General features: G+C 64.4%; 54 protein-coding genes (2 of these 54 running past the window's edge). 18 read left to right on the top strand and 36 right to left on the bottom strand.

Annotation, left to right across the window (positions count from 1 at the left end):
• The 6 genes from cobA to AC54AG_RS16585 form a co-directional block, all read left to right on the top strand.
• On the top strand, nt 1-685 hold the 3' portion of the coding sequence (cobA, locus tag AC54AG_RS16560) for a uroporphyrinogen-III C-methyltransferase (RefSeq protein ID WP_331777851.1). Its footprint begins 95 nt before the window's first position; the window shows 685 of its 780 coding nt (coding positions 96-780); its start codon lies off the left edge, out of view; it ends in the stop codon at nt 683-685.
• A gap of 142 nt (nt 686-827) precedes the next feature.
• Nucleotides 828-3863: a CHASE domain-containing protein gene (locus AC54AG_RS16565; RefSeq protein WP_496630973.1), complete on the top strand. Its 3036-nt coding sequence runs from the start codon at nt 828-830 to the stop codon at nt 3861-3863.
• A 75-nt stretch (nt 3864-3938) separates the two neighbouring features.
• The gene (gene recC / locus AC54AG_RS16570) at nt 3939-7358 is read left to right on the top strand and encodes an exodeoxyribonuclease V subunit gamma (protein ID WP_496630974.1); all 3420 of its coding nucleotides are present in this window, start codon (nt 3939-3941) and stop codon (nt 7356-7358) included.
• The gene (gene recB, locus AC54AG_RS16575; RefSeq protein WP_496630976.1) at nt 7355-11014 is read left to right on the top strand and encodes an exodeoxyribonuclease V subunit beta; all 3660 of its coding nucleotides are present in this window, start codon (nt 7355-7357) and stop codon (nt 11012-11014) included. Before recC ends, recB begins: the two co-directional genes overlap by 4 nt.
• Nucleotides 11004-12977, top strand: coding sequence for an exodeoxyribonuclease V subunit alpha (gene recD, locus AC54AG_RS16580; protein WP_496630977.1), 1974 nt, complete (start codon nt 11004-11006; stop codon nt 12975-12977). Before recB ends, recD begins: the two co-directional genes overlap by 11 nt.
• Before the next feature lie 150 nt (nt 12978-13127).
• Nucleotides 13128-15047, top strand: coding sequence for a methyl-accepting chemotaxis protein (locus AC54AG_RS16585; protein WP_496630978.1), 1920 nt, complete (start codon nt 13128-13130; stop codon nt 15045-15047).
• A gap of 7 nt (nt 15048-15054) precedes the next feature.
• Here AC54AG_RS16585 and AC54AG_RS16590 read toward each other — a convergent pair whose 3' ends face one another.
• Nucleotides 15055-15954, bottom strand: coding sequence for a LysR family transcriptional regulator (locus tag AC54AG_RS16590; protein WP_219328375.1), 900 nt, complete (start codon nt 15952-15954; stop codon nt 15055-15057).
• A 109-nt stretch (nt 15955-16063) separates the two neighbouring features.
• On the opposite strand from AC54AG_RS16590, the gene AC54AG_RS16595 reads away from it, so the two are divergent.
• On the top strand, nt 16064-16996 hold the full coding sequence (locus AC54AG_RS16595; RefSeq protein WP_496630979.1) for a DMT family transporter: 933 nt from the start codon (nt 16064-16066) through the stop codon (nt 16994-16996).
• 46 nt (nt 16997-17042) lie between these two features.
• On the opposite strand, the gene AC54AG_RS16600 is transcribed toward AC54AG_RS16595, so the two are convergent.
• A complete protein-coding gene (locus tag AC54AG_RS16600; protein ID WP_034758101.1) occupies nt 17043-17921 on the bottom strand; it encodes a serine hydrolase in 879 nt (292 codons plus the stop codon).
• A gap of 416 nt (nt 17922-18337) precedes the next feature.
• Between AC54AG_RS16600 and AC54AG_RS16605 the strand changes: the two genes are divergently transcribed.
• Together AC54AG_RS16605 and AC54AG_RS16610 are read left to right on the top strand one after the other, a co-directional pair.
• A complete protein-coding gene (locus AC54AG_RS16605) occupies nt 18338-19600 on the top strand; it encodes a sensor histidine kinase (RefSeq protein ID WP_496630981.1) in 1263 nt (420 codons plus the stop codon).
• The gene (locus AC54AG_RS16610; protein ID WP_034757697.1) at nt 19597-20346 is read left to right on the top strand and encodes a LytR/AlgR family response regulator transcription factor; all 750 of its coding nucleotides are present in this window, start codon (nt 19597-19599) and stop codon (nt 20344-20346) included. The genes AC54AG_RS16605 and AC54AG_RS16610 overlap by 4 nt, the downstream gene beginning before the upstream one ends.
• A gap of 30 nt (nt 20347-20376) precedes the next feature.
• Here AC54AG_RS16610 and AC54AG_RS16615 read toward each other — a convergent pair whose 3' ends face one another.
• Nucleotides 20377-20595, bottom strand: a complete 219-nt coding sequence (locus AC54AG_RS16615; RefSeq protein WP_034757699.1) for a TOBE domain-containing protein — start codon at nt 20593-20595, stop codon at nt 20377-20379.
• A 173-nt stretch (nt 20596-20768) separates the two neighbouring features.
• Between AC54AG_RS16615 and AC54AG_RS16620 the strand changes: the two genes are divergently transcribed.
• Nucleotides 20769-21254 (top strand): hypothetical protein, encoded by a 486-nt coding sequence (locus AC54AG_RS16620; protein ID WP_496630982.1) that lies wholly within the window; start codon nt 20769-20771, stop codon nt 21252-21254.
• 12 nt (nt 21255-21266) lie between these two features.
• Here AC54AG_RS16620 and AC54AG_RS16625 read toward each other — a convergent pair whose 3' ends face one another.
• Nucleotides 21267-22406, bottom strand: a complete 1140-nt coding sequence (locus tag AC54AG_RS16625; protein WP_338681988.1) for a hypothetical protein — start codon at nt 22404-22406, stop codon at nt 21267-21269.
• A gap of 158 nt (nt 22407-22564) precedes the next feature.
• Here AC54AG_RS16625 and AC54AG_RS16630 point away from each other — a divergent pair, with 158 nt between their 5' ends.
• Nucleotides 22565-23713, top strand: a complete 1149-nt coding sequence (locus AC54AG_RS16630) for a helix-turn-helix transcriptional regulator (RefSeq protein WP_496630984.1) — start codon at nt 22565-22567, stop codon at nt 23711-23713.
• A gap of 43 nt (nt 23714-23756) precedes the next feature.
• Here the strand turns inward: AC54AG_RS16630 and AC54AG_RS16635 are convergent, their stop codons facing one another.
• The gene (locus tag AC54AG_RS16635) at nt 23757-24812 is read right to left on the bottom strand and encodes a sulfate ABC transporter substrate-binding protein (RefSeq protein WP_496630985.1); all 1056 of its coding nucleotides are present in this window, start codon (nt 24810-24812) and stop codon (nt 23757-23759) included.
• A 301-nt stretch (nt 24813-25113) separates the two neighbouring features.
• On the opposite strand from AC54AG_RS16635, the gene AC54AG_RS16640 reads away from it, so the two are divergent.
• Nucleotides 25114-25644, top strand: a complete 531-nt coding sequence (locus AC54AG_RS16640; RefSeq protein ID WP_034757728.1) for a GNAT family N-acetyltransferase — start codon at nt 25114-25116, stop codon at nt 25642-25644.
• Between the two features lie 65 nt (nt 25645-25709).
• Here AC54AG_RS16640 and AC54AG_RS16645 read toward each other — a convergent pair whose 3' ends face one another.
• Nucleotides 25710-26534 (bottom strand): class II glutamine amidotransferase, encoded by an 825-nt coding sequence (locus AC54AG_RS16645; protein ID WP_496630986.1) that lies wholly within the window; start codon nt 26532-26534, stop codon nt 25710-25712.
• Between the two features lie 232 nt (nt 26535-26766).
• Here AC54AG_RS16645 and AC54AG_RS16650 point away from each other — a divergent pair, with 232 nt between their 5' ends.
• Nucleotides 26767-27603, top strand: coding sequence for an EAL domain-containing protein (locus AC54AG_RS16650; protein ID WP_072454570.1), 837 nt, complete (start codon nt 26767-26769; stop codon nt 27601-27603).
• A 100-nt stretch (nt 27604-27703) separates the two neighbouring features.
• Nucleotides 27704-28453 carry a YcbK family protein gene (locus AC54AG_RS16655; RefSeq protein ID WP_374106846.1) on the top strand — a complete coding sequence of 250 codons (750 nt, stop codon included), beginning with the start codon at nt 27704-27706 and terminating at the stop codon, nt 28451-28453.
• 132 nt (nt 28454-28585) lie between these two features.
• On the opposite strand, the gene AC54AG_RS16660 is transcribed toward AC54AG_RS16655, so the two are convergent.
• A complete protein-coding gene (locus tag AC54AG_RS16660) occupies nt 28586-28789 on the bottom strand; it encodes a DUF3460 family protein (protein WP_070303076.1) in 204 nt (67 codons plus the stop codon).
• An 82-nt stretch (nt 28790-28871) separates the two neighbouring features.
• Between AC54AG_RS16660 and AC54AG_RS16665 the strand changes: the two genes are divergently transcribed.
• On the top strand, nt 28872-29753 hold the full coding sequence (locus AC54AG_RS16665) for a LysR family transcriptional regulator (protein WP_496630987.1): 882 nt from the start codon (nt 28872-28874) through the stop codon (nt 29751-29753).
• Here AC54AG_RS16665 and AC54AG_RS16670 read toward each other — a convergent pair.
• Nucleotides 29729-30196: a PACE efflux transporter gene (locus AC54AG_RS16670; RefSeq protein WP_070303078.1), complete on the bottom strand. Its 468-nt coding sequence runs from the start codon at nt 30194-30196 to the stop codon at nt 29729-29731. The two genes, AC54AG_RS16665 and AC54AG_RS16670, sit on opposite strands and share 25 nt — an antisense overlap.
• 182 nt (nt 30197-30378) lie before the next feature.
• Here AC54AG_RS16670 and AC54AG_RS16675 point away from each other — a divergent pair, with 182 nt between their 5' ends.
• Nucleotides 30379-30837: a hypothetical protein gene (locus AC54AG_RS16675; protein WP_496630988.1), complete on the top strand. Its 459-nt coding sequence runs from the start codon at nt 30379-30381 to the stop codon at nt 30835-30837.
• 108 nt (nt 30838-30945) lie between these two features.
• A complete protein-coding gene (locus AC54AG_RS16680) occupies nt 30946-33120 on the top strand; it encodes a putative bifunctional diguanylate cyclase/phosphodiesterase (RefSeq protein WP_496630990.1) in 2175 nt (724 codons plus the stop codon).
• On the opposite strand, the gene AC54AG_RS16685 is transcribed toward AC54AG_RS16680, so the two are convergent.
• The 13 genes from AC54AG_RS16685 to flgB all read right to left on the bottom strand — a co-directional run bounded on the left by AC54AG_RS16685 (nt 33105) and on the right by flgB (nt 44215).
• On the bottom strand, nt 33105-34205 hold the full coding sequence (locus AC54AG_RS16685; RefSeq protein ID WP_496630991.1) for a glycosyltransferase family 9 protein: 1101 nt from the start codon (nt 34203-34205) through the stop codon (nt 33105-33107). The genes AC54AG_RS16680 and AC54AG_RS16685 overlap by 16 nt on opposite strands.
• A 150-nt stretch (nt 34206-34355) precedes the next feature.
• Entirely contained in the window at nt 34356-35399 is a 1044-nt protein-coding gene (locus tag AC54AG_RS16690) for a hypothetical protein (protein ID WP_070303082.1), read from the bottom strand.
• A gap of 5 nt (nt 35400-35404) precedes the next feature.
• Nucleotides 35405-36316, bottom strand: coding sequence for a flagellar hook-associated protein FlgL (flgL, locus tag AC54AG_RS16695; RefSeq protein WP_331777867.1), 912 nt, complete (start codon nt 36314-36316; stop codon nt 35405-35407).
• 10 nt (nt 36317-36326) lie between these two features.
• On the bottom strand, nt 36327-37688 hold the full coding sequence (gene flgK, locus AC54AG_RS16700; protein WP_072454566.1) for a flagellar hook-associated protein FlgK: 1362 nt from the start codon (nt 37686-37688) through the stop codon (nt 36327-36329).
• 81 nt (nt 37689-37769) lie between these two features.
• On the bottom strand, nt 37770-38162 hold the full coding sequence (locus tag AC54AG_RS16705) for a rod-binding protein (RefSeq protein WP_034757766.1): 393 nt from the start codon (nt 38160-38162) through the stop codon (nt 37770-37772).
• Entirely contained in the window at nt 38162-39274 is a 1113-nt protein-coding gene (locus AC54AG_RS16710; RefSeq protein WP_034757769.1) for a flagellar basal body P-ring protein FlgI, read from the bottom strand. The genes AC54AG_RS16705 and AC54AG_RS16710 overlap by 1 nt, the downstream gene beginning before the upstream one ends.
• Before the next feature lie 9 nt (nt 39275-39283).
• Entirely contained in the window at nt 39284-39958 is a 675-nt protein-coding gene (flgH, locus tag AC54AG_RS16715; protein ID WP_034757772.1) for a flagellar basal body L-ring protein FlgH, read from the bottom strand.
• Nucleotides 39958-40746, bottom strand: coding sequence for a flagellar basal-body rod protein FlgG (flgG, locus tag AC54AG_RS16720; RefSeq protein WP_167468652.1), 789 nt, complete (start codon nt 40744-40746; stop codon nt 39958-39960). Before flgG ends, flgH begins: the two co-directional genes overlap by 1 nt.
• Before the next feature lie 32 nt (nt 40747-40778).
• The gene (locus AC54AG_RS16725; RefSeq protein WP_034757782.1) at nt 40779-41507 is read right to left on the bottom strand and encodes a flagellar basal body rod protein FlgF; all 729 of its coding nucleotides are present in this window, start codon (nt 41505-41507) and stop codon (nt 40779-40781) included.
• A 26-nt stretch (nt 41508-41533) separates the two neighbouring features.
• Nucleotides 41534-42712: a flagellar hook protein FlgE gene (locus AC54AG_RS16730; RefSeq protein ID WP_070303085.1), complete on the bottom strand. Its 1179-nt coding sequence runs from the start codon at nt 42710-42712 to the stop codon at nt 41534-41536.
• A 58-nt stretch (nt 42713-42770) separates the two neighbouring features.
• Complete coding sequence (locus AC54AG_RS16735) at nt 42771-43424, bottom strand: flagellar hook capping FlgD N-terminal domain-containing protein (protein WP_496630992.1); 654 nt, start codon at nt 43422-43424, stop codon at nt 42771-42773.
• 3 nt (nt 43425-43427) lie between these two features.
• Complete coding sequence (flgC, locus tag AC54AG_RS16740) at nt 43428-43844, bottom strand: flagellar basal body rod protein FlgC (RefSeq protein ID WP_034757795.1); 417 nt, start codon at nt 43842-43844, stop codon at nt 43428-43430.
• 8 nt (nt 43845-43852) lie between these two features.
• Nucleotides 43853-44215, bottom strand: coding sequence for a flagellar basal body rod protein FlgB (gene flgB / locus AC54AG_RS16745; RefSeq protein WP_034758109.1), 363 nt, complete (start codon nt 44213-44215; stop codon nt 43853-43855).
• A gap of 281 nt (nt 44216-44496) precedes the next feature.
• Here flgB and flgA point away from each other — a divergent pair, with 281 nt between their 5' ends.
• A complete protein-coding gene (gene flgA, locus AC54AG_RS16750) occupies nt 44497-45117 on the top strand; it encodes a flagellar basal body P-ring formation chaperone FlgA (RefSeq protein WP_254671603.1) in 621 nt (206 codons plus the stop codon).
• A gap of 5 nt (nt 45118-45122) precedes the next feature.
• Here flgA and AC54AG_RS16755 read toward each other — a convergent pair whose 3' ends face one another.
• From AC54AG_RS16755 to AC54AG_RS16825, 15 genes are all read right to left on the bottom strand, one after another.
• A complete protein-coding gene (locus AC54AG_RS16755; RefSeq protein WP_319993020.1) occupies nt 45123-45875 on the bottom strand; it encodes a glycoside hydrolase family 73 protein in 753 nt (250 codons plus the stop codon).
• The gene (flgN, locus tag AC54AG_RS16760) at nt 45862-46302 is read right to left on the bottom strand and encodes a flagellar export chaperone FlgN (RefSeq protein WP_083292696.1); all 441 of its coding nucleotides are present in this window, start codon (nt 46300-46302) and stop codon (nt 45862-45864) included. Before flgN ends, AC54AG_RS16755 begins: the two co-directional genes overlap by 14 nt.
• Nucleotides 46299-46589 (bottom strand): flagellar biosynthesis anti-sigma factor FlgM, encoded by a 291-nt coding sequence (flgM, locus tag AC54AG_RS16765; protein WP_034757812.1) that lies wholly within the window; start codon nt 46587-46589, stop codon nt 46299-46301. The genes flgN and flgM overlap by 4 nt, the downstream gene beginning before the upstream one ends.
• A 16-nt stretch (nt 46590-46605) precedes the next feature.
• On the bottom strand, nt 46606-47667 hold the full coding sequence (locus tag AC54AG_RS16770) for a flagellar motor protein MotB (protein ID WP_051991897.1): 1062 nt from the start codon (nt 47665-47667) through the stop codon (nt 46606-46608).
• Nucleotides 47594-48508 (bottom strand): flagellar motor stator protein MotA, encoded by a 915-nt coding sequence (motA, locus tag AC54AG_RS16775; RefSeq protein WP_034757817.1) that lies wholly within the window; start codon nt 48506-48508, stop codon nt 47594-47596. Before motA ends, AC54AG_RS16770 begins: the two co-directional genes overlap by 74 nt.
• A gap of 56 nt (nt 48509-48564) precedes the next feature.
• On the bottom strand, nt 48565-49308 hold the full coding sequence (locus AC54AG_RS16780) for a FliA/WhiG family RNA polymerase sigma factor (protein WP_034757822.1): 744 nt from the start codon (nt 49306-49308) through the stop codon (nt 48565-48567).
• A gap of 33 nt (nt 49309-49341) precedes the next feature.
• A complete protein-coding gene (locus tag AC54AG_RS16785; RefSeq protein WP_307788883.1) occupies nt 49342-49806 on the bottom strand; it encodes a flagellar basal body-associated FliL family protein in 465 nt (154 codons plus the stop codon).
• 11 nt (nt 49807-49817) lie between these two features.
• On the bottom strand, nt 49818-50981 hold the full coding sequence (locus AC54AG_RS16790; RefSeq protein WP_496630995.1) for a flagellar hook-length control protein FliK: 1164 nt from the start codon (nt 50979-50981) through the stop codon (nt 49818-49820).
• Nucleotides 50978-51256, bottom strand: coding sequence for a hypothetical protein (locus AC54AG_RS16795; RefSeq protein WP_254671605.1), 279 nt, complete (start codon nt 51254-51256; stop codon nt 50978-50980). Before AC54AG_RS16795 ends, AC54AG_RS16790 begins: the two co-directional genes overlap by 4 nt.
• Nucleotides 51257-51287: 31 nt before the next feature.
• Nucleotides 51288-51677 (bottom strand): flagellar export chaperone FliS, encoded by a 390-nt coding sequence (fliS, locus tag AC54AG_RS16800; protein ID WP_034757830.1) that lies wholly within the window; start codon nt 51675-51677, stop codon nt 51288-51290.
• A 51-nt stretch (nt 51678-51728) separates the two neighbouring features.
• Nucleotides 51729-53141 carry a flagellar filament capping protein FliD gene (gene fliD, locus AC54AG_RS16805; RefSeq protein ID WP_034757833.1) on the bottom strand — a complete coding sequence of 471 codons (1413 nt, stop codon included), beginning with the start codon at nt 53139-53141 and terminating at the stop codon, nt 51729-51731.
• An 88-nt stretch (nt 53142-53229) separates the two neighbouring features.
• Nucleotides 53230-53667 carry a flagellar export protein FliJ gene (locus AC54AG_RS16810; RefSeq protein ID WP_051991901.1) on the bottom strand — a complete coding sequence of 146 codons (438 nt, stop codon included), beginning with the start codon at nt 53665-53667 and terminating at the stop codon, nt 53230-53232.
• An 8-nt stretch (nt 53668-53675) separates the two neighbouring features.
• Nucleotides 53676-54986 carry a flagellar protein export ATPase FliI gene (gene fliI, locus AC54AG_RS16815; RefSeq protein WP_072454560.1) on the bottom strand — a complete coding sequence of 437 codons (1311 nt, stop codon included), beginning with the start codon at nt 54984-54986 and terminating at the stop codon, nt 53676-53678.
• Entirely contained in the window at nt 54983-55672 is a 690-nt protein-coding gene (gene fliH / locus AC54AG_RS16820) for a flagellar assembly protein FliH (protein ID WP_034757841.1), read from the bottom strand. Before fliH ends, fliI begins: the two co-directional genes overlap by 4 nt.
• Nucleotides 55669-56471 carry the 3' portion of a flagellar motor switch protein FliG gene (locus tag AC54AG_RS16825; protein WP_034757846.1) on the bottom strand. The gene runs 238 nt beyond the window's last position, so 803 of the gene's 1041 nt are visible here — the last part of the coding sequence; its start codon lies off the right edge, out of view — the gene reads right to left on this strand; the stop codon is at nt 55669-55671. Before AC54AG_RS16825 ends, fliH begins: the two co-directional genes overlap by 4 nt.

A 56471-nucleotide genomic window follows, 5' to 3' on the forward strand; every position in this document is an offset into this window, starting at 1 on the left:
CGTGGTGCTGATCGACGATCTCGTCAACCCGGCCATCCTCGCGCATGCGGCACATGGCGTGCGCGTGGTCGAAGTGGGCAAGCGGGGCGGCTGCGCGTCCACGCCGCAAGCGTTCATCGAGCGCCTGATGCTGGCCGAAGCGCGCGCGGGGCTGCACGTGGTGCGCCTGAAGGGGGGCGACCCGTATCTGTTCGGACGGGGCGGCGAAGAGCGTGCCTACCTGCGCAGCCACGGCGTGGCCGTCGAAGTGATCCCGGGCATCAGCAGCGGCCTGGCCGCGCCATCGTCCATTGGCGTGCCCCTCACGCACCGCGGCTGGAGCCAGGGCGCCATCTTCGTCACGGGCCACGGCAAGGATGCCGCGTCAGAGCCGAACTGGGAGGCCCTGGCGCAAAGCGGCTTGACGCTCGTCATCTACATGGGCGTGGCCAGGGTGGCCGCCATCCAGGCCGGCTTGCTGGCCGGCGGCATGGCGCCCGGCACGCCCGTGGCCGTGGTGCAATCGGCCAGCCTGGCCGCCCAGCGCCAGTTGCTGAGCACTTTGCAACACTTGCCGGACGACCTGCTGGCCAGCGGCCTGGGCAGTCCCAGCATCATCGTCGTGGGCGACGTGGTGCGCTGCGCCGATGCCTGGGATGACCATGGCGTCGGCGCCTTGCTGGCCGGGGCACTGCGGGAAGCTTAAGCACCCGGTGTTTCCAGTGCAACCATCGTACGCGCTTTTTTTCTTCCACAAGCGCGTCGGGCATGAGCTTTGATAGTATCCTCGTACTTGCTGGGCGGCCGCAGCGCCGTCCATTCGAGGAAACCGGAATAAGCGATCGACAATGCACACTTTGAGCAAGGGCGGGGCGGGATCAGGTATCAGGATATGGGCGGGTGGCCTGCTGCTGGCCCTGGCGGTGGGCGGCGCCTTGTATGCGGGCGCGGCGCGCACGGTCAATGACGACGCCGAACAGCGTTTCGACAATCTCACGCATAGTGCTCAGCACAGCCTGATCACGCGCGTAAAAAGCTATTCCGACCTGCTGCGTGGCCTCGAAGCCCTGTTCCGCACCAGCGAGCACCTGACGCGGCGCCAGTTCCACGATTACGTGGCCGGCCTCGATATCGTGCGCCAGTTCCCGGCCATCGAATCGGTCAACTACGCGGCGGCCGTGCCATCGGCGCAGCGCGCCGCCTTCATCGAGTCCGTGCGCAAAGACACCAGCCTGGCGCCGCGCGGCTATCCTGCCTTCACCATCCGGCCTGCGGGGGAGCGGCCGGAATACACGGTGCTCACCTACCTGGAACCCGATTCCCTGCTGGCCGAACGCATGGGCGTCGATATCGGCGCCAATCCGCTGGTGGCGCAATCGCTGGCGCAAGCGCGCGACAGCGGCAAGGTCAGTGCGTCGGGGCAGGTGATCATGATCAAAGGGCCGCCCGCGCACGTGGGCCTGGGCATGCGCCTGCCCGTGTACCGCAATGGCATGCCGCAGGGCAGCGTGGCCGAGCGCCGCGCCGCCTACCAGGGTTCCGTCGGCATCGGCTTTGGCGTGGCGCGGCTGGTGCACAGCGCGCTCGAACGCAGCGCCCTGGAACCGCTGCACCTGACCCTGTACAGCGCGGCCGGTCCTTTGCCGGCCAGCGGGGCCCTGTCCATCACGCCGCAGGACCGCCTGCTGTTCAACGATGACGGCGACCTGGCGGCGCCGCCGCAACCGGGCGGCGATGCCGGTTATTTCGACCGGGTGCTGCCCGTCGCCTACCAGGGGGGGCTGTGGAAAGCCCATTTCCGCGTGCGCAAGGCGGAGCTGTACAGCCCCTTCGACCGCTACTTTCCATGGCTGGCGCTGGGCGTCGGCGTGGCCGGCACCCTGCTCATCTATGGCTACATCTTTACCTTGTACCGCTCGCGCCGCAACGCGGTGGCGCAGCGCACCCTGCTCGATACGGTGCTCGACAGCGTCGATGCCTACGTCTACATGAAGGATGCCGACCTGCGCTACCGCTACGTGAATGCGCGCACGGCCACCATCCTGGGCCGTCCGGTGGAGCAGCTGATCGGCCGCCAGGATGGCGAGTTGATGCTGGGCGACGCGGCCGCCGCCGCGCAGCTGACCGAGCGCCAGGTGTTCGACAGCGGCGCCAAGTTCGTCGGCGAGGAGCGCTTCGTCGATGCGCAAGGGCAGGTGCATCACCTGTGGAGCGTGAAGGTGCCGCTGGGCTTGCCCGGTCCCGTCACGGGCCTGATCGGCCTGTCCACCGACGTGACGGAGCTGCACCGCCTGAAAGAGCAGGCCGACGCGGCCAGCCAGGCCAAGAGCGACTTCCTGTCGAACATGAGCCATGAAATCCGCACGCCGATGAACAGCATCATCGGCATGGCGCACCTGGCCCTCAAATCGGTGGCCGACGCGCGCCAGCGCGACTACCTGCAAAAAATCTATCATTCGGGCCAGCATTTGCTGGGCCTGATCAACGACATCCTCGATTTTTCCAAGATCGAGGCGGGCAAGCTGGAACTCGAGGTGCTGGACTTCCGTCTCGACACCCTGCTGGCGAACATCGCCAGCCAGCTGGGCGACGCGGCCGCCGTCAAGGGTCTGGCGCTGCAGTTCGATATCGCGCCGGAGCTGCCGCAGCGCTGGCGCGGCGACCCGCTGCGCCTGGAGCAGGTCTTGCTGAACCTGACCAGCAACGCCATCAAGTTTTCCGACAATGGCAGCATCTTCGTGCGCGTGCGCCAGTCCGAGGAGCGCGGCAGCTACGCCATGCTGCGCTTCGAAGTGCAGGACCGGGGCATCGGCATGAACCAGGAAGAGGTGGCGCAGCTGTTCCGCTCCTTCCACCAGGCCGACCCGTCGACCACGCGCAAGTATGGCGGCAGCGGCCTGGGACTGGTGATCAGCAAGCAGCTGGTGGAGCTCATGGGCGGCAAGGTGGGCGTGTACAGCCAGCCGGGCCTGGGCAGCACCTTCTGGTTCACGGCGCGGCTGGAGAAAAGCGCGCAGGCGTCCGACGAACGCATCGCCGAAGTCGAGCCGGAAGTATTGGGCGTGATACGCGGCGCATCCATCCTGCTGGTCGAAGATAACGTCTTCAGCCAGCAGGTGGGCTGCGAATTGCTGGAAGACGCCGGCGCCACCGTCTGCGTCGCCAGCAATGGCCGCGAAGCGCTGGAATTGCTGGCCCGCCAGCGCTACGACTGCGTGCTGATGGACGTGCAGATGCCGGAGATGGATGGCTTCGAGACGACGCGCCGCATCCGCGCCGACCCGAAACTCACTGGCCTGCTGGTGATCGCCATGACGGCCAACGCGGGCAGCGAAGACCGCGCCCGCTGCCTGGAGGCGGGCATGGATGAATTCGTGACCAAGCCGATCGCCCCGAATCTGCTGTTTCACCTGCTGGCGAAATGGTTCCGTCTGCGTGGCGGCATCGGCAACATCGGCCGCATGCGTGCAAGCGACAGGCTGGCGGCGGCGCCGGCAGCGCCGTCATCGGCCGCCGCGCCGGAATTGCGCGACACGGCCATCCTCGACCTGGCCACCCTGGCCCTCACGTTCAGCAATGACGCCGTGAAGATGCGCAAATACACCCAGCTGTTTCTCGACACGGCACGCGACGGCATCGCCGAAATGGAGCAGGCCATGGCGCTGGAAGACCTGGGACGCCTGGCCGACCTGGGCCACCGCAGCAAATCGTCGGCGCTGGCCGTGGGCGCCCATGCCTTTGCGGGCCTGTGCACGTCGATCGAAGGCTTGCGCGTGGGCGGCGACCTGCAGCAGGCGCGCGTCTTGCTGACAGCTCTGGGACCGGCGCTGGCGCAGGTGGCGGAACAAATTTCAGTGGAATTTGCCGCCAGCGACACCCCCTGACGCAAGCAGCGGCGATAATAGGCGTTTGACGTCTCCGGCCACCGGGCCGGAGGCGCTGCAACCCATCGGATCAGCATGCATACACCCGTCACGCCCGGCCTCCTCATCCTGCACGGCAACCAGCTGGAACAGCTGCGCGCCGCCGTCTTCCAGTGGCTGCGCCAGCATCCGCTGGCGCCGCTGGAAACGGACATCTTCCTGGTGCAGTCGAACGGCGTGGCCGAATGGCTGAAGATCGCCCTGGCCGAGGAGATGGGTGTATGCGCCGCCACGCGCATCGCGCTGCCGGCGCGCCTGCTGTGGGAAAGCTACCGGGGCATGCTGGGGCGCGACAGAGTGCCGCGCGTGTCGCCGTTCGACAAGTCCCCGCTGACGTGGCGTTTGATGCGCCTGTTGCCGTCGCTGCTGTCCCACCCCGTGTTCGCGCCGCTGCGCTACTTCCTTGCCGATGGCGATTGCGAACGCCGGCTGCAGCTGGCCGAGCGCCTGGCCGACCTGTTCGACCAGTATCAGGTTTACCGCGCCGACTGGCTGGCCGATTGGGCGGCCGGGCGCGACCAGTTGCGCACGGCGCGCGGTGACTCCATCGTTCTGAAGGAAGACCAGCGCTGGCAGGCGCAGTTGTGGCGCGCCGTGGCGGCCGATGTCGAGGATTTCGAGCGCGACACGGGCCGCGCCGACATCCACGACGCCTTCCTGGCGGCGATCGCCGCCGGCGATACGCCGGTAGGCAAGCTGCCGCGCAGGGTCGTGCTGTTTGGCGTGTCGGCCTTGCCGTACCAGACCTTGCAGGCGCTGGCCGCGCTGGCGCGCCACACGCAGGTGGTGCTGGCCGTACCCAATCCGTGCCAGTTCTACTGGGGCGACATCATCGACGGGCGCGACTTGCTGCGCGCGGAAAACAAGCGCCAGCGCCAGCGCAATGGCACCGACCTGGCCGGGATTCCGCTGGAAGAACTGCATGCGCACAGCCACCCGCTGCTGGCCAGCTGGGGCAGGCAAGGGCGCGATTTCATCCGCATGCTCGACGAATTCGACGAACACGCGCAAGCCGAGGGGCGCGACGACAGCCTGCGCATCGACCTGTTTGGCGAGGAAACGGGCGAGACCCTGCTGCAGCAGGTGCAGGTGGCCATCCGCGAACTGCGTCCGCTGGCCGAACACGAGCAAATACCGCCCGACGCCGGCGACCGCTCGATCGAATTTCACGTGGCGCACAGCGTGCAGCGCGAAGTGGAAGTGCTGCACGACCAGCTGCTGGCCATGTTCGCGCACAGCGCCGAAACGGGTTTGCGTCCGCGCGACGTGGTGGTGATGGTGCCCGACATCGATACCTTCACGGCAGCCATCCACGCCGTCTTCGGCCAGTACCGGCGCAACGACGAGCGTTTCATCCCGTTCGAGATCGGCGACGTGAAAGACCGCAGCGTCAACCCGCTGCTCGTCGCGCTCGAGTGGCTGCTGCAGTTGCCGCAGCAGCGCTGCCGCCAGAGCGAAGTGCGCGACCTGCTCGACGTGCCCGCGCTGGCCACCCGCTTTGGCCTGCAGCCGGACGACCTGGTCACCTTGGGCGCCTGGATCGAAGGGGCGGGCGTGCGCTGGGGCCTGGACCAGCATCACCGCAGCGGCCTGGGGCTGGGCGCGGCCGGCGAGCAGAATGCGTGGATCTTCGGTGTGCGGCGCATGCTGCTCGGCTATGCCAGCGGCGGTGGCGCCAGCTTTGGCGGCATCGAACCGTATGCGGAAGTGGGCGGCCTCGATGCGGCGCTGGCGGGCTCGCTGGCGCAGCTGGTCGAGGCGCTGCTGCACTGGCGCACCGTGCTGGCCGGCGTGCGCACACCAGCCGAGTGGGGCGTGCAGGCGCGCGCGCTGCTGGGCGCCTTCTTTGACGCCGACGACGAGGGCGACCGCCTGACCCTGGCGCAGCTGGAAGGCGCCTTGCAGGGCTGGCTGGAAACCTGCGAGCATGCGGGCTTTATCGAGCCGGTGCCGCTGTCCGTGCTGCGCGTGGCGTGGCTGGGCGCGCTGGACGAGCCGACCCTGAACCATCAATTCGTCTCCGGCGGCGTGACGTTTTGCACCTTGATGCCGATGCGCGCCGTGCCGTTCCGCGTCGTGTGCCTGCTGGGCATGAACGATGGCGACTTCCCGCGCCGCGCGCAAAAGGCCGATTTCGATTTGCTGGCGCTGCCCGGCATGGCGCGCCCGGGCGACCGCTCGCGCCGCGACGATGACCGCTACCTGATGCTCGAAGCCTTGCTGGCCGCGCGCGACAAACTATATGTGAGCTGGGTGGGACGCAATGTGCGCGACAATTCCGAGCAGCCGCCGTCCGTGCTCGTGTCGCAGCTGCGCGATTACCTGGCCGCCGGCTGGTCGCTGGACCGGCACCTGGTCTCGCTGACTACCGAGCACGCGCTGCAGCCGTTCAGCCGCCGCTATTTCGAAGTCGATGGCTTGCTGACGTACGCGCGCGAATGGCGCGTCGCGCATGCTGATGTGGAGGCGCAGGCCGAGGAACTGGCGCTGGGCCCTTACGAGCTCGATCCGGGCACGCGTTTGAAACTGGGCGAGCTGGCCAGCTTTTTGCGCCAGCCCGTCAAATACTTTTTCCGCCGCCGCTTGAGCGTGCATTTCGCCGATGCGGCCATGCTGGGCGAGGATGAAGAACCGTTCGGCCTGAATGCGCTCGAACGCTATCTGCTGGAAGACACCATGCTGGACGACGGCGGTGCCGTGGAAGCGTTGGACGACGTGCGCGCCAGCCTGGAAGCGCGCGCGGAAAAGCTGGCGCGCGAAGGCGTGCTGCCGATCGGCCTGATCGGCCGGCAAGTACAGGCGCAGCTGGTCGAGGCGCTCGTGCCCGTGCGCAGCGCCTGGTTGTCCTTGCGCGCCTCGTTCCCGTACGCGGCCGACAAGCGCGCCATCAACCTGCCGTTTGGCGAAGTACAGATCGACGACTGGCTCGACAAATTGTGCAGCAACGGGCAGGATACGGCCTGGCTGATGCAGATTTCCTCGAAGGTGACGGACAAGAACGGTCTGGCGCGCGGCGACAAGCTGATGCTGATGTGGCTGCGCCAGCTGGCCGCCGCCGCCCTCGGCTTTCCCGTCACCGGCTACCTGGTGGCGCGCGACGCCATCGTCAGCATGGCGCCGCTCGATCCGGCCACGTCGCGCGACGCGCTGGCCACCTTGCTGGCGCTGTGGCGCGAAGGCATGAATCATCCGCTGCCGACGGCGTGCAAGACGGGGCTGGCGCTGGTGCGGCAGGGCGACCCGCGTGCCGTGTATGACGGCGGCTTCGACATGACTGGCGAGCGCGCGGAACTATGTCTGGCGCGCCTGTGGCCCGAGTTTTCCGCGCTGGCCGCTGAGGAAGCGTGGGAAGACTGTACGCGCGAGCTGTATGGCCCGCTGGCCGACTGGCTGCAGGAACACATCACGATCGACCCGATCAGCGCGCCCGATGAAGGCGCGGGAGAAGAACAATGACGAGCCATCTGCTCAACCCCCTGGCGTTTCCGCTGCACGGCTCGCGCCTGATCGAAGCGTCGGCCGGTACGGGTAAAACCTGGACCATCGCCGCGCTGTACGTGCGCCTCGTGCTGGGGCATGGCGACGGCGACAGCCGCTTTACGCGTCCGCTGCTGCCGGCCGACATCCTCGTGATGACGTTTACCCGCGCCGCCACGCGCGAATTGTCGAACCGCGTGCGCGAGCGCCTGATCGAGGCGGCCGCTTATTTTCGCCACGAATCCGGCGGCAGCGACCCGTTCCTCGACGCCTTGCTCGAGTCCTATCCGGACGAGAGCGAGCGGCAAAAAGCCGCGCACCGGCTGATGCTGGCCGCCGAGACGATGGATGAAGCGGCCATTTTCACCATCGACGCCTGGTGCCAGCGCATGCTGCGCGAACACGCGTTCGACAGCGGCAGCCTGTTCGACGAAGAACTGGTCAGCGACGAGCAAGCCCTGTTCGAGGATGCGGCCCACGATTACTGGCGCCAGCAAGTCTATCCCTTGCCGCCGCAGGCGCTCGACGTGCTGCTGGCCTGCTGGCCCGACGTCGGCGCGCTGAAGAAGGGCGCGCGCGAGCTGGCGCGCCGCGCGGACATCATGCGCTTGGCGGACGAAGAGCCGTTATCCATGCTGATCGCGCGCGAACAGCGGGCGCTGGCCGCGCAGCTGGCCACCCTGAAGGCGGGCTGGGTCGAGCGCGTGGACCAGATGGCGATGTGGATCAATGACCACCGCGCCGCCAATCCCAAGTGTTTTAATGGCGTCAAGATGAAGCCGGAGAACCTGGCGAAGTGGTTCGACGGCTTGCGTAAATGGGCGCAAGATCCGCTCTTGCTGCTGCCGGCCATCACGGCCAAGGCGTGGGAACGCTTGACGCCGTTCGGCATCGAGGATGCGTTTGCCAAGAGTTTCACGGCGCAGGTGCCCGAATGCTTCGAGCATACGGAGGCACTGGGGATCGCCCTGGCGGGTATCACGCCGCTGGCGCACAAGCTGCACTTGCATGCGGCGGCGGCCATCGCGCGGCGCATGGATCAGTTAAAACGCCAGTCGCGCCAGTTCGGCTTTGCCGACATGCTGCAGCGCCTGCACGACGCGCTGGCCGGCGAGAATGGCGCGGCCCTGCGCCAGCGCATCATCGACCAGTATCCACTGGCCATGGTCGATGAATTCCAGGATACGGCGCCCGCCCAGTACCAGATTTTCAACCTGCTGTACCGGATCGCCGACAACGATCCGGCCCTGGGCCTGTTCCTGATCGGCGACCCGAAGCAGTCGATCTACGGCTTTCGCGGCGCCGACATCCAGAGCTACCTGGCGGCGCGCCGCGCGACCACGGGACGCCACTACCAGCTGGGCACCAACTACCGTTCGACGGCCCCGCTGGTGGCGGCCGTCAACCAGCTGTTCCTGCACGCGGAGCGCGACGAGGTGCCTGCCGGCGCCTTCCGCTACCGTAAAGGGGGCGAGAATCCGCTGCCGTTCGAGGCCGTCGACGCCAAGGGCCGCGCCGAACACCTGGTGAACGCCAGCGGTCCGCTGCCGGCCCTGCTGGCCGCCTGCGCCAGCGATGAAGCGCTGCGCGGCGACAGCTACCGCGAGTATTTCGCACAGCACTGCGCCGAACATATCGTCGCCATGCTGGGCGACCCGCAGGCCGGTTTTACGGGCCCCGATGGTTTTGTGCGCCTGCAGCCGGCCGATGTCGCCATCCTTGTGCGCGACCGCAAGGAGGCGGCCGCCATCCGCCGCGCACTGGCGCGCCGCCGTGTCGCCAGCGTCTACCTGTCCGACAAGGATTCCGTCATCGACAGCGAGGAAGCGCAGGACGTGCTGCGCTGGCTGGCGGCGCTGGCCAACCCGCTCGACGGAGGACTGGCGCGCGCCGCGTTTGCCACGCGCACGATAGGCCTGTCGCTGGGCGAGCTGGCGCGCCTGTCGAGCGATGAGCTGGAATGGGAACGCCGGGTCGAGCAGCTGAAGGCCCTGCACCTGATCTGGCAGCGCCAGGGCGTGCTGGCCATGCTGCGCCGCTTCATCCACGAACTGCAGCTGCCGGCCATGCTGCTGCAGCAGACGGGCGGCGAGCGGCGCTTGACGAATCTGCTGCACCTGGCCGAATTGCTGCAATCGGCCAGCCGCCAGCTCGATGGCGAGCAGGCGCTGATACGCTGGCTGGCCGAGCAGATCGCCGGCGAAGGCGAAAACGGCGACGAGCGCGTGCTGCGCCTGGAAAGCGATGCGGAGCTGGTGAAGGTCATCACCGTGCACAAATCCAAGGGGCTCGAATATCCGCTCGTGTACCTGCCGTTCGCCGTCACGGCGCGCAAGGTGGATAAACGCAACCGCAGCTTCTTCGAGTATGCGGGCGACGATGGCGAACGCCGCCTCGACCTGTCCTTGTCCGACGAGGCCATGGCGTTTGTGGAAGAAGCGCGCATCGAGGAAGACTTGCGCCTGCTGTACGTGGCCCTGACGCGGGCGCGCCACTTCCTGTGGCTGGGCGTCGCCGCCCAGGCGGCGCGCAAGGCGGGCGAGAACACCTTGCACGAATCGGCGCTCGGCTACCTGCTGACAGGCGGCGACAAGCTGCCGTTCGAGCAGCTGCTGCTGCGCTGGCAGCAGGTGGCGGGCAGCTGCGACGCCATCTATGTCAGCACCTTGGGGAAGCCCGACGCCTGCACGGTGCTGGACCGGGTGGAGCGGCGGCCCGAGTTGCGTCCCGCGCCCGTGTTCACGGGCGAATTCGAGCGCGACTGGTCGGTGGGCAGCTTCACGTCGCTGACGCGCCAGATCGGCGCCGTGACGGCCGCGCACGTGCCGCAGCGGGCGCTGGAAGAAACCTTGCTGGAAGATGGCACGGCTGTCGCCGTGGCCTCGCCGACGCACATGGGCGACGCGCCCTGGCACCGTTTTCCGCGCGGCTCCGTGCCCGGCAATTTCCTGCACGAGCAGCTCGAGTGGATGGGCAGCGAAGGGTTTGACAGCGTCCACGATGACAACTTCGACACCCGCCTGGCCGCGCGCTGCGAGCGCTCGGGCTGGGGCCACCGCCAGGACGACGCCATCGCCTGGCTCAGGGAAATCGCCATCACGCCGCTGCCGCTGCTCGATGCATCGCTGTCGCAGTTGGATAGCACCCTGTCCGAGATGGAGTTCTGGTTCCCCAGCGAGCATTTGTCCACGGCGGCGCTCGACCAGCTGTGCACGCGCTTGCTGCTCGACGGCGCGCCGCGTCCCGTGCTGCCGCGGCGCCAGCTGCACGGCATGCTGAAGGGGTTTGCCGACCTGGTCATCGAACACGATGGCCGCTACTGGGTGCTCGACTACAAGTCGAATGCGCTGGGCGCCAACGACGCGGCCTACCACACGCAGGCGCTGGCGGCCGGCATGGCGCAGCACCGCTACGATATCCAGGGCGCCATCTACATGCTGGCCTTGCACCGGCTGCTGAAAAGCCGTTTGGGCGACGCCTACGACCCGGCCGAGCACCTGGGCGGCGCCATCTTCCTGTTTTTGCGCGGCATCGCGAATGCGGACACGCATGGCTGCTACTGGTTGGCGCCGCAGCTGGAACTTCTGGACGGCCTCGATCAACTGTTAGAAGAAACGGAACACCATGCAGCATAACGCGCAGTTGGATACCCTGCAGATGGATGCCTTGTTCAGCCATATCGACGGCGTTGCCGAGGCGGGGCACCTGCGCCGCCTGAGCGCCGCGTTTGCCCGCTTCATCGGCACGCTGGACGAGGGCGCGCCGAATGCGTCCGCCGTGGCCGTGGCGTGCGTCGTGCTGTCCGAGCTGGAAGGGCGGGGGCACAGCTGTCTGATGCTGTTTGAGCTGGCCAGCGAACCGTCGCAGCTGCTGGGCTGGAGCGAAGAGCTGTGGCATGGCGTGCTGGCCGTTTCCGGTCCGTTGCCGGATAGCGTCGAGGGCTGGCGCGCGCTGCTGGCCGGCGCGCCGCAAGTGTGGCAGGTGGGCGAGGACGACGTGCGCCAGCCGCTGGTGCTCGATGGCGACCGCCTGTATTTGCGCCGCTACTGGCGCGACGAAAGCCTGGTGGGCGAAAAAATCGCCGCGCGCGCGCAGGATTTGACGAATCCGCCGCTGGCGCAGGTGCGGCAATGGCTCGACATCCTGTTCAACCAGCCCACGCAGGACGGTGGTCCGGACTGGCAAAAAGTGGCGTGCGCCATCGCCCTGCGCGGCAAGGTGGCCATCATCACGGGCGGCCCGGGGACGGGCAAGACCTACACGGTGGCCAGTTTGCTCACCTTGTTGTTTGCCGTCTCGCCACAGCCGGAGCAGCTGCGCATCGCGCTGGCCGCGCCGACCGGCAAAGCGGCCGCGCGTTTGAAACAGTCGATCGACAAGGCCCTGGAAGGCTTGGCGGCCAAGGCGGGCGATGCGCTGCCCCTGCTGGAACTGGCGCGGCGCATGGGCGCGGCGCGCACCCTGCATAGTTTGCTGGGCGCGCGGCCCGATACGCGCGCCTTTGCCCACCACGCGGGCAATCCGCTCGACGTCGACGTGCTGATCGTCGATGAAGCGTCGATGGTGCACCTGGAAATGATGGCGTCCGTGCTCGACGCCTTGCCGCCCACGGCGATATTGATCCTGCTCGGCGACAAGGACCAGCTGGCGTCCGTGGAAGCGGGCGCCGTGCTGGGCGACTTGTGCCACGACGCGCAGGCGGGCGGCTACACGCCGGCTACCATCGCGTATGCGCAGGCGGCCAGCGGCGTGGCCATTCCGCCCGACTTCGCGGGGGCCGCTGGCGCGCTGGCGCAGCAGACGGTGATGCTGCGCCACAGCCACCGTTTCAGCGGTCCGATCGGCGAGCTGGCCTTCGCCGTGAATGGCGGCAGGCCCGATCTTGCCAAAGCGTGTTTTGCCGGCGACAGCGGCGGCCAGCTGGCGTGGAGCGTGAGCGCGCAGCCGGACGAGGTGCTGCGCCTGGCCTTGCGTGGCCGCGCGGACGCGCCGGGCGGCTACCAGCCCTACCTGGCACTGGTGAATGCGGGCGAAGCGGCGTACGCGCAGCATGACGACTGGGTGCGCGCCGTGCTGCATGCGTTTGAGTCGTTCCGCATCCTGTGCGCCGTGCGCGAGGGCGAGTGGGGCGTGGCCGGCTTGAACACGGCCATCGAACTGCGGCTGGAAAAGGAAGGCTTGATACGCCGCAGCGAATGGTATGTGGGCCGTCCCGTGATGGTCACGCGTAACGATTACGGCACGGGCGTGTTCAATGGCGACATCGGACTGACCCTGCGCGATCCGGCGCGGCCCGGTTCATTGCGCGTGTACTTCCTGGAAGGCGAGAACGTGCGCAGCGTGCTGGCCACGCGCTTGCGCCACGTGGAGACGGCGTTCGCCATGACCGTGCATAAATCGCAGGGTTCGGAATTCCGCCACACGGTGCTGGTGCTGCCCCAGGAAGGCGGCGCCATGCTGGCGCGCGAACTGGTCTACACGGGCATCACGCGCGCGCGCGACTTCTTTACCCTCGTCTCGCCCACGCAAGCCGTGCTGTTCGACGCGATTCTGCGCCGTACGCAGCGGGCCAGCGGCTTGAGAGGGCTGATCGGCTGATAGGGTTTGACAGGTTTCCACGTGGAAATATATGTGTTGTATTCCGAATATTGATGATAATTGTTCCGATTTTTGTGTGAGAATGCTTTCATAGAGAAAGTAGTGCAGAGCACTGTTTCTCGTCACTCAAATCGAAACGAGGAGTCCATCATGTTGTCTTCCCTTCGCACGCGGCTGGTGCTCATCTGCGTGGCCATCGTCGTATTGTCCATGCTCGCCTTGTCGGTCGCCAATTACGTCACCACACGCAGCAGCATGCTGGCGTCGTCGGACCAGCAGATGCAGCAGCTGCTGCAAAGCCAGTCGGCGGTGCTGGCGCAATGGGTCGATGGCAAGAAAAAGGTCATGGCGTCCGTCGTCATGTCGGCCGAGACGCCCGATCCGCTGCGCGCCTTCGAGATCGCGGAAAAGGCTGGCGATTTTGCGGAAGTGTTCATCGGCTACGCGGACAAGCGTTCCGTGTTTACCCATCCGGGCCGCCCGGCCGATTTCGACCCCACGGCGCGCGCCTGGTATACGGACACGGTCAAGGCGGGCGTGCCGATGCTCACGCCGCCGTACGTGGACGCGGCCAGCCACAAGCTCGTGGTGTCGTTCACGGCGCCCGTCGGGCCGAAGGAGGCATTGGTGGGCGTGGCGGGCGCGGACGTGCTGCTCGATACCGTGATTGCCAACGTGGTGGCGATCAAGCCGACGCCGCACAGCTTTGCCTTCCTCGTCGACCAGAGCGGCACCATCATCGCCCACGCGAACAAGGACCTTAGCCTGCAGCCGGTGGCGAAACTCGATGCGTCGCTGTCGGCCGCACAGGTCAACCGGCTGGAAAGCGCGCGCACGAGCGAGGCCGTGCGCCTCAATGACCGCGACGGCAAGCTGTACGTCACGCGCGTGGCCGGCACCGACTGGCTGCTGGCCGTGGTGCTCGACCAGCAGGAAGCCATGCAAGCCTTGCAGACGATGCTGACGACGGCCACCGTCACGGCCGCGCTGCTGACCGGGCTGGCCGCGCTGCTGCTGTCGCTGCTGGTGTTCAAGATGCTCAAGCGCCTGGAACTGGTGCGCGACGCGCTCGACGATATCGCCTCGGGCGAGGGCGACCTGACTCTCCGCCTCGACGCTTCCGGCGTGGACGAACTGGCGCAGATCGCCGGCGCATTCAACCGCTTCATCGACAAGATCGCCGCCGTGCTCGTGAAAATCCGCACGGCCAGCGAATCGGTGAAAGTATCGTCGTCGGAAATCGCCGCCGGCAACCAGGACCTGTCGTCGCGCACGGAGCAGCAAGCGAGTTCGCTGGAAGAGACGGCCGCCTCGATGGAGGAGCTGACCAGCACCGTCAAGCAAAATGCCGACAATGCGCGCCAAGCGAATCAGATGGCGCAATCGGCATCCGGCGTGGCCAGCAAGGGCGGCCAAGTGGTGGCGCAGGTGGTCGATACCATGGCCTCGATCAACGATTCGTCGAAGAAGATTGTCGACATCATCAGCGTCATCGACGGCATTGCCTTCCAGACGAATATCCTCGCGCTCAATGCGGCCGTGGAAGCGGCACGCGCGGGCGAACAGGGACGGGGCTTTGCCGTGGTGGCGACCGAAGTGCGCAGCTTGGCCCAGCGTTCCGCAGGGGCGGCCAAGGAAATCAAGCTGCTGATCGACGATTCGGTGAGCAAGGTCGATTCGGGCGCGCGCCTCGTCGACGAGGCCGGCGCGACGATGCAGGAAATCGTCGACAGCGTGCGCCGCGTCACCGACATCATGGGCGAGATCACGGCCGCCAGCGTCGAGCAAAGTTCGGGCATCGAACAGGTGAACCAGGCGATCGCGCAGATGGACCAGGTGACGCAGCAGAACGCTGCCCTGGTGGAAGAGGCGGCCGCCGCAGCGGAAAGCCTGCAAGACCAGGCCAGTACCCTGGCGCAGGTGGTGGGCGTGTTCAAGCTCGATGAAGGGCAGGCGCCGGCGCCTGTCAAACCGGTGGCGCGGGCAGCCATCGCGCCGCGCATCGCCAGCCGGCCAGCACCGGCGCCCGCCGCCAAGCCGGAACGCAGCGAGGAGTGGGAAACTTTCTAAGTAGCGTTCAAGCGCGCCGTGGCGCCAGGGTCGGCGCCATCTGTTTCGCCACCTCGAAAAAAGCGTTGGTGGCCGGCGTGTTCTGACGCCGGTCGCGCACGGCCAGGCCCACCTTGCGGCTGACGGGGGGATTCAAGGGCAGGGCGACCAGCTCCGGATACTGCTCGCGCAGCCGCTGGGGCAGGGCCAGTTCTGCCACGATGGACAGGCCGTCGCCGCGGCTGACCATGTCGAGGATGGTGATGACCTGGCTGATGCGGTACGGTACCTGCGGCTGCAGGCCCGCGTTGGCGAACAGCGGCTCGATCAGGCAGGCGCAGCCCGCCTCGGACATGATGAACGGCCCTTCGCACAATTGGGCCAGGGTGATGGACGTTTCGCTGGACAGCGCATGGCTGCGCGGCACCAGCGCCATCATCTGGTCTTCCACCAGCGGCGCCGTATCGAAACGTTCGTCGGGCAGCACGACGAAGCCGACATCGACCCGCCGCTCGCGTATCCACTGCACCACTTCATGGTCGGCGCCTTCGTCGATGCGCAGGTCGATGCCCGGATAGCGCAGGCGGAATTGCGCCGTGATGGCCGGCAGCAGATTCAGGGACGACGTCGGGCCGAATGAGCCGATGCGCAGGCTGCCCTGGCGCTGGCCCAGCACGTCGGCCGCTTCCTGGCGCATGGCTTCCGACAAGCCGAGGATTTCGCGCGCGCGCACGAGCAGCTGGCGGCCCACGTCGGTCAGCTCGGCCGAGGCCTGGTGGCGCACGATCAGGTCCACGCCCATCTCCTTTTCCAGCGCCTTCAAGGCGTGCGAGACGGCCGACTGGCTGATGCCCAGCTGCGCGGCGGCGGCGGAAAAGCCGTGCAGTTCAGCCACCAAGGTAAAAATTTCCAGTTGCGTGAAGGTCATGGTGTGGTTTCTTTGATATATGAGTATTCGCTCATTATTTTATGAGTTGATATTAGTATTAATATATATCTGCAGCATCCGCTGCACAAGCGACATCATAGGACTTTCCATGCGCACTACCGCCATACCTTCCGCCGCCTTGCCTGCCGTGCAATCGCCGCTCGTCTACCTGAAACTGATTTTCGTCGCCCTGTTCTGGGGCGGTACCTTTATCGCGGGGCGCGTGCTGGCGCAGCAGATGCCACCCATGACGGCCGCCAGCGGACGCTTCGGCGTGGCCGTGCTGTTGCTCGTCGTGCTGGCGTGGAAGCTGGAAGGGGGCTTGCCGCGCCTGGACCGCAAGCAGCTGATGACGACGGCGGCCCTGGGGCTGACGGGCATCTTTCTGTACAACCTGTGTTTCCTGGCCGCGCTGTCGCGCATGCCGGCGGGGCGCACGGCTTTATTTGTCGCGCTGAACCCCATCGTCACGGCGCTGGCCTCGGCCATGCTGTTCCGCGAACGGCTCGGAACGTTCAAGTGGCTGGGCATCATGCTGGCGTTCTGCGGCACGGCCATCGTCATCACGCGCGGCGACCTTGCCGGCGTGCTGCACGGTAACGGCGGCGGCATCGGCGCCGGTGAAATCTTCATGTTTTGCGGTATTTCCAGCTGGGCCGCCTATACCCTGATCGGCCGGGTCGCGTTGAAGGGCTTGTCGCCGATTGCCGCCACCACGTATGCGTCGATGTGGGGCCTGGCCTTTTTGCTGGTGGGGGCGGCCGTGGAATTCCCGAGCGTGCCATGGCACAGCTTCGGCTGGCAAGTGTGGGCCGCCATCGGCTACCTGGGCGTGTTCGGCACGGTGATCGGCTTCGTCTGGTATTACGAGGGCGTCAAAGCGCTGGGCCCGTCGCGCACGGCCGTGTTCAACAACCTCGTGCCCGTGTTCGGCATAGTGCTGGCGGCGGTGCTGCTGGGCGAGCCGGTGCTCGCCTCGATGCTGGTGGGCGGGGCGGTGACGATTGCCGGCGTCATCATGACCAACCGGCAAGCGAAATAGTTCCGGGGTCAGACCCGTCGGGTCTGACCCCAGCATTCAGCCGTGCTTAGCGGGCACGGCGGCGTTTACTCGGCTTCGCCGGCGCCTTCTTGTGCCGGCTGACCGAGGCGCGCATCACCTTCGGCTCTTCGATGCCGTTCTCGGCCGCCAGCATGCGGCGGATGTTGACGGCGTCCATGGCGCGCACGGAATTGGCGCGCGCGTTGAGCAGGATCATGGTGGCGAACTTGCCGGCCGACTTGATGCGCATGATCAGGCAGCGGCCCGCTTCATTCGTGTAGCCCGTTTTCGACAGGCCGATGTCCCAGCCCTTGGCGCCCACCAGGCGGTTCGTGTTGTGGTATTCCACGTCGCGGCCCTTGATCTGGATGACGTCCTTCGAATCCGTGGTGATGCGGCTGATTTCCGGGTAGCGCGAGGCGGCCACGGCCATCTTGACGAGGTCGGCCGCCGTCGACTGGTTGTTCGGCGACAGGCCCGTCGGCTCTTCGATCACGGTCTGGCGCATGCCCAGGGCCTTGATCTTGGCGTTGACGGCCACGGCAAACGCCGTCGGGCCGCCGGGGAAGGTGCGCGCCAGCGAGGCGGCGGCGCGGTTGTCGGACGACATCAGCGCCAGTTGCAGCACGTCGTGGCGGCTCAGGGTGGCGCCCACGGGCACGCGCGAGGTGCTGTGCTTCAGGGTATCGACGTCCTCGCGGTCGATGCTGATCTCTTCCTCCATGTTCGCCTTGGAGTCGAGCACGACCATGGCTGTCATGAGTTTGGTCAGCGAGGCGATGGGCACCACCACGTTGGAGTTTTTTTCAAGCAAGACTTTGCCTGTACCGTCTTCGACCACCAGTATCGACTGGGAACCGAAGGGCACGGCGATGGCCGCTGTCGAAAGCGTCATCAGCACCGCGGCGAACATTTTTTTGAGCATGGGATTGTATGTGGGGAAGCAGTTTTGGGGCGCCATCGTGGGCGCTGCGCGCAAATCCGGAACGGGGCCGCGCGGGGACGCGGCGTGTATCTCGGAGGCAATATTTGCCAAGCTTAGACAATACCATTAAAGATCAAGCGATGTCTACGGTACAGGCCCGTAACAGGCGGCGTTGCGGCCAATTTGGCAAATAAAAACGGCTATTCTTTCCGTAGTGAAAATTGTTACGCAATTATTGATTTCACCTTGGAAACTTCGTATGATTTGAGCAATATTGATGGCGAGGGCCAGGCAGGCGCCGCGCGCTTCGTCGTTGATGCCTGCCGCTTCGTGCTTCGTCGCCCCGCGCTATGCCCCGTAACAGGGGCGCCGTAGACTGCGTTCATGCCTGAATCACAGACCACGGAGAACGCATCGTGTTAAAAAAATATACGGACTGGTACCGCAGTGTCGATGAGGAATCGCTGCTGGTGCTGAAACACCCCGAGATGGCGGAGCAGGTCCAGGGACGGATGCGCCGCTACATCGCCATGAAGCTGGTCAAGCTGACGCCGATCGAGCGCCAGCAGTTGCACGATTTCCTGCTCAAGTACCGCGGCGCCGGTTTTTACATCGCCGCTTTCAAGCTGATGCTGTTGTTCAGCGCCATCGGCGTCGCACTGCACTTGCTGCTGCCAGCCAAGTTCGAATTGCTCAAGGCCCTGGTCTTCAGCAACGGCCTGGGGTTTGCGCTGGCGTGGGGCCTGGTGGGCGTCTGGTTCAATTACCGCAGTTCCGTGCGCAACAAGCTCAAGAAACTCTTGCTGATCGTGTCGACCTGCGTGGCCGGCGTGGCCGTTGGCGTGCTGATGGCCGGCTTGAGCGATACCGGTTCCATGGACATGGCCTTCGAGCGTTTGCTGCGCGTGGGCGGCACGGCCTTGCTCGTGGCTTGCCTGTTTTACATGGTGCCGCTGGCGATCGTGACCACCTGGCGCAACCGCCAGTACGAAGCGCTGACGGTGCAGCTGCAGCAGGATGCCGAGCGCGATCGTCTGGCGCGCGAACTGAGCGAATCGCAGCTGCGCCTGCTGCGCGCGCAGATCGAGCCGCATTTCCTGTTCAATACCTTGGGCGCGGTGCAACAGCTGGCCGAGCAGGGCGCGCAAGGCGCCGGCAAGGCCGCCGCTTTGACGGCCGACCTGATCGCCTTCCTGCGCGCCAGCCTGGCGGAGATGCGCAGCGAGCAAGTGCCCTTGCAAAGCGAGTTCGACATGGTGGCGGCGTATTTGCGCGTGATGCAGGCACGCATGGGCTCGCGCTTGCGCTATGCGCTGGACTTGCCGGCCGAGTTTGCGCACGCGACGATACCCAGCATGATCTTGCTGACCCTGGCGGAAAACGCCATCAAACACGGTATTGAACCGTCGTTGCGCGGCGGCGAGATCCGCCTGTCGGCGCTGCGGGTGGACGGCATGCTGCGCCTGCGCGTGCAGGATACGGGCATGGGTTTGCCTGCCAGCGGCACCGACAGCGCACAGGGCGGCGGACTGGGCCTGGAAAACGTGCGCAGCCGGCTATTGCTGTCCGATCCGTCCGCCAGCCTGAGCCTGCACGACGACGGCGAGGAGGGCGGCGTGACCGCTGAAATATTGCTACCCATCAAAATTGCATCGAGCCTGAAAGACCCTGCCGCATGAATCCCACCATCCTGATTGCCGAAGACGAACCCCTGATGCGCGAGCGCCTGCAAATGCTGCTGGCGCAAGCCTGGCCCGAAGCGCACGTCGTGCTGGTGGCGGAAAACGGCAACGATGCCTGGGACGGTTTCCTCGAGCATGAGCCGGACGTGGTCTTTCTCGACATCCGCATGCCGGGCCTGTCGGGCCTGGAAGTGGCCGAGCGCATCGGCAAGCGCGCCCATGTGGTGTTCGTCACGGCGTACGACCAGTACGCCGTCGACGCGTTCGACGCGGGCGCCGTCGACTACCTGCTCAAACCCGTGCAGGCCGAGCGGCTGCAGCGGGCGCTGGCCCGGCTGCGCGACAAGCTCGGCGCCCAGCCTGCCGACATGGCCAATTTACTGCAGTCGCTGCGTGCGGCCTTGCCGGCGCCGCCGCGCGACAAGTTGAAATGGATCAAGGCCAGCGTGGGCAAGCAGATCCGCCTGATCGACATCGACGACGTGCTGTTCTTCCAGGCCGACACCAAGTACACGCGCGTCGTGCTGGCCGGTTCGGAAGCGCTGGTGCGCACGCCATTGAAGGATTTGCTGGGCGGCCTCGATCCGGAACAGTTCTGGCAAATCCACCGCGGCACCATGGTCAACGTGAAAGCCATCGAGGCGGCTGAACGCATCGATGCCGAGCGCATGCAGGTGCTGGTGCGCGGCAGCACGGAAAAGCTGCCCGTCAGCCGCACGTTTACGTATCTGTTCCGCGATTAGCGACTAGCTGGCAAGGCAAACGCCGGGCGCTTACTGGATCTTGGCGATCGACACTTCCGTCGATTTGACCAGCGCGATGACTTCGCTGCCCACCTTCAAGTCCAGGTCCTTGATCGAGCGCGAGGTGATCACCGACGTGACGATGCCGTGCGGCGTTTCCACGTCCACTTCCGAGACCACGGGGCCAAAGATGATTTCCTTGATCTTGCCGCGAAACTGGTTGCGTACATTCACTTCCGAGATAGCCATGATATTTCCTTTGTGCCCGTAATACGCCATGCGGCGCGACAAGGCCAGAGTACGGCCAGCGCACGCTTTTGACCACGAATCGATGCGCATATCGATATGCGCAAAGCGTGCGCCAGCGCTGACGCAAGCACATTATTCGCCTATACTTGGCTGCAACATTCCGGAGGTTTGCCATGCGTCCATTGCCCTTGCTGCTGCTGTTGCCCTCATTTGCCGCGCTGGCGCAACCGGTCGCGGCGCTGCAGCCGATGGCCTTCCTGGCGGGCCATTGCTGGAAGGGCGAGTTCTCTGGTGGCAAGCAAACGGATGAGCACTGTTTCCAGTGGCTGTACGGCGGGCAGATGCTGCGCGACGTGCACACGGTGCACAGCCCCGGCAAGCCCGACTACGTGGGCGAAACCACGTATTACCACGATCCCTCCGCAAACAAGGTCGCCTTCCTGTATCTGGAAAACAGCGGCGGCCATAGCCGCGGCACGATGCAGCCGGTGGACGGCGGGCTCGACTTTCCCGCCACCGACTACGTGGGCGCCAAGGGCAAGACCTTGACCTACCGCGTGCGCTGGACAACATCGGGCGATGCCTATGAGGCGGCCAGCGAGATGCTGCTGGACGGGCGCTGGGTGCCGCAGTTCAAGCTGCTGCTGAAGAAGCAGTAAGGCTGGTTTCCCTTATTCCAGTTCCGGCTTGGCCTGCGTGGCATCCCTGGGCCCAGGCATGGTGTGGCTGTATGGATGAGCAGTACCCGGGAGCAAATCCGCCGCCAGTACCGACTTGCATTGGTCCATGACTTCCTTGTAGTGCTGCCACATTTCCACATACTTCTTCGGATGATTGATAAAGGTGATGCACATATCGGTCAAGTGCCCCTTGTTCAAGATCATCTTGACGATGTCGGTACTGGCCCTGGCAAGGTGTTCTGCCGTTCCTGCATTGATGGTGCTGGTACCGGGCTGGCTTTGCGCCAGCTTGTCGGCCAGTTCCTCTTCGAGCGCGACACGCTCGGCCTGTGCTTGCGCCAGCCCCGCGTTCGCCTCCACCTGTCCGGCCTTGCCGTCCGTGGCGCTGGCGGAACTTGCACCTTCCTGGGCTGTCTTAAGCATGACGACTTCCTTGCCCGTAGTGGCCAGGGCCGTTGGCTTGACTTGAACGGCGGCATCGGCATCGGCATTGGCTTGCAGGGCTTGTTCTTTTTTGATGGCAAGATCCAGTTTCGCTTGCGTTGCCAAGGCATCCTGGGACGCCTTGAGGCGCCGTTGTGCCTCTGCGGTTATGTCGGTATGGTCTGCCAGCACCGGCTGGCGCGCCACCACGGCGCCAGTCAGTTGCTCGATGGCCAGGATACCCAGGGTCAGGTCTTGCGAACGCTCCATGAGCAGCATGACGTCAGCATCGTTGAGCCATTTGTTTTGCGCGTATTCGCAGATATTGAACAGTTGCTGGCGCATCAGGGTGATGCTTTGGGAGTGCAGGCCCACGCTGGCGGCATTGGCGCGCAGGGCATTCGAGACGGCGGCGCTGTCGGGGCCGGCGCTAAGGGTGCCACCGAAGGAGGAGGCATACGATTGCAGGGCATCGGGTGTCGGCTCGGCACAGGCTTTGCCGTCTTTGGTGACATGAATCACGCGCTGGGCCGCGTCGAGGTGGACGGCCATGCCATCGCCTGGCAAGTCGGTCGTGCGGTGGATGGTGTGCAGGTTGGCGCAGGCCGATAGCGCCAGCAGGAGGGACGCGCTCGCGGCCATGCGCAAGGGCTTGTTGCCTGCATGGATCAACTGGAGAGTGTGGCGACCGGTATCGATTGAAGGCATGATGCTACTCCTTGATGAGGACGAGGTTAGGGAGAACACTGGCGATGGCATGCGCATGGCGGCAGCCGTCGATGCCATGGTGCGTGCCGGCCCGTTGCCACGCATCCTTCAAGTGAAGGATGCGGTACTGGTTTGCCGTTTTTTTTACAGGTAGGGCAATGATGGACAAGGAAGGCGCGGATCCCGTTATCGCCGCCTTTTACCGGGCGGCATTGGAACCGTTGCAGTGGAGCGTGGCCATGCGCGCGTTCGCCCGGCTGGCGGGCGGCGATGTGGCCTGCTGTTTCCTGAAAGCGGAAACGGGCGCGGTACCGTCGCGCGGCTATGTGACCGGGCTGGACCAAAGCGCCTGGGAGGACGGCTACCGGCGCTACTACCATGCGCTTGATCCCGGCTATGCGGTGCTCACGCGCGGGCCGCCCGGGCGCATGCATCTGATGCAGGATTATTTCAGCGAGCAGGCCGTGGCGCGCAGCGAGTATTTCCAGGATTTCTATTTGCGCGCGGGCGTGCGCTATTCGTGCAGCGGCGTCGTGCGCGACAACGGCGCGCTCACCATCCTGTCCGCGCACCGCGCCGCGGGCCAGGGTCCGTATGACGGGAACACGCGCGGCCAGCTGCAGCGCGTGCTTGACCATCTGCCGAATGTTTTTTGCCTGCGCGATACGGCGCAGCAAGCCCAGGCGCATGGCGCGCTGGCCTGGGAGGCGCTCGATGCCTTGCCGCGCGCCATCTTGCTATCCGATGCCTGCCTGCGGCTGGTTTTCATGAACCTGGCGGCGCAGCGCTTGCTGGCCGCGACGTCACCGCTCGCCTCCGTGATCACCTTGCATGGCGGTAAGGTGGCTGTGCGCGTGAGCCAGCTGCAACAGCAACTGGCGCAGCGGGTGCGGCAGGCTTGCGTCGGACTGGCGTGCCACCGTCCCGCTCCCTTGTATGCGAGTGACGCAGACGGCCGGCCGGCGCTGGAAATCGGCATCCTGCCGCTTCCCGTGCGTATCGGCCCGGCAGACGGGGAGGGCGCCAGCCTGGCCATGCTGTCCTTGCGGCCACTGTTCAGGAGCGGGCGGCGGCATTGGCCCGGCGCGGCCGAGCGGCCATGCGGCTTGACGGGCGCGGAGTGGTCGCTGGCGCTGGCCCTGGCCGACGGCATGGAGCCAGCCGAGTACGCGCAGCGCCAGGGCGTGTGCATTAGTACCGTACGCAGCCAGATCCAGGCCATCCTGGCCAAGACAGGCACGCACCGCAGCAGCGAGATCGCCAGCCTGTTCAGCGCGTTAGAGTGGCATGCTGGCGCGCAGCCATAAAAAAACCGGGACATGTCCCGGTTTTGTGCTGGTTCGGCGAAGATTACTTCTGATAAATCTTGTCGAACTCGCCGCCATCGTCAAAGTGTTTCTTTTGCGCTTGTTTCCAGCCGCCAAACACGTCATCGATGGTGAACAGCGTGATCGGCTTGAAGCTGGCCGCGTATTTCTTGGCGACTGCGGCCGAACGGGGGCGCAGATAGTGCTTGGCGACCAGTTCCTGGCCGGCTTCCGAATACAGGTATTGCAGGTAGGCCGTGGCTTCCTTGCGGATGCCGCGGCGGTCGACGACCTTGTCGACGACGGCCACCGGCGACTCTGCCAGGATGGAGATGCTTGGATACACCACTTCGAAGTTGTCGCCGAATTCGGCGCGCACCAGTTGTACTTCATTTTCAAACGTCACCAGCACGTCGCCGATTTCACGCTGCGTGAAGGTGGTCGTGGCGCCACGGCCGCCGCCGTCCAGCACGGGTACGTTCTTGAACAGCTTGGTAACGAGGTCGCGCGCCTGCACTTCGCTGCCGCCTTTTTTCACGGCATAGCCCCATGCCGCCAGGTAGGTGTAGCGGCCATTGCCCGAGGTTTTCGGGTTCGGCACGATGACCTTGATGCCGGGCTTGGCCAGGTCGTCCCAATCCTTGATGCGTTTCGGGTTGCCTTTGCGCACCAGGTACACCATGGTCGAATAAAACGGCGCCGCATTGTTGGGGAATTTCTTGGCCCAGTCGGCCACCACGAGGCCGCGGTCGACGAGGATATCGATGTCATTGGCCTGGTTCATGGTCACGACGGACGCTTCCAGGCCATCGGCGACGGAGCGCGCCTGCTTGCTCGAGCCGCCGTGCGATTGCTTGATGGTGATGGTTTCACCCGTTTTGGCTTTCCAGTCAGCAATAAATGCGGGATTCACATCCTTGAACAGTTCGCGCATCACGTCGTACGAGGCGTTCAGCAAGACCACGGGTTCGGCGGCGCTGGCCGCCATGGGCAGGCTCATGGCGGCAGCGGAAGCGGCCAGGGCGCTGGCCAGGAACCAGCGGCGCGAGCGTTGGGTGAGCGTCGCTGCGGTGGTCGATACGGCGTTGGAATGGGTCATGTTGAACTCTTGTTGTGATAATAGATAGACATAGTCTAAAATTCCGGCCGGAAAAGAAACGAATTTTTCGTAATATGCTTAGATTTGATTCCCGTTTACGCTAAAAAACAGATATCGATTTTTGGAAACATTCGTGGGCAAGGCGCGCACCAGCACTTAGTCTGCAGGCATGGCGCCATAGGCAAAACCGGTCTGTGGCGTGCGGCAAAAAACCCGATTTCGCCGCTTGGTGTATAGTCGAATCGCACGATACAGGGGTAAAACCGCCTGCATTGGCAACTGGAATATTTTGTGAGCGTACATGAGTCTTGAAATTCGTATTGCAACATCGACCGACGCTTTCGAGGCGTGCAACGTATTACGACGCTCCATCGTCGAATGCTGTAGCCTCGATCATCGGGACGATCCGGCCATCCTGGAAGCCTGGCTGGGCAATAAAACACCGCAGATGGTGGCGTGCTGGTTTGCGTCGCCCACCAATTTTTCGCTGGTCGCAGTCGAGGCGGGCGCCGTGGTCGGCGTCGGCTTGCTGACGCGCGCCGGCAAGCTGGCCCTGTGCTACCTGCTGCCCGAGGCGCAAGGCCGCGGCGCGGGCAAGGCGCTGGTGGAGCAGCTGGAAGCGCAGGCGCGCGAGTGGGGCATCAAGGCCCTGCAGCTGCACAGCACGGCCAGCAGCCAGGCCTTTTTCGTCAAGCGTGGCTATGTCGAGGCGGGCAATGTGCGTTCGCCATATGGCGTGGAAACGATTTTTTGCTGGAAACAGATTGATCCCGCAGGCATTGCCAGTGGCGACCCCAAGCGCAAGCGCTTTTGCAACTGCAATTCGGCCTGACGGCTAGCTTGTCCTTCAGCCCGCCCATCCGGCGGCGGGCCTTTCCTTCCTTTGAATAGTTCCCCTCAATAACTGATCTGGATATACACGCCTGGTTGCATGCCTTGTTGCGCGCGATCGTTTGCCGGTAGCAAGGTGCCGCCGGCAAACAGTTTCAGTTCGCCGGGCGCGAAGGCCAGCCAGTCCTCGTTTTGCGTCAGCGGATGCGTGGCGATGACGGCGATGCGGTCGTCCAGATGGTTGTGCTGGCGAAAGTCGATGCTGCGCTCGCAGTCGATCAGTTGCGCTACGGAAAACGGGTATTCGCGTATCACATAGTGCAGATGCGTGGAGCAGTGGGCAAACAGCAGCTCGCCGTCCGACAGGATGAAATTGAAGCTGCCGTGCGCGGCGATGTCCGTGGCGACCTCGGCGATGGCGGTGCGCAAGTCGGTGCGCGCGGGTTCTCCAGCGGGAAAGCGCGTGCGCAGGCTGGCCAGCAAATGGCAAAACGCCTGCTCGCTATCCGTGTCGCCGCTGGCGCGGTAGTGCGCATTGGCGGGCGCGCGCCACGTTTTCAAGTCGCCATTGTGGGCAAATGACCAGGTCTTGCCCCACAGTTCGCGGGCGAACGGGTGGGTGTTTTCCGGCGCGATGCGGCCTTGCGTAGCCTTGCGGATGTGCGCGACGATATTTTTCGCTTTCACGGGATGCTGCTGTACCTGGGCCGCCAGCGGCGAATCGATGGCGGCCAGGTGATCCGTCAGCAGGGTGCAGCCGCTACTGGAATGATAGGCGATGCCCCAGCCGTCGCGGTGCTCGTCCGTGCGTCCGCCCCGCTCGGCAAAGCCGGCAAAGGAAAATCCCAGCGCGGCCGGTTTGCTGCTGTTCATTGCGAGTAACTGGCACATGGCGGCCCTTCCTGATGGTATCGGTACATGTCCACAGTAAAGGCGGGCGCCGGGGGCGGGAACGAATGTTTCCGACTATCGTTATGCGCTGGCCGTCGCAATCCTTATGTGCTCGGCGCATATCAAATGGCGAAACCATTCGTTCTCCTTTGCTTGGCGCTGCCTTACTCTGCACACTTTGGCGCCGTCTTCCCCATGAGGGCAGCTGGCGCAGCCCGATGAAGGAGCACGTATGCCATTTCCCGTCCTGAAAAATTACCTGGCCCGCCTGTCGCACCAAACCCAGGCCGGCACCAGCGTCTGGCTCGACGGGGAGGGCAGGGCGCTGGGGCGCTTTTTCAATTGCACCATGACGAGCGCCTTCCAGCCGCTGCGCGAACTGGACAGCGGCAAGCTGGTGGCGTTCGAAGGGCTGGCGCGCAGCGTGTCGAAGGCGGACGAGGGCTTGTCGCTGTGGCGCTTGCTCGACCACGCAGCCAGCGACGATGAATCCGTGGAGCTGGACCGGTTGTGCCGCATGCTGCACGCGATCAATTTCTTTCGCCAGGGCGAAGCGGAGCAGTCGGACCTGTACCTGAACGTGCATGACCGCCTGCTGAGCGCCGTCAGCAGCAATCACGGCCACGCCTTCCAGCGCATCCTCGACGCGCTGGGCTTGCCCATCGAGCGCATCGTGCTGCAATTGCCGACGGTCACGACTAACCAGGGCTGGCTGCTCAATTACGTGGCCGACAATTACCGGCGCAACGGTTTCCGCCTGGCCATCAATGTGGCCAGCGTGCAGGAGGCGACCGGCATGCTGGAGCGCTTGCACCCGCATGCGTTCAAGCTCGACGCGGGCAATCTCAGCGACGAGCAGGCCGTCGCCAGCTTCGTCACTCTGTGCCATGCGGCGAAGATCCGCGTCATTTTCAAGCGCCTCGACACGCCGCCGGCGCTGGCCGCGCTGCAGCGCATTGGCGTCGCCACAGGCTTGCCCATCGTGACCCAGGGTTATCTGCTCGACAAGCCTTTGACGGCGCTGGCGCAGGCGAAAGGAGGCGTCGCGTCCGTCGCGGCCGCCGTATAGGGCACCCAATACTGAAATGAGGGCGACACGATAGGCAATGGAGGGTTTTTCTTCGCAGCACAATACGCTATAGTATTCCCATCGTTAAATTGGACTGACTATGGCATCGCGCAGAAATTTTCTACATCACGGTATGGGCCTGGCCGCGCTGGGCCTGGTAGCCACTCCTCTCATCGGCTGCGCCTCGCGCACGGCCGCTCCGGCCTCGGCTTCGGCCAGCGCCAAGCCGCGCGCACCGCGCACGGCCGTGCCGCCGCAGCCGACGCAACTGGCCAGCGTCGACCGCTCGATCACGTCGCAGTCGCGCCAGGCCATCACCGAGATGGAACCGCCGCCCGACATCTTCGACGCGCAGGCGCTGGACCTGGAATTCTGGCTCAAGCCCCGCACCCTGGAAGTGGTGCGCCCGGCCAGCAATGAAAAGGCGAAATTGCTGTACTGGAAAGATGGCGAAGTCATCGATTCGGCTTACCAGGAACTGTGCCACTTGCTGCGCGACGTGAACGGCAAGAAGACGGCGCCGATCGACCCGAAACTGCTGGAAACCCTGTGGGGCACGCAAGCCTTCGTGGCCCGTTACGGCATCGAGCAGCCACTGGAGATCCTGTCGGGCTACCGCACGGCCGAGTCGAACAGCCGCCTGCGCGAAGCGGGCGTGCCGGCCGCGCGCCAGTCGCTGCACATCTCGGGCCGCGCCGCCGACATCCGCGTGGCGAATCTGAACGCGGAAGTGCTCGGTTCGCTCGTGCGCAGCTTCAAGCAGGGCGGCGTGGGCTTCTATTACCGCAACGGCCCGCGTGGCGGCTGGATCCATGCGGATACGGGCCTCCAGCGCGTCTGGAAAGGTTAAACGAAAGATTAAACACCTGACAAAACCGTCGCGAGCGGTAGTGATTTGTGGCCGAGACGCGCAGCCGTACGAAGGTACGGCGAGCATCGCAGGCCGCAAGGCGCACCGCGCAGTAGGTTTGGTCAGGCGTTTTTAGTCGTAGTGGTAGGGCGGCTCCGGCACGCTGTCGGCGTGGATCAGCTCCAGTTCGCGCAGCTTGGCCGGGCGCTCCCACCAGATGCGCCAGCCGCGCCGCTGGTTTTCCAGTACTTCCGGGTGCGTCTGCAGATAGCCGTCGATAAAGCGGGTAAAGTCCGAGACATAGCCGCTGCGGCGGTACGGTAGTCGATGGCGCATGCGCGTCCTCCCATGGTTTTTCCTTTTGACCGCCCTGGCGCGCAAAAGTGCCGCACTTTCCACCGCACTTTCCATATTCCCCATGAAACTCTCCAGCCATAACATCGAACTGTTCCTGGCCGTCGTCGATGGCGGTTCGTTCTCGGCCGCCGCGCGCGCCTTGCGGCGGGCGCCATCGGCTGTCAGCATGGCGATGGCCAATATCGAGGCGGAACTGGGTATCGCCTTATTCGACCGGGGCGCGCGCGAAGCCGTGCCCACGCCGGCCGCCATGGCGCTGCTTCCCCACGCGCGCCTGATTGCCGAGCAGTTGAAGCAGTTGCACCTGCACGTGCAGGAATTGTCGCAGGGATTGGAAAGCCGCATTTCGCTGGGCATCGCGGCCGAGCTCGACCACGCGCCCTTCCTGGCCGCCGTGCGCGCGCTGTCGCAGCGCCATCCGCTGCTCGACATCGAAGTGCTGACGGCGCCGCAGGACGATGTGCTCGACATGCTGCACCGGGGCCGCATCAGCGCCTGCATGGCTTTTGCTGGCGGGCGCATCAATCACGAAGAACAGTTTCAGTTGGTGGGCAGCGATGCCTTGCTGGCGATTATCTCCACCCAGCATCCGCCCGACGCGGCGGGCCGGCCCCTGTATATCGAGGAATTGGTGAATTTGCGCCAGATCATCGTGGCCAGCCGCGAACTCGACCTGGCCGACGCGCGCCCCGTGGTGGGACTGTCCTACTGGCGCACGGACAGCTTGCCGATGGCGCTGGCGATGGTGGAAGCGGGACTGGGATGGGGTAATTTTGCCGCCTCGGCCATCCAGGATTCGCTGGCGGCAGGGCGGGTGCGCTGCGTGGCATTCAAGAATACGGGCAATGGCCTCGTCGTGCCGATCCACCTCGTGTGGATGAAGGACCGGCCGCTGGGCATGGCGGCGCGGTCCTTTCTTCAGTTGCTCAGCGAAGCGGCCTGAATGTCGGCCGGCTCTTCCTTCGGCTGCTGCGCCGACAGGGGCACGCCAAATAGGCCGTCGAAGAAGTAGTTGAAGATGAAGCTGTAGCACGGGATGATCAGCATCAGCGCGAAATCGAGCACGAACGCTTGCCACAGGCTGATGTCGAGCCACCAGGCGATCAGCGGGATCAAATAGATGACGAGCGTGATCTGGAAGCCGATCGCGTGCAGGATGCGGCGCCAGACGGTGCGCGTGCGCGACACTTGCCGGATTTCCCAGTATTCGAACGCCGTGTTGTAGAGCAGGTTCCAGATCACGGCGATGGTGGTGATCATGATCGCCAGCGGTCCCGTGCTGGTGGGCGATTCGCCCGAAAGCAGGGTCAGCCAGGCCGTAGAAATGGCCATGCCGATGATTTCAAAGGCGGTGACGTAGACGATTTTGCGTTTGATGCCTTGCATGTAAAGCCTGTAAAGAAGAGATGGCGGACATTTTAAGTCAGGTGTGCTGATGTTTGAAGTCGATAGCTGTCAGTTTTTCTGATGGATTGAGCAGGGTAATACCATGCGCACCGCGAACGGTGGATAATGGCGGCTGGCGGGCAACCGGTCCCGCCGCATCACCGCAAAAAAGGTCAACGAGCATGCAAGGCGCAGCAGACAGCAATATCCCCGACGTTCCCGACACCTCCGCCAGCGCGGAAGAGCGTCCCCGTTTCCGTCCCCGTCCATGGGAGCACCTGGAAACGCCATACGACGTGGAAGTGTGGATCGAGGAACATAACCGCAGCATGCAGGACAATATCCGCGCCACGGAGACGGGCGTGGGTATCTGCTTTACCCTGGCCGAAGGGGGCGATATCTATATGCAGACGAGCGCCGACGGCGCCGTCGTGCTCGACGTGACGCCGGACGCGGCCTGGGTATCTCCGCTGATCAGCGCGGCCACGGGCTGCGAGGCGCCGGACTCGTCCTTGTGGGTCTTGCCCGACGATAAGCTGATCCAGCTGATCGTGGGGCTGTCGAGCCTGGTGGCCAGCACCTTGCTGGTGGTCGGCCATGATTTCGGCTTGCGCCGGCACCGTATGGGCATGGGCCGCTGAGCGGCCCTGTTGCAGAAACGGCATCCATGGCTCGACACTGCGCGTGGCGCGTGCTAGTCTCGCTACTGCACCCACCTGTTTTCCAGGGCGGCCGTGCCAAGGACAGCCATGGATACACCACCGCAAGCGGTACCTGCTCTGGATTCCTCCCCGCCCGGCCACGACGGCGTGCCGCGGCACGTCGCGCCCCTGCTTGACGATGGCGTCTTCAGTCCGGAACGGATGAAGGCCGAACGCGAACAAGCGTATTTCAACGATTTATACCTGCTGGCGCCCGTCGCCTATTTCGTGCTGGGACTCGATGGCGTGATCCTGCAGGTCAACCTGGTGGCGGCCGAACTGTTCGGCCTGGCGCGCGGGCGTCCCGGTCACGTGCTGTTCCGTTCTTTTGTGCACGAGGCGTTCCGCCGCGATTACGAACAGTTCGTGGAACGCGTGCTCAATAGCAGCGAGCCCGAGCGTATCCAGCTACAGGTGCAACTGCCCCCGCCGCGTCCCGGCGTGCGCGAGGCGGGCTTGCCCGTCAGCCTGCTGGGCAGCGCCGACCCGAACGGCCAGGCGCTGCGCCTGGTGCTCGAGCAAGCCGAGGGCAAGCTGGCCGCGCTCGAACGCAGCGAAGAGCGCTTCCGGCGCATCGTGCACAGCGCCGAGGAAGGCATCTGGGAAATCGATGCGCAGGCGCTGACCAGCTTTGTCAATCCGAAGATGGCGCACATGCTCGACTGCCAGATCGAGGATATGCTGGGCCAGCCGCTGGCGGCCTTCATGGATGAGGAGGGGCGCGCCATCCTCGAGCGCAACATCGCGCGTCGCCAGGACGGTATCGTCGAGCGCCACGAATTCAAGTTCCTGCGGCGCGACGGCAGCACCTTGTGGGCCACCCTGGCCACCAATCCCATCTTCGACTCCAGCGGCACCTACCTGGGGGCGCTGGCGCTGGTCAGCGACATCACGGCGCAGCGCGCCGCGTCCGAGCGCATCTGGCGGCAAGCCAATTTTGACCAGCTGACGGGCTTGCCGAACCGCCACATGTTTCTCGACCGTTTGCAGCACGAGGCGGCCCATGCCAAACGCGAGGGCGCTTGCCTGGCCCTGCTGTTCATCGACCTCGACCATTTCAAGCAGGTGAATGACAGCCTGGGCCACGAGAAGGGCGACATGCTGCTGCGCCAGGCGGCGCGGCGCATCAGCGAACGCGTGCGCGCCACCGATACGGTCGCGCGCCTGGGCGGCGACGAGTTCACCGTCATCCTCGCCGGCGTGGGACAGCTGGGCGGCATCGAGCGCGTGCTGCAGGAACTGACGGCCGCGCTGGCCCTGCCGTTCGTGCTCGACGGCGACACGGCGCAAGTGTCGGCCAGCGTGGGCGTGGCCCTGTATCCGGCCGACGCCGAGTCGCCGGACACCTTGCTGCGGCACGCCGACCAGGCCATGTATGCGGCCAAGAGTGCGGGGCGCAATGGCTACAGTTATTTCACACCGGCATTGCAGCAGGCGGCCGAATTGCGCCGCAGCACGGTGCGCGAGATGCGCCTGGCGCTGGCGCAGGACCAGTTCGAAGTGCATTACCAGCCCATCATCCGCCTGTGCGACGGCAGCATCGAGCGGGCCGAGGCGCTGCTGCGCTGGCGCCATCCGCTGCGCGGCTTGCTGGCACCGGCCGATTTCATCGGCTTTGCCGAGGCGAACGGCCTGATCATCGATATCGGCGAGTGGGTGTTTCGCCAGGTCGTGCGCCAGGCGCGGCAGTGGCAGGACGAGCATGGCACCGCGTTCCAGATCAGCATCAACAAGTCGGCCGTGGAATTTCGCTGCGACGCCGCGCTGTACCAGGACTGGGGCGGGCATCTGGCGCGCCACGGCCTGGCGCCGGGCGCCATCGTCATCGAAACAACGGAAGCGGTGCTGCTCGACGAAGCGCGCCAGGTGGTTGACCGGCTGCGCCAGTTCCGCGCCATGGGCCTGGCGCTGGCGCTCGACGATTTCGGCAGCGGCCAGGTGTCGCTCGCGTGCATCCAGAAGGCCGATATCGATTTTCTCAAGATCGACCGTTCGCTGGTCGGCGAACTGGGAAGCGATGGCGCGGGGCAGGGACTGTGCGAGGCGATCATTGCCCTGGCACAGCGCCTGGGCTTGAAAGTCGTGGCCGAGGGCGTGGAGACGGCGTCGCAGCGCGATCTGCTGCGTGCCGCCGGCTGCGACTATGCGCAGGGGTATTTCTTTTCCCGCGCGCTGCCGGTGGGGCAGATGGACCGCCTGCTGGCGTCTCAGCCGGCGGCCTGAAGCGTCTCCTGCGCCTGGCCGGCGCCTTCCATCAGGTCTTCCACGGCGGCCAGGGTGTCGGCATCGCTGACGGTGGACAGGGTCAGGCCTGGGGCCAGGATGACGCGGTAATGGCGGCTGGCCGGGTAAAACCAGCGGTAGTTGTCGGTGCGGATGTAGTAGCCGACGATTTTCTTGTCATACGCCGAGGCGATGTGGATCACCGACGTGTCGGGCGACAGCACCAGCTCGCAGCGGCGTATCAGGGCCGCCAGTTCCAGGATGTGGCCGGTGGGCGGCGCGTTCATCACGTTGGCATGGCCGGCGCCGCGCACGATCTCGGCGGCGCGCGCCTCGGTACCCGGCGCGGCGATCACCAGCAGCGCATGGCGCGGATAGCGTACCGCCAGGGCGGCGCAGCAGCGCTGTGCATCGGCTACGCTGACCGTGCGTTGCGCATTGCTGCCCTGGAAATTGAGGCAGAACAAGCCGTCATGCGTGCGCAGCAGGCTGTCGCAGGCGGCGTCGACGCGTGCCGCGTGCGCGTCCACGCCGAACAGTTCATAGCGCATATCGATGTCGCGCAGGCCAAACTCCTCGAACGTGGCGAAAAAGCTGTGCAGGATGTGGCGGCTGCGGTCGCAGGGCACCGTATGGTCGAACATGCCCAGCTTCGCCGTCGAAGTGCCGTACTTGGGAATGGCAAAGCCCGTCAGATAGCGGGCGCCCAGCCATTTGATACGCAGCAGCAAGGGAATCGAAAAGCGGTTGTAGGGGTTGAAGATGACGTCGTAGCGGCGCCGGCGCAGGTCGGCGATGGTAGTGCGCAAGTCGCCCAGCAGCGGCTGCTTGTCCCAGATGAGGATCTCATTCACATGCGGGTTACCGGCGATGACATCGCGGTTGACGCTGCTGGCGGCCACGTCGATCTGCCAGTGCGGATAGTTTTTCTTCAGTTCGCGCAGCAGGGCCGACGTGACGATCATGTCGCCGATCTTGTCATTGCGCAAAATCAGCACCTTGCGCACCTTGGCGATGTCGAGGGGTTGCTTGCCGGATTTTCCCAGCAGGGCGTAGCTGATCAGCCGGGCGGCGGTTTTTATCAAGGGAACTCCGGAGGTGGATGACGAAATGCGCCGGCGTAGTGGTGAATCGGCAAGCGACAGCAGCATCTTACGGATTTCCACCGTCCTGAGCTAGGGGGCATGCCCCTTTTATTGCCGCGTGCGCCAGGGCGGCGCACGCACGGGAAGCGGTTATTCCAGGCCCAGCAGGGCGACGACGCGCTCGCGGCTGATGCCGACCAATGCCGAGCTGATCGCCAGCAGCGATTCATAGCCGGGTTCGCTGGCCTTTTGCGTGAAGTTTTCCGCCAGGGTATCCATGCTGACGTTCACTTGCACCGGTTGCGCGCGGGCAACCCGTCCCGTCGCTTGCGCCAGGGCCAGGCTGACGGAGCTGCGCGCCGCCTGCAACTGCGCCAGCGCCTGCACCACTTGCTGCAAGGTGGCGCGCAGGGCTTCCACGTCGCCCGTATTCCATTCTTCCGGGGCGATGGCGGCCGGTTCCGCATCCGTGCGCACGCGGCTCATCTGGCCGGTCGGGTAGCGGATGCCGCTGCCGCGCACGGACAGGCTGTCGCGCACGTTGGCCCAGGCCGCTTCCGATGTGCTGAACACCAGTTCGCCATTCTCGCCCAGCTTGACGCCGATGCCTGATGGCATCAAGGCGCGGTCGAAGCGCGAGACGATTTCATTCGCGCTCAGGCCAGGTTCGATATTGACCGAACGCAAGGCCTGGTTCGCGCCGCCGACGGAAAACGCCAGCACTTCCTGCGGGCCTTCCTGCAGGCTGGCCATGGTCAGGCCGCGGATGCTGAAGTTTTGCTGCGCCGCCTGCGGGCTCGTATAGCCGAGTTGTGCGTCGAGCGTGCCGCCCGAGGCGCTGGCGCGCTGGCGCCAGGTATTGCTGAACTGGCGTACTCTGGCCTCGACTTGCCCTTCGCGGCCCTGGCGCGCGGCCAGCTTGGCTGCCAGCTCGCTTTTCAGCGCTTGCAGCTGGCTGCTGCTGCGTTCCAGGTAGTCGAGTGTTTGTTGCGCGTTGGAAATCTCCCCCTGCAGCTGGTGATCCCAGTTGCTCAGGCCCCGCTGCAGGCTCGCCGTCGACCTCTTCGCCGCTGGCGCCTCGCTGCGCGCACTGGCGCTGCCGTTGATGGCGGCGGATGCGTCATCGACGACGCGGGCTGTGCCAGCGCCTTTGGCATTGACGCCGGAAGAGGAGGAGGTCTGAACGATTTGCATGATGGTCAGAGAAGATCAAACAGGGAAAGGGTGCCCACCTTGGCGTATGCCTTGTATGTTGCCTGCAGGGCCGTCTGGTAGCCGGTCAGTTCGATGGCCGCCGCGCCCATGTCGGTCTTTTTCAGGTCCAGCAGGGCCGAATTGTTCGACAGCGAGACATTCGACAGGTTGCCCGACAGCGTGGTGAGGATGTTTTGCGCGCCACCGAAAATGGCGATCTTGCCGGAGAGCAAATCCATGCCATCGTCGGTGCCGCCGAGGCCATCGTTGACGATGGCGCGCACGGCCGGGTCGTTCGGGTTGACGCCCGGCGTGCCGAGGGTGGTGACGACCTTGTCGATCTTGTTGAGCCACACTTCCAGGTTCTTCACGTCGACGTTGGCCGCCTGCGTCACGCCATTGCCGACCACGACGGTCTGCGTGTCGGTATTGCCGACGTAGCTGTAGCGCGAACCGACGGCTGCCGCCGGGTCGTATTTGATCGCAGGCTGGTCGGTGGCGGTGCCGGAAAACATGTAGCGGCCTTCCTGGTCCTTCAGGTTGGCCGTGTACAGCACGCTGTCGCGCATGGCTGTCAGCGATTGCGTCATCGCGTTCAGGTCGCCGGGCGTATTGCTGCCGTCGGCGGCCCACACGAGCAGGTCGCGCGCCTGGCCCATGTCGGTAACCATGCTCGACAGGTAGTTTTCGTTCTTCAGCAGGCGCACTTTTACCGTGGCGATATTGTCCTGGTACTGGGTGACCATGGCTTGCTCGCGCGTCAGGCGCGAAATGCGCACGTTGCCAATCGGATCATCCGATGGCAGCTGGATGCGCAGGCCCGACGACATCTGCTGGGTCAGGAAGTTGATGCGTTCCTGGTTTTGCTGAAGCGAAATATTGATCAGCGATTGGTATTGGCTACTGGCGACACGCATGATCTTCTCCTTAACCCATCATTTGCAAAGTGGCGTCAAACAGGCTATTCGCCACGGAAATGACTTTCATGTTTGCCTGATACATATTCTGGAATTCGACCAGGCTCATCGCTTCTTCGTCCTTGTTTACGCCGCTGGTGGATTTCCAGTCGTCGATCGCTTGCGAGCGCACTGTGTTGGCCGTCTTCAGCAGGGCCTGGTTCTGCTGGCTGTAGATACCGAGCTTGCCGACCAGCTGCGTGTCCGCGTCGCTCATCAGGACGGAACCGACCCAGCTGACAGTGATCGGTTGATTCTTGATCTCGATTAATTTTTGCAAGTTGCCGCTGTCACCGGCCTGGCCCGTCAGCGACAGGGCCAGATCCTTGGCGTTGAAGCCGGGGGTAATGCTCAGCTTGCCATTCGCATACACCAGCAGGGGGCCGCCCGGCGCGCCGGCCATGGTTTTCCCCAGCGCCAGCTGCGCGTTGACCTTGTTGGTCAACTGGGTCGCCATGTCTTGCAGCGACTGCTGCAGCGGTTTCAGGGTATTTTGCTCGAACTCGCCCAGGCCGCCCATCTGGCCGCCGATGGTGACCGGGTCGAGCTTGTACGAGGACTTGGCGAAATCGAGGCTGAGGGTTTGCTCGCCCGTGTTCGTCATGTTGCTGCTCAGGGTACCTGCCATGCTGCCGATGACCAGCGGCTGGCCCGATTTCAGCGAGACATTGCGCGACCCGTCCGCCTGGTCGAGCACCTCGATGCCCATTTGCGCGGCCAGGCCATCGATCAGCTGGTCGCGCGCATCCATCAGCGACGACACATTCGTGCCCGCGGCCGTGGAGGTGCTGATACGCTGGTTCAGCGCGGCGATATTGGCCAGCGCGGTATTGGCTTGCGGCACGATCGCTGCCCGTTGCTGCTGCAACGACAGCAACTGGTTGCCCATGACGGTGCTGATGCTGTTGAAGCGTTGCGCCATGGCGTCGGCGGAGGTGACGATCTGCTGGCGCAGCGGCGTCGACGTCGGGTCGACGGCCGAGGCATTGAGGGCGGCGAAAAAGCCGTCGATGCCGTTGCTGATGCTCGACGCATCGTCGCCCATCACGCGCTCGAGCTGGGTCAGATAAGGCTGGGTCTGCGAACGGGCGCCCTGGTCGGACGCGGCGCGCCACATTTGCTGGCTTTTATACGCATCGGCGAAGCGCAGCAGGGCCGACACTTCCACGCCATTGCCTGCCGAGCGCACGCCCACGCCTGCGCCAAGCGAGGACAACAGTACGCCCTGGCGCGTGTAGCCCGCTGTTTGCAGGTTGGCGATGTTCTGGCTGGCCGCATTGAGTGCGGCCTGGGCGGCGATGCTGCCTGACAATGCATTGCTGATGATGCTCATTGGGCAAGTTTCTTTCGTGAAGAGTGTGGCGCGTGCGGGTGGGCAGGCATTGAATCGATATTACCTTGTACAGGCGACGCTTCAGACGGATTTATTAAGCGGCGCTGCAATATTGTCGGTCTTGACAGCGCTTTTGGCTGCCACGGGGGCGCCGGCCGCCGGCAGCAGTTGGCGCAGGATGGCGTCGGCGATGCCGAAGGCGCGCTGGCCGGCCATTTTGTCGGCCACCAGATTGTCGGCCATTTCCAGCATGTCGCTGTTGACGGGATCCTTGAAGACACTGTCTTCGCCCGCCATCTCGCGCGTACCCGAACGCATCTGGCGCAGCATGTGCGAGATGAAGAAGGCTTCGAACTTGACGGCCGCCTCGGTGGCCTTGGCCGCATAGCGGGGATCGGCCGGCGTGGCGGCGGCAGGGGACTTGTCGTCGAGCGCCGAAGGCAGGGCGCTGCTGCTGTCGTTGATATTAAGCATCAGATAACCACCAGTTCGCCTTCGATGGCCCCGGCTTGGTCCAGGGCTTGCAGAATTGCCATGATGTCGTCGGGCGAAGCGCCCAGGCTGTTGACGACGTCGATGATGGCCTGCAGCTTGGCGCCGGCCGGCCATTTGAACATATTGCCGTTGCCCTGGTCGACGGACACCTTCGATTGCGGCGTGACGGTGGTCTGGCCGCGGCCGAACGGCGCCGGCTGGCTCACTGCCGAGCTTTCGGAAATGACCACTTTCAGCGAGCCGTGCGTGACGGCGGCCGCTTTTACGCGCAAGCCTTCGGCGATGACCACGGTGCCGGTGCGCGAATTGAACACCACTTTCGGCGTATCGACGCCGACATCGACGGAGAGCGCTTCCAGCTTGGCCATGAAGGCCACGCGCTGGGTCGGGTTTTCCGGCGCCAGCACTTCCACGCTGGTGGCGTCGCGCGTGGTGGCGACGGCGCCAAAGCGGCGGTTGACGGCTTCGACGATATTGATGGCCGTCTCGAAATGCGGGTGGCGCAAGTTCAGGGTGACGGTCGGCTTGGTCGAAAAATCGCTGAGGATTTCGCGCTCGATGTTGGCGCCGTTGGGAATGCGGCCCGAGGTGGGCGTGTTGACGGTGACGGATGAGCCGCTCTTGCCCGTGGCGTTCAAGCCGCCGACGACGACGTTGCCTTGCGCCAGCGCATACGTTTCATTATCGGCCGCGCGCAATTGCGTCAGCAACAAGGTGCCGCCGCGCAAGCTTTTCGCATCGCCCAGGGACGAGACGGTGACGTCGATGGCCTGGCCACGGCGGTATCCCGGGGGAAACACCGCGCTGACCATGACGGTGGCGACGTTCTTGCTTTTCGATTCGGCGCCGTCCGGCATCTTCACGCCGAACTGCTTGAGCATGTTGACCACGGACTGGCTGGAAAATTTTACCTGGGTGGTGTCGCCGCTGCCGTTCAGGCCCACGACGAGGCCGTAGCCGACCAGCGGGTTGTCGCGCACGCCCTCGATGCTGACCAGGTTGCGCAGCACTTGCGCGGCGCTGGCGGGCAGGGCAAAGCCGGAAAGCGCAGCGAGCATGGCTGCCAGGGGCAGGGCGGAACGAAATTTCATGAGCTCACCTTAAAACGGCATCCATGGGCCGACGAAGAAGCGCGTCAGCCAGCCTGGTTTGTTGGCTTCGGCCAGGGTGCCCTGGCCGGAATAGGCGATCTGCGCATTGGCGATGCGCAACGATGACACCTGGTTGTTCGAATCGATATCGGCCGCGCGCAGATAGCCGCGCAGACGCACGAATTCTTCACCCTGGTTCAGGGTCAGGGTTTTCTCGCCCTGTACGCGCAGCAAGCCGTTCGGCAGCACTTCCTGCACGATCACGGTGATGGCGCCGGACAGCGCGTTTTGCTGCGTGCTGGTCGAGTCGCCGGCGAAATTGCGGTCGGCCGACAGGTCGATGCCCGTCTTGGGGAAGGTCTTGCCGAGGATGTTGGCCGCCTGCACGCCGACGGACGAGCCCTTGTTGAACGAGGTGCCGGCCTTCTTGCTGGCCTGCGTGGTTTCCTGCAGCGCCACCGTGACGACGTCGCCGACCCGGAAGGCGCGGCTATCGGAAGTCAGGGCCAGGCCCGCGTCGGGATTGAAGACGCCGCCGCTCACGCCGCCTTGCGCAGCGCTGCGCGGCGCCACGGGCAGCGGCGTATCGGAAAAGCTGGGCGCCAGCGGCGCCATAGGCTGGCTGGCGCAACCGGCCATCAACACCAGCAGCATGGCGGCCGTGGCTTTCATTGCGGCTGTCATCAGCGTGCCGCTTGCGCCAGGTATTGCAGCATATTGTCGGCGGCCGACAGCACCTTGGTGTTCATTTCATAGGTGCGCTGGGCAGCGATCATGTCGACCATCTCTTCGACCACCTGCACGTTCGAGCCTTCCAGCGCGAACTGTTTCAGCTTGCCCAGGGCGCCTTCGCCGGGACGGCCTTCCGTCGGCGTGCCGCTCGATGCCGTTTCCTGGAACAGGTTTTCACCGAGTGCCAGCAGGCCCGTCGGGTTGACGAAGCTGGAAAGGTTCAACTGGCCCAGTTCGGTACCGGCGACATTGCCCGGCACGGTGGCCGTGACCATGCCGTTTTCGCCGATGGTGATCGCCGTGGCATTGTTCGGCACGGTGATCTGCGGCACCAGGGGCAAGCCCTGGGCGTTGACCATCACGCCGTTTTCATTGATGCCCAGCTGGCCGGCGCGCGTGTAGGCCGCTTCGCCGTTCGGGCGCAGCACTTGCAAAAAGCCGTTGCCGGTGATGGCGACGTCGAATTCGCGGCTCGTCGTTTGCAGGCTGCCGGTGGTAAACACCTTTTGCGTGCCCACCATGTGGGTACCGTTACCCAGCTGTACGCCCGATGGCGAGAGGGTATTGTCGGCGCGCTGCGTGCCCGGCTGCTGCTCGACCTGGTAAAACAGGTCTTCGAAGACGACGCGGTCGCGCTTGAAACCAACGGTATTGACGTTGGCCAGGTTATTCGCGATGGCTTGCAGTTTGGCATCTTGTGCCTGCACGCCGGTCTTGCTGATCCACATTGCTGGATTCATGATTTACTCCTGGTAATTGGTTGGCGTTGGGCTTAGGCGCCCAGCAGGCGGTTGCCGGATTCAGTCATCGCGTCGCTGGCCTTGAAAATTTTCATCTGCATCTCGAAACTGCGATTCAGGCTCATGGTGGCGACCATTTCCTCGACGGCCGAGACGTTGCTGCCTTCCAGGTGGCGGTCGCGGATGCGTACCGCCGGGTCGGCCTGCAAGTCTTCGCCGCTGCGCGCCACGATCAGGCCCGCTTCGTTCTTCGTCAGCTCGCCCGATTCCGCATTGACCAGCTTGAGCTTGTCGACGGTCTGCATTTGCGCGGTGCCCGGCACCTGGATGGAAATCGTGCCATCGCCGCCGATCGACAGGCTGGTGTGCTCGGGAATCGTGATGGGTCCGCCTTCGCCCAGCACGGGCCGGCCGTTGATGGTCAGCGCGCCCGTTTCATCGAGGTCCATGGCGCCGGCGCGCGTGTAGGCTTCGCCGTTTTGCCATTGCACCGCGAGAAAGCCGGGGCCCGTGACGGCCACGTCGAGTTCGCGCCCGGTTTCCTTGATGGCGCCTGTGCGCGTGCCGATGGCGCTCGACTGCGTCTGCGTCATGTGGCGGTCGTCGTAGCCATAGCCGTTTTGCAGCGGCTGGGCAGTGGACACTTCCAGGTTGGCGCGAAAGCCGCCCGTCTCAATATTGGCCAGGTTGTTGGCGTGTACCTGCTGTGCCCGCAGGGCACGGTCGGCCCCGCTCATGGCGGTATAAATCAGCGCATCCATTGCTCTTTACCTTTGCGTATCGTGGATTACAGCGCTTGCATCAGCGATTGCAGCATGGCGTTCTCGGTTGAGATGACCTTCGAGTTGGCCTGGTAGTTACGCTGCGACGTCATCAGGCCCACCAGTTCGGAGGTGATGTCGACGTTCGACTGTTCCAGCGAGCTCGTTACCAGTTTGCCGGCCATGCCGACGCCCGGGCGGTCATAGATGGGGGTGCCGGACGTGGTCGAGGCGACCCAGCTGGTATCGTTGACGGCCGTCAACGCGCCTTCGTCTGGGAAGGTGGCCAAGGCGATCACGCCGATGCTTTGCTTCTGGCCGTTCGTGTATTTCGCCACGACGGAGCCGTCATCGGCCAGTTCCACGCCCGTGTAGGTGCCCGAGGAATAGCCATCGGCGCGGTCGGTCGAGGTCGTCGCTTCGCCAGCGTACTGGGTGGTGCCCGTGTAGTCGATGGCGATCGCCAGTGCCGCGGCGCCAGCCGGCGTCGGCAGCGCTGGCGCGGCGGCCGTGCCGGTCACCAGCTTGCCATTCGTGTCGAAGGTCATGCTCGTCACCGGTGTCACGTCGGCGTTGTCGAAGGTGTAGTGCACGTCCACGCCCGTTGCCGTCTTGACGAAGTACTGGCCCAGCGAGTGCTTGGCGCCCAGCGAATCGTAGACGATCGAGGTCTTGGCGCTGTTGTAGCTCAGTTCGTTGGTCTTGTTGAAGGGCACAGCCTTGATGGTCCATTCGGACGACATGTTGGCCGCATACGCCAGCTTGGTCGACGCCACGGCGGGAATCTGGCCCGTCGGAATGATCATGTCACCCATGGTGCCCAGGGTGGTGCTGCCCTTGACGGCGGCGTAGCCTTGGACCAGGCGGCCGTTCGAATCGATCAGCTTGCCTTCATTGCTGGCCGAGAAGATGCCGACACGGCTGTAGCTCATGGTGTTTTGCGCATCGCGTGCGACGAAATAGCCGCGGCCGTCGATGGCTGCGTCGAGCGCGCGGCCCGTGTTCAGCACGCCGCCATTGAGCGACATGCTTTGCGTGATCGAACCGATTTCCGTACCCGTGGCGCGCGAACCGGCGTACATGGCCGAAAAGTTGGCGCGGCTGCTCTTGAAGCCGTAGGTGCCGGCGTTGGCGATATTGTTACTGGTGCTGTTCAACTGTTGGTTGATGGACTGGATACCGGACAGGGCGATGTCGAAACTCATGTTGATTTCCTTTAGTGAAGGACGAGATTAGTGTGCAGGAAACGAAGGGGCGAGCGGATCAGGCCGTCTTGCCGTTAAAGCCGGTGATCGCGCCAGGGTTGACTTCGCCCAGGTTCGACACGCTCAGTATCATGCTGCCGCCGGACGACAGGCGCACGCTGTTAAGCTTGCCTGCGATGTCGACCGTCGGTTTTTCGGCGCCGCTGGTGGTGACCTTCATGCTGTAGGTACCGGCAGGCAAGCCCAGGGCCACGGGATCGATGCTGAACGGCACCGTACCGGCCGACTTGGCGCCCAGTTCGATCTTGTATTCCTTGTCGTCCAGCCCTTTCAGGGTCACCGTGGTCTTGGTGGTGCTGGCGGCCAGCGCGATGCTGCCGCTGACCTTGCTCTTGTCGAGCTGCACCGTTTCACTGTTGACCATCACTTCGGAACCCACTTGCGCGCCCAGGGCCAGTACTTGCATCGATTGCAGCACGCTGGCATTGGCGCTGGTCAGCGACGACAGGTTTTGCATCGCTTCCGTCTGCGCCTGCTGCGTCAATTGATTGACGAACTGGCTCGGGTCGGTCGGTGCGAGGGGATCCTGGTTCTTGATCTGGGCGACCAGCAATTTGGTGAACATATCCTGGGTGGCATTGCTTTGCGACTTGACGGCATTGTTGCTGCCGCCGCTGCCACTGGTATTGTTTGTAAAGAGATTGGTTTCCATGGATTATGCTTCACCTAATTTGAGGAGCGATTGCTGCATCGATTTGATGCGGCCCAGAACTTCGACATTGGTTTCAAAGGCGCGCGAGGCCGACATCATGTCGGTCATCTCGGCTACCTGGTTGACGTTGGGGTAGAACACCATGCCGTCGGCATTGGCCATCGGGTGGCCCGGTTCGTACACCTTGCGCAGCGGCTCGTCGCTTTGCACCACGTCGAGCACCTGTACTCTTCCGCCGGCACCGCTGGCGCCGGGGCCATCCATCACGGCCGCAAACACGGGTTTGCGCGCGCGGTAGGTTTCGCCTTCGGAACCGGCAACGGAATCGGCATTGGCCAGGTTGCTGGCGATGGTATTGAGGCGCACGGTTTGCGCCGCCATCGCCGAACCGGCGATCTTGGAAATATCCTGGAAGCTCATGCTGATCCTTATTGTCCGGAAATGGCCTTGGACAGACCCTTCAGTTTCATGTTGACGAAAGTGAGGCTGGTCTGGAAGTCGGTGGCATTCTGCGAGAACGCCGCCTGTTCGACGCCGATTTCGACGGTATTGCCGTCGCGGCTGGGGTGGTAGGGGACGCGGTACAGGGCGCTGGCATCGTCATCGGTCGACAGCAGGCCGGCCTCGTTGTCCTGCAACTGCTGCAGGGCGCTGCCGAAATCCATGTCCATGGCCTGGAAGCCGGGCGTGTTTTCATTGGCGATGTTGGCCGCCAGCACGCGCGTACGGTCGGCACGCAGCGCGAGTGCATCGGCGTGCACACCCAGCGCATCCTTGAAATTAATCCCCATGGTCATCCTTTGTGTTGAATTCGATCGTGCTTTTTGCGGTTCGGGCCAGAAAACAGGTGGTGCAGAGGTAAAATTCCAGCCAGGTCATGTTGACGCATGGTAAGGTCATGCCGCTTCAGTATCTTTGATTAAGGTTAGCAATGATTTACTTTGAGAACTATTCCGTGATGTGGAACAAGGCGCAATGTCGTCAAATACTGCTTCCAGGCATCTTTTTCCTGGCCAGCCTATATAGTAGTGCAGGTCGCGCAGAATTGCCAGCCGACAATATATTTTCACGTGTGGAACAGTTGGCGCGTGAGCAATTGGCGCAGCAGGCGGCCACGGCGGGACTGCTGGAACCGCAGTTTCAGGTGACCGTCGTGAAAAGCACGCGCCCCGTGCCCGCGTGCGCGGCGCCCGTCGCGCTGGAGACGGCGGATAGCCGCTCGGCGCAGCGCATGCGCTTTATCGCGGTGTGTCCTGGAAGCAACGGTTGGCGTTACGAAATGCTGGCGCGCGGCAGTATCACGGCCCAGGTGGCCGTCACCAGCGTGCCCGTCACGGCCAATACGCCGTTGCAATCGGGCGACGTGACGTTGGCACGGCGCGACGTGACGATGGTGCCGGACAGTATTTCTGCCTTGCCGGGCGCGATAGGCCTGTCAAGCCGGCGCAGCTTGCGTGCCGGCGAAGTGCTGCGCCAGGGGCAACTGGCGTCGCCCGTGCTGATCAAGCGGGGCAGTGCGGTCAGCATCGTGGCGCGCAAGGAGCAGGTGGAAGTGAGCATGGCAGGCGAAGCGATGGATCCGGGCGCGCTGGGCGAAGTGATCCGCGTGCGCAACGCCACCAGCGGCACGGTGATACGTGCCAGGGTGGTCGATGCGGGCGTGGTGGAACCGGCCGATATTGCCGGCCGTTGAGGAGATCAGTCTGCGGCGGCCGTGCGCTGCAGGCGTGTCGCCAGCTGTGTCAGCTTGGCGGCGTAGTTGGGATCGGTGGCATAGCCGCCGCGCGCCAGGCCTTGCGCGAAGGCGCCCGCGTCGGCACCCGTGTTCAGGGCGGCGCGGTAGCGCGGGTTGTCGAGCAACACTTGCGCATAGTCGCGGAAGGCGCTGGCCTGGTCCGGGTAGCTGCGGAAACGCTCGGTTTTCTTCAGGGCCGTGCCGCTGCCCGCCTCGTATTCGGTGGTGACATTGCTGGCCACGTCGCCCTGCCATTTGCCGCCGGCCTTGATGCCGAACAGATTATTCGTGTCCGCGCCCGTGCCCTGGCGCAGCGGACGCTGGCCCCAGCCCGATTCCAGCGCCGCGTGGGCGGCGACGATTTCCGGCGCCACGCCCAGGCGCGCGCCCGTTTCTTGCGTCCATGGCTTGATCGAGGCGAGGAATTGCTGCTGTGTCTCGCCGATCTCGCCGCCCTGGTTGATGCTGCCCAGCACATTGACGGGCTGGCTTTGCTCCAGGTAGGCGCGTCCTTGCGGGCTCAGGCTGGTGGCGTTGCCGCCGCCCTGTTCGATGAAGCGGGTCACTTCGCCCTGCACCTGCTTGAACACGCTGCCAAAACTGCCAGTGGCCACCGTGGCAGGGGTAGCGTGCATATTGCTCTGCACGGCCATTGTCGCCGCCGTCGATGGCGTCGCCGTCGTGGCGCGGGTGGTCAGGAAATCAGCCTGGCGCATACGTATCTTCCTCGCCATGCAGCACGCGCTGCATGATGCTGTACTGCTCTGTTAATAAATCGCTGTTGCGGGCATTCAGGCGTTTGCATTCGAGCACCATCTGCTCGAGCGCGGCCCAGTCGCGCTGGGCGGTCGTACGCGCGTCTTGTTGCAACAGTGCAAACAATTGCGCCATATCGCCTTGCGGGCCCAGCAGGGCAGTGACGAGGCTGACCCGCTGGCGGCGGCGCGCATCGAGCGGTTCGACAGCGGCGATGACCTGGTCGGCCAGCGCCGTCAGCCGGGCGCTCTGGTGGTGCAAGGTGGCCTGGAATTGCTCTTCCAATAAGGTTTGCAGTGCCGCATAGCCGGCGCGGTCCTCCGTCATGCCTAGCAGCACGCGGCGCACGGCTTCCTGGCGCGTGATGCCCTTGCGCGGCGCGGTCACGATTCACCGCCGTGGAAACGCTGGATCAAGCCTGCCAGTTTCGATGGATCGAACGGCAATTCACCCTTGGCCAGCGCATCGCGCAGCATGGCCACTCTTTCATGGTCGATCTCGGGCATGGCGCGCAGGGCGGCCATGGCCGGTTGCAGCACGGCCGATTGCAGTTCCGCCCCGGCCGACGAGCCGCCCATGGCGCCTGCGGCGCCCGCGTTCTCGGCGATCGCCTCGGCAGGCGCGACGGCGCTGCTGCGCACGGCAGCACCGGTATTGCCGGAGGAGATTTTCATACGTTGTCCCTTGCCCTTAATTTGCATGCTCGTCCCGATCTTTCTTTGCGGGCAGGCCCAGTTTTTCGCGCAGCCGCTGCAGGGTACCGGAGTCCGGTTCACCCACCTGCAATTCGTCGCCTTGCGGCTTTTGTCCGGCCATGCCGAACATGGCGGCGATGCTGTCGGCCTGGCCACGCGTCAATATTAACAGTTCGATGCGGCGGTTGATGCCGGCGCTGGCATTTTTCACGTCCAGCGGCGCGCGGTCGGCCATGCCCACCACTTGCAGCACGCTGTCCGGACTCATGCTGCCGATCAACAATTGCGCGCGCGCCGACATGGCGCGGTTGGCCGACAGGGTCCAGTTCGAAAAGCCTTCATAGCCCGTATTGGCGTACTGCATCGAGTCCGTGTGGCCGACGATCAGCATCTGGTTTTCCATTTGCGCAAACACGGGGCCCATCTGGCGCAGCAGCTTGCGGAAGCGGTCGGTCGGCACGGCGCTGCCGCGCACGAACATGCCTTGCTTGTCCGTATCGTGCAGCATGACGCGCAAGCCGTACGGCGTGATCACCGATTGCAAATTGCTCTTCAGTCCCGCTTCGTCGCTGAGCTTGTCGAGCGCGCGCGACAGCGACAGCAAGTCTTCCGGCGACTGGTAGCTGACCTTGGTCTGGTTTTGCGGCGCGGCGCCGGCCTTGCCATCCTGCATCTGCTTGCCTTCCGTGCGCGTGTCGCCCGAACCCTTGCGGGGCATGGGGAAGCGCTCGATCAGGCTGCCGCGCGGACCGCCGCTCTGTTCCGGCATGACGCCCTGGCCTTCGCCCTGGCGGCTGCTGGCCGACGCATCCATCATGATTTCCTTCATCGCCTGCTGCTCGCGCGCGGCCATCAGCCACAGCACGAGGAACAGCGACAGCAGGGCCAGGCAAAAGTCGGCGAACGCTACTTTCCAGGCGCCGCCATGGCCATCGTCGTCGTGCTTGCGTCCCGCACGCTTGATGATGGCCTGTTCATGTTTCTCATGCGGCTTTAGCACGGCGGCCTCCCCGGCCTTGGCCTTGCTCTTGTTCGGCGCCGCCATCTTCCAGCGCATTGATCCAGCTTTCCAGCTGGGCGAAGCTCGGCTTGATGTTCAGCTGCACCAGGCGGCGGCCCGCATCGATGGCCAGCAGGGGGGGCTTGCCCGCCACGTGCGTGACCAGCACGACCTTCACGCATTCCATGGTCGAGCCTTCCTCGCCCACCAGCTGCTTCATCATGTTGCACATCGGATCGAGCACGCCGTAGCAGAAGAAAATACCGATGAAGGTACCGACCATGGCGGCGCCCACTTTTTCCGAAATTTCCGCCGCATCGGCGCCATCGGCCACGGAATTCATGGCCATCACGATACCGAGAACGGCGGCCAGAATGCCGAAACCGGGCATGGCTTCGGCGATCTTGTGCAAGGACTTCGACGGTTGCAGCAGCTCGTCGTGGATGGCCTCGAGTTCCTGCTCCAGCACGCCTTCGAGTTCATGCGCGTTGATCTTGCCCATCGCCATCAAGCGGAAGTTGTCGACGATGAAGGCCAGCAGTTTCGGCTCTTCCAGCACCAGCGGGTAGCGCTGGAACAGGGCGCTTTCGCGCGGCGCCTCGACGTGGGCGTCGAGCGCCTTCAGGCCGCCGGCGGCCGTTTGCAGCAGTTCATACATCAGCAGCAGCAACTGGCGCTGGAATTCCGAGCCTTGCTTCTTGTGCGTGACGATCTTGCGCATCTGGTGCAGCATTTCACCGAGTACATGCTTCGGGTTGCCCAGCACCAGGGCGCCGACGGCGGCGCCGATGATGATGATCAGCTCGACCGGTTGCCAGATCGCGTGGACGGTGCCGCCCATCAGGGCGAAGCCTCCGAATACACACCCCATCACGATTAAGATACCGATAATTACCATGTCAACTGCCTTTCTGCGTCATTGTGCTGCGTCAATTTGATGGATAGTGCTGAAACTTATGCGTCTTGCAGCATGGCTTTCATCTTGCCCAGCGCCGTTTTGTTGAGCTGGCAGACGCGGGCGTCGCTCAGGTCCAGTACGGCGGCTATTTCTTTGTAGCTCAGTTCGAATTCGTAATACATCTGGATCACGCGCTGCTCGCGTTCGTCGAGCGCGCGCAAGGCTTGCTCCAGGCTGCGCCGCACCATCAATTGCTCTTCCGGGCTCGGTGCGCTGTCGGCCTGTCCCAGGCTTTCCTGCAGCACTTCGTCGAAACTGGCGATCAGCTCGGCGTTTTCCGCCAGCTGGTATTCCTGGAAGGCTTCCGGCGTCAGCTTCAGGGCGGCCATGATTTCCGCTTCCAGCGGCTCGCGCCCCAGGCGGCGGGTCAGGGCGCGCACGCTGTCGCGCAGGCGGTGGCTTTCCTGGCGCACGGCGCGCGGACGCCAGTCCTGGCGCCGCAGTTCGTCGAGGATGGCGCCACGGATGCGCAGGCTGGCATAGCTGCCGAAAGACTGGTCCGGCACGCCGTAGCGGCGCAAGGCTTCGAGTAAACCCATCAGGCCGATCTGTTCCATGTCGTCGCGGTCGATGGCGCCCGACACCTGCGAATTGAGCTGGCGCACGATGCGTTTGACCAGAGGGGAGTATGCCACCAGATGTTGTTGCTCTTCAGCAACGCTGAGCACGGCCGCGCAAGCGCTGGCGGCGGCATATTCGCCGGCGCCGTACGCTTCCTGGTATTGCTCTACATAGGCCAAGGGATCTCCCACTAGGTCGGCTGGCGTGTTGGCTTATTCAATGATCAGCTTGCCGACCATGACTTCGGTGAACGGTTTTTCCATCTGTTCGCGCTCGTAGCTGACGTTGAAGGCCTTGTTGATCTGCTCGGCATATTGTTCCACGGTCATGGTCTGCGCCTTGTCCAGCGGAAAGCTCGACAGGGTGCTGACGGCGATCGAACGCATCAGCGGCAAATGGTCCTTCGTCAGTTTTTCCTTTTCCTCGGTGGTGGCGATCACCAGGTCGGCCGACAGATAATGCGTTTCGCCGTCGCCTGGGCCGCGGCGCAGCATCACGATGACTTTGTCGAGCGTGAGGAACTTGCGCGCCTTCTTGCCCGTGGCCGGTGGCGGCGGGGCTTTCGCTTCGGCGGCATCGGCATGGCCGGCGACCGGCTTGGCCAGATACCACATGGCGCCGCCAGCCGCGCCAGCGGCCAGCACGGCCACGCCGACAAAGCCGGCTATCAGTTTCATTTTCATATTCATCAGGCGCTCTCTCGCTCGTGCATGGCGTAAGTGGTGGCGGCAGTGCTGCCGTCGGACAGGGCGCGGCCCGGCTCGGCATCATCGTGCTGGCGGCCCGGTTGACGCTGGCCGCGCGCATCGCCCTCGGCAAACGCCTGGGCGGCGGGGCTGCGCGGGGTGGCGCTGATATTGACGGCCACGTCGGTGTACTGGCGCTGCGCCAGGTCGCTGCGCATGTTTTCGCCGATGCCTTGCAATTGGCGCAACACTTCCGAGTTCGATGCCGTGACGTTCACCTGCAGTGCGCCGGCCGTGTGGCGGATGGAAATTTCAATGCGTCCCAGCATGGGCGGGTCGAGGCGGATCGTCGCGTGTTCGCTGTTGCGGCCGATCTGCGTCTGCAGGCGTTCGCCCAGCGCTTCGCGCAGCGGTTCCTGCCATTGCTGGGCTGGGCCGTTGAGCTTGATGGTGTCGCCGGCCGCGGCCGCCGTGGCCGTATTGCCGACCGCGCCCGCCAGGCCCATGTTGGGCGTGGCGGGCGCCACGTTCGCGGCGCCACGTTCGCCTTCGCGCGCGGCAACGGCAGGGGCGGCGACGGCCGTGGCCGGAGCGCTTTGCTGCAGCAGCGATTCGAACGGCTGTGCCGGCGCGCTGCCTTTGGCGGGTGCCGCCGGATTGGCGGCGGCCAGCGGCTCGCGCGTGTCGCGGCCTGGCGCTGGCGCCGTTGCCGGCGCGTTCAAGGTGATCGCCGCCGGATGCAGGCTGATGTTGAGCGCAGGGTTGGCTTGCGCCACATTTGCCTGCACTTGTGTCTGTGCTTGTGTCTGTACTTGCGCCTGCGCGTAGGCGCGTGCTTCGGCCGCGGCGGCGTCCGCCGGCGGCAGCATGCTCACCGGCAAGCTGATGACGGGCGCGGCCATGGCTGGCAGGCTGCTGTCGGTCTGGCTATCGCTATCGCCGTCGTTGGCTGGCGCGGGCGTGTCGGCGTCGGCCGTTGCCACGCCGGTCACATCGAGCACCTGCGCAAACAGGGGCAGGGCGGAAGGGGCGGCGCCATTGGCGGCATAGCCCGGCGTGCCAGGCAAGGCAGCGGCTTGTGACGGCGCTGGCGCCGGTGCTGGTGCGGATGCCGCAGGGGCCGCCGGTGCCGGAGCGGCCGGTGCCTTGTTGAAGTTCATGATCATGCTTGATTCCCGTCCGAGTCGTATTCGCCGAGCGCGGCGTAGGCGACCCAACCTTCCTTATTTGCCTGTAATGCACCCAGGTGTTGACCCAGGCGTTCTTTTTCCTCAGAGCAAATTTTAACCGCTTGCGCGTGAATTTTGCGCAAATGCAACAATTCTGTTTGTTCCAGCGCATTCCATGCGCCACGTTCGGCCAGCAGCGGGATGTTTTTCGCCAGGCTGGCCGAGAGTTTTTCCATCGCATCCCAGTCCGGCTGAGCGACTGCCGCGCTCAATTGCCGGCTCAGCTGCTGCAGCGCCGCGCGCCTAGGCATTGTTGGCCTGGACGCCCACCCAGCCGCGCTTGATGGTCGTCATCAAGGTCGTCACTTCGTCGATCAGGGTAGGGTCCAGCTTGATGCCGGCCGTGTACAGGCGCGCCACGCAATAGTCGTACAGGCGCGCCAGGTTGACGACCACTTCGCCGCCATTGTCGAAATCGAGCGAGCTCGACAAACCGTTGATGATTTGCGTGCACTTGTCCAGGCTGATGGCCTTTTGCTCGTAGCGCTTGCCCACGATGTGCCCGCGCGCGCGCGCCAGTTCTTCCAGCAAGCCGTCCGTCAGCACCAGTACCAGCTCGACCGGTGTGGCGCGGGCGGTCTGGGAATCCAGGTTGACGGCGTGGTAGCTGCCGTAAGCTTCATTGTTCAACATTATTATCTTCTCGCTATGTTAACGTGGCGCGGTGCTGCAGGCACGCTCGCCTTAGGATTTGTCGTTGCCGAACATGGCATCGAACATGTCGGAATTGCGTGTCATTTGCTCTTGCAATACCTGCAGGCGGGAAAACTGGTCCAGGAAGCGGTTGTACGCCGTGTTGTACTGATTGGTCAGGCGCTCGCTGCTCTGGGCCAGGCTTTTCTGCAACTTGTCCGTCGCTGCCATGCGTTGGGTGATCTGGCCTTTGGTGACATTGCTCCACTGTCCCAGCACCTTGTCCAGACCGCCGAGCACGCCGGCTGGCGCCGACAGGCTGTTATTGCCGAACAGTTTGTCCAGGCCGCCAGGATTGTCCGCCAGCTTGGCCGTCAGCTTGGCGGTATTGAGGCTGATCGTGCCGTCGCGCTGGGCGGTAATGCCATACGCCACCAGCGATACACCATCGACGCTCAGGCGCAGGGCATCGCCCATGCTCGAGCGCAGGGCGTTCAGGCCGGAGTCGTGGGCAAAGAGGCCGGCGGCGATGTTCTTTTCCGGATTGCCGGGACTGGCCAGGCCATCCATCACGCTTTTCAGCTTGTTGTAGGCGTCGACGAAAGCTTGCACATTGGCGATGGTGCCCGTGCTATCGGTGCCGACGGTCACGGTGACCGGGCTCTCGCCAGCGCTCATGGCCTTGGTGAACGTCATTTTCACGTCGGGCACGTTGGTGAAGGTATTCGATGCCTGGGTGATTTTGGTGCCGGTGCCCTGGGCGCCCAGCCAGACGATGGCATCCTTGGGCTCGACGAGGGTTTTCTTGTCGCTCTGCAGCGCTGTCTGCAGCCCCGAATCCGTCACGCTGCTGGTGTCGATTGAGACGGCATTCGCGGCGCCTGTGAGCGTCGACGTCAGCACCAGTTGCGCCTGGTTACCGATATTGATGACGGAAGCGGTGACGCGCGCATTATTCTTGCTGTTGCCATTGATGGCGGCGGCTATTTCCTGCGGCGTCAAATAGGCGTCGCCATCCTTGTTGGCGGCGGCCAGGTCGATGTCGAAGGCGTTGTCGGCGGTCACGGCGGCCAGCGGGTCGCCGATGCGGATGGTCATGGCGCCGCCGTTGGCAGGCATGGTGTTGCTCAAGCCGCCATACGAAGTCTGGCCGGCCGTGGCCAGTTGTTCCACAAAGAATGCGTAGCTGCCCGGCGCCGCCTTGATGCCGGCCGTGCCCGTGCCATACGCGGTATTGCTGAAGGTGGCGGACTGGCTCAGCACGGATTTGCTGGACGTCATGGACGACATCGCCAGCTGGAATGCCGAGATGGCCGATTTCAGGTTACCCAGCGCGCTGGAGGTATTGCTGGCCAGCGCGGTCTGCGCAGCCAGGGCGGCCTGTTGCGCCGCTACCGACTTGGTCGCCAGATTTTTTGCGGTGACGATCGGATCGTATTGCGGTGCAGTAATTACGTTTGCCATGCCAGACTCCTGAATAAAGGGATATACCGGTACAAGGCGACCCCCATTCCCGTTTCGTGAAGTTTTCCTGAAAGAAACTTACACAAACTCATTTTACCTGTCCGCGGAACCAGAATTGCGTCGCCAGTTCGTCTTGTCGCTTGGCATCGACACGTTGTTGCTCGTTTGCAACATGCTTTTGTTTTTGTGTCAGCACCTGGTCCAGCACCTCGCGCTTGGCCCACGCCGTATTCAGCGCGCGTTGCGAAACGGCCATGTTGGCTTCGTGCAAATGCAAGTCGGTACGGTGCTGGTCGGCCATCTGCATGACGGCTTGCTTGAAGTTGCCGCAATTGACGGACAGGGCCAGGGGCAGGGCGCCGCTGGGGCCGCTATCCGTGTACAGGCCCGTCAGGCGCTCCAGGTTTTTCTGGTAGCGCTCGCGCACGGCCGTCTGCGCCGCCATTTCGCTTTGCAGGCGTTCCACTTCGGTGCTGCGCAGGCCGACCAGGGTGGTCAGGTTGCGGATGGTATGCGCGTTGCTCACGTATGCTCCTAGCCCATGATCTGTTCAAGTTGTTCGATGCACGGCGCCATCGGCGCTTCTTCCTTGGTGCCCTGGCACAGGAACGCTTCGATAGGCGCGTGCAGCTGCACGGCGCGGTCGGTGATCGGGTCGGCGCCGGGCACGTAGGCGCCCAGCGGGATCAGATCGCGCACGCGCGCATGGCGCGCCATCGACGCTTTCAGCGCGCGCGACGCCTGCATGTGGGTGGGCGTGATCACCTGCGCCATGCAGCGGCTGATCGAGGCGGCGATGTCGATGGCGGGGTAGTGGCCCCGCTCGGCCAGTTCGCGCGTGAGCACGATGTGGCCGTCGAGAATCGCGCGCGCCGTGTCGACCACCGGGTCCTGCTGGTCGTCGCCTTCGGCCAGCACCGTGTAGATGGCGCTCATGCTGCCTTCCGGGTGGGCGCCATTGCCGGCGCTTTCCACCAGTTGCGGCAAGTTCGAGAAGACGGACGGCGGATAGCCGCGCGTGGCCGGCGGCTCGCCCAAGGCCAGCGCCACTTCGCGCAAAGCCATCGCATAGCGCGTCAGCGAATCGACCAGCAGCAGCACGTGCTTGCCCTGGTCGCGGTAATGGGCGGCGATCGAATGGCACAGTTCGGTCGCCATGATGCGCATCAGCGGCGATTCATCGGCCGGCGCGATCACCAGCACAGCCTTTTTGAGGCCTTCGGCGCCCAGCGACTTTTCCACGAATTCGCGCACTTCGCGGCCCCGCTCGCCGATCAGGCCGACGACGACGACATCGGCCACCGTCTGGCGCGTGATCAGGCCGAGCAGCACGCTCTTGCCCACGCCGGAACCGGCCATCAGGCCCACGCGCTGGCCCTTGCCCAGGGTCAGCATGCTGTTGATGGCCCGCACGCCCACGTCGAGCGGTTCGACCACCGGTTGTTTCTTCAGGGGATTGACCTTCGGTGGCGTTACTTCCAGGACGTGTTCGCCGCCGAGGCGGCCCAGGTCGTCGATCGGCTCGCCGAGGCCATTGACCATGCGGCCCAGCCACGACGGGCCGATCTGCAGGCTGGCCTTGTCGGGCAGGGGCAGGACCCTGGCGCCCGTGGTCAGTCCCGTCGCCTTCTTGAACGGCATCAGGTAGGACAATTTTTCGCGGAAACCGACGACTTGCGCATCGAGCCACTCGCCGCTCACAGTTTCAATTTGACAACGCTGGCCCGTGTGCAGGCGGCAGCCGGCGCTTTCCAGCAGCAGGCCGGAAGCGCCGACCAGGCGGCCGGTCGGTGTCGCGACCGGGATATCGCCGATCTCGAAGCTGCGCAGCGTGTCGGCGATCATGCAGGCGCGCCGTGGTCAGCGTGTTCGGCGGCCAGCGCCAGGTGGCTGCTGACCTGCTCCATGCAGGCCGACAGGCGCTGATGGCAGCCCGCGTCGACTTCATTGTCGCCCGCCTTGATGCGGCATTCGCCTGCGTCGAGGCGTGCGTCGGCGATCAGGTTCCAGCGCTTGGCGCGCTTCGGATCGAGTTCGCTGATGCGTTTCAATTCTTCCGGATTGAGGAAGACGTCGATTTCCTCGCGCGTGGGCGGCATCGAGGCCAGGGTCTCGTCGACCAGGGCCAGCAATTGCACCGGCTGCAGCGCCAGTTCCGCGCGGATCACCTGGCGCGCCACCTTGGCCACCAGGTCGACCACTTCCTTGCGCTGCGCTTCGCGGTAGTCGGCGCGTACTTTTTTCAGGTCGCGCAAGATGGCGTCGACAGGGCGGGCCAGGCGGTCCAGCGCCACCAGGGTTTCATTGCGGCCTTCTTCGCGGCCCTGCGCCATGCCATCGTTGCGTCCGGTGTCGTAGCCGTCTTGCTGGCCTTGCACGAGGCCCACTTCGTAGCCGTCGCGCTGGCCCTGCTCGAAACCTTCCGAGACGGACGCCTGCCACTGGCCATCCGTGTCCTCGTTGGAGGCACGCTGGCCGGCGGCGATGAATTGCGACAGCGGCGGGAAACGATACGAGCGGAAGTGTTTCATTCGATCACCGCTTCAGCAAACAGTTGCACTTCGATCTCGCCCGCATCGGCGAGGCCCTTGACGGTGGCCATGATTTCCTGGCGCGTCTGTTCGATACGCGACAGCGGCACGGGGCCGGAACGGCGCATCATGTCTTCGAAGCTCTGCGCCTGGCGGCGCGGCATGGTTTTCAGCACGGCGTCGCGGATCGACGGTTCCGCGCCCTTGAGGGCGATCGCCCATTGTTCCATCGGCACGTCTTCCAGGATGCGCGTGAGCGTGACATCGCTCTGCGTGGCCAGGATCAGGAAGTCGTACATGCTCAGTTCGATTTCCGAGACGACGTCCGGGTCGTGCGCGCGCAGCAGTTCGACCAGCGCGGCGCGGTTGCCCGGCATGCGGTTGAGGATCTCGGCCGCCTGGCGGATGCCTTCCACGCTGGTGCTTTGCGTGTCGAGCGTGCCCAGGCAGCGGCCCACCAGTTCGTCGAGCTCGACCAGCAGGTCGCGGTCGATCTCGTCCAGGCGCGCCAGGTTCAGCAAGACCAGGTCGCGGCCTTCGACGGGTAGGGCGTCGAGGATCTGGCCGGCCAGCGCGGGCGGCAAAAAGGCCAGGAACACGGCTTGCATCTGCACGTGCTCGTTGACGATGTATTCGGCCAGCCATTTCGGCGAGGCCCACTGCAGGCGCGCCATTTTGGGGCGGATCGCATCGCCATAAATATTGTTCAGCACGCTATTCGCGATATCGCTGCCCAGCGCCATGTCCAGCGAGCGCTTCAGGTAGCTGCGCGAGGCGCCATGCACGCCGCTTTGCTGGC

It is taken from the genome of Janthinobacterium sp. BCJ23 (assembly GCF_059617945.1).

Bases quoted from the DNA above. Each gene is read 5' to 3' on its own strand.
- fliI (WP_072454560.1), bottom strand. From the start codon at position 54,986: ATGATCGCCGACACGCTGCGCAGCTTCGAGATCGGCGATATCCCGGTC.
- AC54AG_RS16790 (WP_496630995.1), bottom strand. From the start codon at position 50,981: ATGATCATGAACTTCAACAAGGCACCGGCCGCTCCGGCACCGGCGGCC.
- flgH (WP_034757772.1), bottom strand. From the start codon at position 39,958: ATGACAGCCGCAATGAAAGCCACGGCCGCCATGCTGCTGGTGTTGATG.
- AC54AG_RS16785 (WP_307788883.1), bottom strand. From the start codon at position 49,806: ATGAAACTGATAGCCGGCTTTGTCGGCGTGGCCGTGCTGGCCGCTGGC.
- AC54AG_RS16640 (WP_034757728.1), top strand. From the start codon at position 25,114: ATGAGTCTTGAAATTCGTATTGCAACATCGACCGACGCTTTCGAGGCG.
- AC54AG_RS16735 (WP_496630992.1), bottom strand. From the start codon at position 43,424: ATGGAAACCAATCTCTTTACAAACAATACCAGTGGCAGCGGCGGCAGC.
- AC54AG_RS16610 (WP_034757697.1), top strand. From the start codon at position 19,597: ATGAATCCCACCATCCTGATTGCCGAAGACGAACCCCTGATGCGCGAG.
- AC54AG_RS16645 (WP_496630986.1), bottom strand. From the start codon at position 26,534: ATGTGCCAGTTACTCGCAATGAACAGCAGCAAACCGGCCGCGCTGGGA.
- AC54AG_RS16770 (WP_051991897.1), bottom strand. From the start codon at position 47,667: ATGCGCTGGAAGATGGCGGCGCCGAACAAGAGCAAGGCCAAGGCCGGG.
- flgG (WP_167468652.1), bottom strand. From the start codon at position 40,746: ATGAATCCAGCAATGTGGATCAGCAAGACCGGCGTGCAGGCACAAGAT.
- AC54AG_RS16565 (WP_496630973.1), top strand. From the start codon at position 828: ATGCACACTTTGAGCAAGGGCGGGGCGGGATCAGGTATCAGGATATGG.
- AC54AG_RS16590 (WP_219328375.1), bottom strand. From the start codon at position 15,954: ATGACCTTCACGCAACTGGAAATTTTTACCTTGGTGGCTGAACTGCAC.
- AC54AG_RS16680 (WP_496630990.1), top strand. From the start codon at position 30,946: ATGGATACACCACCGCAAGCGGTACCTGCTCTGGATTCCTCCCCGCCC.
- AC54AG_RS16730 (WP_070303085.1), bottom strand. From the start codon at position 42,712: ATGAGTTTCGACATCGCCCTGTCCGGTATCCAGTCCATCAACCAACAG.
- AC54AG_RS16690 (WP_070303082.1), bottom strand. From the start codon at position 35,399: ATGCAAATCGTTCAGACCTCCTCCTCTTCCGGCGTCAATGCCAAAGGC.
- AC54AG_RS16595 (WP_496630979.1), top strand. From the start codon at position 16,064: ATGCGCACTACCGCCATACCTTCCGCCGCCTTGCCTGCCGTGCAATCG.
- AC54AG_RS16635 (WP_496630985.1), bottom strand. From the start codon at position 24,812: ATGACCCATTCCAACGCCGTATCGACCACCGCAGCGACGCTCACCCAA.
- AC54AG_RS16625 (WP_338681988.1), bottom strand. From the start codon at position 22,406: ATGCCTTCAATCGATACCGGTCGCCACACTCTCCAGTTGATCCATGCA.
- AC54AG_RS16650 (WP_072454570.1), top strand. From the start codon at position 26,767: ATGCCATTTCCCGTCCTGAAAAATTACCTGGCCCGCCTGTCGCACCAA.
- recB (WP_496630976.1), top strand. From the start codon at position 7,355: ATGACGAGCCATCTGCTCAACCCCCTGGCGTTTCCGCTGCACGGCTCG.
- AC54AG_RS16670 (WP_070303078.1), bottom strand. From the start codon at position 30,196: ATGCAAGGCATCAAACGCAAAATCGTCTACGTCACCGCCTTTGAAATC.
- flgB (WP_034758109.1), bottom strand. From the start codon at position 44,215: ATGGGGATTAATTTCAAGGATGCGCTGGGTGTGCACGCCGATGCACTC.
- AC54AG_RS16675 (WP_496630988.1), top strand. From the start codon at position 30,379: ATGCAAGGCGCAGCAGACAGCAATATCCCCGACGTTCCCGACACCTCC.
- flgL (WP_331777867.1), bottom strand. From the start codon at position 36,316: ATGCGTGTCGCCAGTAGCCAATACCAATCGCTGATCAATATTTCGCTT.
- AC54AG_RS16655 (WP_374106846.1), top strand. From the start codon at position 27,704: ATGGCATCGCGCAGAAATTTTCTACATCACGGTATGGGCCTGGCCGCG.
- flgM (WP_034757812.1), bottom strand. From the start codon at position 46,589: ATGAAAATCTCCTCCGGCAATACCGGTGCTGCCGTGCGCAGCAGCGCC.
- AC54AG_RS16615 (WP_034757699.1), bottom strand. From the start codon at position 20,595: ATGGCTATCTCGGAAGTGAATGTACGCAACCAGTTTCGCGGCAAGATC.
- motA (WP_034757817.1), bottom strand. From the start codon at position 48,508: ATGGTAATTATCGGTATCTTAATCGTGATGGGGTGTGTATTCGGAGGC.
- AC54AG_RS16755 (WP_319993020.1), bottom strand. From the start codon at position 45,875: ATGCGCCAGGCTGATTTCCTGACCACCCGCGCCACGACGGCGACGCCA.
- AC54AG_RS16665 (WP_496630987.1), top strand. From the start codon at position 28,872: ATGAAACTCTCCAGCCATAACATCGAACTGTTCCTGGCCGTCGTCGAT.
- AC54AG_RS16660 (WP_070303076.1), bottom strand. From the start codon at position 28,789: ATGCGCCATCGACTACCGTACCGCCGCAGCGGCTATGTCTCGGACTTT.
- recD (WP_496630977.1), top strand. From the start codon at position 11,004: ATGCAGCATAACGCGCAGTTGGATACCCTGCAGATGGATGCCTTGTTC.
- AC54AG_RS16705 (WP_034757766.1), bottom strand. From the start codon at position 38,162: ATGCTTAATATCAACGACAGCAGCAGCGCCCTGCCTTCGGCGCTCGAC.
- fliD (WP_034757833.1), bottom strand. From the start codon at position 53,141: ATGGCAAACGTAATTACTGCACCGCAATACGATCCGATCGTCACCGCA.
- flgC (WP_034757795.1), bottom strand. From the start codon at position 43,844: ATGAGCTTCCAGGATATTTCCAAGATCGCCGGTTCGGCGATGGCGGCG.
- recC (WP_496630974.1), top strand. From the start codon at position 3,939: ATGCATACACCCGTCACGCCCGGCCTCCTCATCCTGCACGGCAACCAG.
- AC54AG_RS16600 (WP_034758101.1), bottom strand. From the start codon at position 17,921: ATGCTCAAAAAAATGTTCGCCGCGGTGCTGATGACGCTTTCGACAGCG.
- AC54AG_RS16725 (WP_034757782.1), bottom strand. From the start codon at position 41,507: ATGGATGCGCTGATTTATACCGCCATGAGCGGGGCCGACCGTGCCCTG.
- AC54AG_RS16585 (WP_496630978.1), top strand. From the start codon at position 13,128: ATGTTGTCTTCCCTTCGCACGCGGCTGGTGCTCATCTGCGTGGCCATC.
- AC54AG_RS16630 (WP_496630984.1), top strand. From the start codon at position 22,565: ATGATGGACAAGGAAGGCGCGGATCCCGTTATCGCCGCCTTTTACCGG.
- AC54AG_RS16620 (WP_496630982.1), top strand. From the start codon at position 20,769: ATGCGTCCATTGCCCTTGCTGCTGCTGTTGCCCTCATTTGCCGCGCTG.
- AC54AG_RS16710 (WP_034757769.1), bottom strand. From the start codon at position 39,274: ATGAAATTTCGTTCCGCCCTGCCCCTGGCAGCCATGCTCGCTGCGCTT.
- fliH (WP_034757841.1), bottom strand. From the start codon at position 55,672: ATGAAACACTTCCGCTCGTATCGTTTCCCGCCGCTGTCGCAATTCATC.
- fliS (WP_034757830.1), bottom strand. From the start codon at position 51,677: ATGTTGAACAATGAAGCTTACGGCAGCTACCACGCCGTCAACCTGGAT.
- flgK (WP_072454566.1), bottom strand. From the start codon at position 37,688: ATGAGCATCATCAGCAATGCATTGTCAGGCAGCATCGCCGCCCAGGCC.